Raw genomic sequence first — 57,671 nt, forward strand, 5'->3', positions numbered from 1 at the left:
TCATTGATTTTCTAGGTGCCCCGCTTACGTTTGTGGTAGGCGGTGTAGCGGTGTTTTTGAGCGGTATGCTCATGAACAAAAACACCAAAATAGTCACCGACAAGCCTAAGAAAACGGAGCTGGCCAAATCAGACTACACTTATGCCTTTGTGCTGGGTATGGCACTTGGCCTGGCTACTACCGTGATGTTTAACCTCTTTCCAGAGTGGTTTGCTGAGCAAAACTTTCGGTTGTTTGGCGTAGGTGGAGATGCCATCATTTCGATCATCCTGGCGGCAGTGGCCATACTCTCTTTGCCGATCAGTAAGTATGCGGAGAGCCGGTCGGTCTACCTGACCATCTTGCTAGCTATTGTAGCTACCGTTGCCATAGTTGCTGGTCTTTACTTTTCGAGCAGTGCTATTCTGACTACTTTACTATTGTTACTCTTTGCCACTAGCTATGCCTTGATGTCTGTGAGCTTTTTGCCCCTGGCACTCACTGTAGTGAAAGACAGCCACAAGGTGTTTGGAGTAGGTATTTTCTTTGCAGGCTTTGAGTTGCCAAACGGAATATTGGAAGCCTTTTTGGTAGCGCAGGGTAATTTCTAGTCGATTTTTGAGAAAACGAAAGTAACCATCTATCATTGCAGCTGTTACTACAAATAAACAGCAGCAATATATGATCAAGGCAAATAACCCCGAATTATCGTCTTGGATCGAAGTACCAGCAGGTTCTGATTTCCCAATCCAGAATCTGCCTTTTGGTATTTTCAAGACCAAATCCATTTCTCCTCGAGCAGCCACCGCAATAGGTGATTTTGTCGTGGACCTTCATTCCCTTCATGAGTATGGCTTTTTTGCCGGGATAGCTCTCCCAAAAGATGTGTTTGCGCATGCAACCCTCAACTACTTCATCAGCTTGGGTAAGGAAACTACTGGAGCGGTTCGTGAGCGACTTTCTGAGCTCCTTCAATCGGACAATGCTGAGCTGAGAGATCAGCCCGAGGCACGTGAAAAGGCCTTTTATCGTCAAGCTGAGGTGGAAATGCTTCTGCCTGTGAAAGTAGGCGATTATACGGATTTTTACTCTAGCGAACAGCATGCCTTTAATGTGGGAAGCATGTTTAGAGATCCTGACAATGCGCTGCTTCCCAACTGGAAGCACATTCCAGTAGGCTATCATGGGCGTGCGAGTAGTATCGTGGTGTCAGGTGTAGACATTCGCCGACCGAAAGGCCAGACCCTGGAGCCAGGTGCTGATGCGCCTACTTTTGGACCTACCAAAAGACTTGATTTTGAATTGGAAATGGCGTTTATAACCGGGAAGGCTACGCAGATGGGTGATTCCATTTCGGTGAATGAGGCTGAAGATTACATCTTTGGATTCAGTCTTTTTAACGACTGGTCGGCTCGTGATGTGCAAAAGTGGGAGTACGTGCCATTGGGGCCATTTCTGGCGAAAAATTTTGCTTCTTCAATTTCCCCATGGATCGTAACGCTCGATGCGCTGGATCCTTTCCGCGTGCCCGGTCCGAAGCAGGACCCGAAGGTGCTGCCGTATTTGGAGTACTCGGGAGACAAAAACTTTGACATCAACCTGGAAGTGCTGATACAGCCTGAAAACGCTGACGCCAAGCGCGTTTCATTGAGTAATTTCAAATACATGTACTGGAACATCGCCCAGCAGCTGGCACACCATACGGTAAACGGCTGCAACATCAATGTAGGCGACATGTATGCCAGTGGTACCATCAGCGGGCCTACACCAGATTCCTATGGCAGTATGCTAGAGCTGGCATGGAAAGGCACCAAGCCAGTGCCCATGCCCGACGGTACCGAGCGGAAGTTTATCCATGATGGAGATACAGTGATTATGAGAGGATTTGCAGAGAAAGATGGAGTACGGATAGGCTTCGGTGAAGTGAAAACGAAAGTTTTACCTGCTACTTAAAAAAATCCATGAAAAGTTTTTTACCCAAAGAGCTGCCCACCCCCCAGCTGCATCAATTGCTACTGGGTACAGTGGCACCACGTCCCATCGCTTTTGCCAGCACAGTGAGTAAGTCTGGTGAGGTGAACCTGAGTCCGTTTTCTTTTTTTAACGTATTCAGTGCACATCCGCCGATCATGATTTTTTCGCCGGCCAGGCGTGTACGTGACAATACTACCAAGCATACACTGGAAAATGTGCTGGAGGTACCCGAAGTGACGATCAATATCGTGAACTATGACATGGTGCAGCAGATGTCGCTAGCCAGCACAGAGTATGATCGTGGAGTAAACGAATTTGAAAAGGCGGGCTTTACGGCCCAAAAATCCGATCTGGTAACTCCCCCGTGGGTAGCCGAGGCCCCGGCAGCTTATGAGTGTAAAGTGATAGAGGTGAAGCCACTAGGCGAAGAAGGTGGTGCCGGAAACCTCGTGATCTGTGAAGTGCTTAAGCTCCATATTGCAGAGGAGGTTTTTACAGATAACAAAGTAGACCCGGCACAGCTAGATGCTGTAGCCCGCATGGGAGGGGACTGGTACTGCCGGGCACAGGGCGATGCACTGTTTGAAGTAGCCAAGCCACTGCGGACCAAGGGTATAGGCGTTGATCAGATACCTCCGAGCATTCGAAACAGTCGGGTGCTGACAGGAAATGACCTGGGTATGCTGGGCAATGTGGAGCAGCTGCCTACGGAAGAAGAAGTAGCTAATTTTGCTGCCGAGCCCGAAGTAAGTGCGATACTGGAATATGCCGACCATGAGCCCGATCGCATTCAAACGGAGCTACACAAACTAGCCTCCAATTACTTGAAGTACAATGATCCAATAGGTGCCTGGAAGGTGCTTTTGCAGGAATATTGAGGAAAAGGCCTGCGCAAACTGGGCAGGCCACTCACCGAATACCTCATAGTAGGTAGTGCATCTCTTCGAAAATTTGGAGAATTTTAAGGTATGCTATCGGCAGCCACAAGAAAAATGTTGCCTTTGGCAAAATCATAGGGGTAGGGAGTAGTTGTTCCTGATCGTTGTAAGAGTGGGACAACTATATTTACCGCTAAGTAGGCCTAACCAAATTGTGAGAATGAGAAAGTTGCTTTTAATGCTTGCGCTTGCGGCAGTGTCGTGGGAGGTGCAAGCACAGGATATCCGATTTACCCAGTTTTATCAGGCACCGATTTACCTCAATCCGGCCTTTACCGGCGCTACCGGAATGGCTCGCGTAGGTACCAACTACCGCAAGCAGGGTTCAGCCAATGAGTCTTCGTTTAAAACTCATTCGGCCTATGCAGATTACTATTTCAAAGACTTTTATGCCAGCGCAGGAGTGCTCCTTTTGTCAGATCAGGATGAGTTCAATGGCTTTTTTACGCGCACAGTCGCCTTGCCGATTAGCTATGACTTTTCGGTAACTAAAAATATAACTGTAAAGCCTGCGCTTCAAGGTTCGTTTTCTCAACAAGGGATAGATTTTAGCCACTTTCTCTTTTCTGATCAGATCGATAATGAAGGTAACGTCTCAGGTGGCAGCAATGAGCCCCTCGCGGTAAATGACCAAATCAGCTACTACGATGTGGCCTTTGGTGTGCTTACTTTCGGTAAGCAATGGTGGTTTGGCTATGGCATGCACAACCTGCTGCAAAACAACGTGTCGTTTGTAGAAGGAGGGGAGGCTACATTGCCAATACGCTACTCTGTACATGGCGGGTACACCATCAAGCTGGATAAAACCCGCAGAAAGTCAGCGCCAGTGAAAACCATGATGCCCACCTTTAGCTACATCTCACAGGGAGGTTTTTCACAATTGGATGCGGGAGTGATTTTTCAATTAGAACCGCTGATTTTTGGAGCGCTATACAGAGGTATTCCCAACCCTACTTATGATGGTGATTATTCAGCCATTTCGTGGGTGGTGGGAGTGAGCAAGTTTGATATTTCTGTAGGCTACAGCTATGACATGCCTCTGGATAATGCTACGCAGCCCGGGGGTATTCATGAGATTTCGCTCACCTTTTTGTTTGACCCCACAGACCCCAATGCTACGCCACGTTCGGCAAAACGTCTGAAATGTCCACTTCCCTACTAACCGAAAAGCTGTCCAAGATGAAGAAATTAATACCACTTCTTTTGATAATCCTGTCTTTTGGAGCTCATGCCCAAGACTGGAATTTTAGCCTTACTGTTACCAACGAAACGTGTTATGATGCAGGGGATGGCTCCATAGATATAACTATGTCTGGAAATATCAGCGGGTTCAATTTTACCTGGTCTGTAGCGGATTCCAGTGATTTAGCCACGCCAATAGCTACTGGATCGGTTGGCTCTTCCAGCCCTGATCTAAAGGAGTTTTTACCTGACGGAGGCTATGCCGTGACGATCACTAAAGATCTTAGCACCGAAGAGCGAACCAAAGGAGCAGTGGTGGGAGGCTCTACTACCGCACTGACGGTGACCAAAACGATTGTCCAGCAAAATATCTGTGCCGGGGATGCTTCCGGGGAAGTGCAAGCGTCTGCTAGTGGTGGCACACCACCTTATGAATATGGACTTGGCTTTGGTGCTGGTGCCGTGACACCAAACTATACGGGTGGTTTTACGGATAATGGTGGTTTGTTTGAAAACCTGGCTGCAGCTACTTATCGGGTGTTTGTTCGCGATGCATATGGGTGCGATGTAGGTAATACGGGCGGTGACTTTCAGATCACGCAGCCTAGTAGTATCCAGATACAGTACGATACCATCAACGCCAACTGTAATAACGAGGCGGGTCTCATAGAAATCACCTCTATAGCTGGTGGTACACCTTTCGATCCGGGGGCCGCAGGTCCGTTCAATTACACGGTGGAGTGGTTTGATGCAGACGGTACACAATTAACCGGTTTTGATAATGAAGCAGCACTGAATGGATTGGATTCGGGGGAGTACAGCGTGACGATTACCGATAAAAATGGCTGTACAGGGGTGCAGGAGTTTCAGATATTCAAAGGCTTTAACCTGGAAGTCAACAGCTTTACCAATATAAGCTGTACCAATGCAGAAGATGGAGAAATTCAGGTGCGCCTGGACACGGATTCTCAAGATGATGAGGCCCCATTTTCCTTGCGCATTTACGATGGAAACGACCAGGAAATCGTTCCTCAAAGAAAAACAGGAATTGAAGCTGGGAATACTAGTTTTTCAGGCTTAGGTCCTGATACCTATCGAATAGAAGCCGAAGGCAATACCGGATGTGTGCTAGAGGTCTCCCAGGAACTTACTGAGCCAAGTGCTCCCAAACTGGATAGTGCTACCATGTCACCAGTTATTTGTAGAACCGAGTCTACGGGCTCCATCACGTTTTATGCTTCTGGAGGCACAGGTAATTATCGCTATTCAGTAGATGGTGGGGCCAATTACTACACTTCACCTACTATATCTGGCATTACTGCTGGTACGTATGATCTCTGGATTCAGGATGATAACAATTGCCCTGTAGATGTGGCAGATATCACAGTGACTGAGCCACTGAAAGAATGGGGGCTGGTAGAAGTCAGTCAATCCGATATTACCTGCAATGGAGCGGGCAATGGGTCGTATACTTTCGAATTTGATACCTCCAAGGACACCGATCCCGTGGTGGAGGATGACAACATCGTATGGAAAGATCGTGATTCGGGTGAAGTGATTGCTACTGGTGTGTTTCAAAAAGATGACCTGGAAGAAGGTGCCTACCGGATAGAAGTCACGGCCAATTCAGGTTGCTATCGGGAATTGAACTTTGATATTTCAGAACCAGCAGCTTTGGAAATTCTTGGAGATGATCCGCAGTTTGAATGTCCGGCTTCCCTAAGCTCGGCGCCCACAGAAATCAATGTGAACGTTACTGGCGGAACTTCTCCCTATACCTTCGAATGGAAGAAAAATGGTGGCGCTCTTTCTGGGGAATCGGCCTCTAATACGGCAACTAGCTCCACTTTGAGCAACATCAGCGATGATCTTACTTATACGGTGATCGTGACCGATGGAAATGGGTGTGATACCACGCGCTCGTTCAATATCTCCATTCCTGCGGAAATCGAGATTACGCTGGAGTCGGCTATCACGGTGGCCTGTAAAGGAGAGCTTACGGGAGCTATCGATATGAGTGTCACCGGTGGTACGCCACTGAGTAGTGGAGCCTATAATTTTGACTGGTCCAAAGATGGCTCCAGCGGATACGCCTTCACTGAAGACCTTTCAGATCTGGGGCCAGGGGAGTATCAGCTGACTGTACGAGACCTCAATGACTGTGAGCAGGTAGCCGATACGGTGATAGAAATCACTGAGCCAGCGACTACCTATGAAATCACTGGCACGGTGACCAATGTGGTGTGTAATGGGGATGCCAATGGCAGCATAGACGTCACCATCGATCGGGATGCGGGAGATGCTCACCCCGATATCAAAAGCAACATTACCTGGACAAAAGACGGGGTAGCTTTCCCGGAAGGCAATGGTCGCAGGGACCTCACTGGATTGGCACCTGGTGAGTATGTGATCACTACCGAGGATGAGGTTTATGGATGTGTGAAAAGCAAGACGTTTACCGTGGTGGAGTTTTCAGAGTTGCTATTGGCTTCCAGTAGTACTCAAAATGAATGCTTCAATGATGCCAACGGAGAAATATCCATAGCACCATCAGGCGGCTACCTGGCAGGCGGCTCTTCCTATCAGGTGCGCTGGTACAAAAACAATGTGCTGGATGCCAGCAACAATGACGCCCTCACGTATAGCAGCCTTACTGACGGTACTTACCGGGTAGAAGTTACTGATGATATGGGTTGTGAAAAATCCGAAACCATTAAGCTACAGTCTCCTGATGAGTTGGTGGCGACTGCAAGTATTACCCATGTGGCATGTAAGGGAGAGAGCACAGGAGCACTAGATGTGACTATAACAGGTGGTGTTACACCTTATGAATTGGCCTGGACCAAAGATGGTGCTACGTTGGCTACAGTAGACGAAGACCTGAGTGACCTGGAAGCCGGTGCTTATGCACTCACCATTACGGATGCGAATGATTGCGTATCGGATACTTATACGTTTAATGTTACAGAGCCGTCCACCACCTATAGCATCAGTGCAGAAGTCACTCCGGTGATCTGCAATGGCGCCAATGATGGAGCTATAGACCTCACAGTTACACGAACCGGCTCGCCTCAACACCCCTTTCCAGACATTTTCTGGACCAAAGATGGTGTGGCTTTCGCCGAAAATGTAACCGATATCAATAATCTGGAGCCAGCCACCTATGCCGTAACTGTGGAAGACGAATATGGCTGTGTACGTACTGCCAGTTATGAGGTGGAAGAGTATCCAGAGCTGGATTTTAATGCCACTGTGGTGGAAAACGAATGCGATGGAGATGCTGCAGGTTCGATTACGCTGGACATCAACGGAGGGTATTTGGGCGGTAATGCCGGATATACCATTCGCTGGTACAAAGGAGGTACAGTGAATGGATTGCAAAACGATAAGACTTCATGGAAAAACCTGGAAGACGCCATCTACCGGGTGGTGATCGCTGACTCAGTGGGATGTAGCAGAGACACTACCATTACCCTTTCGGCTCCTGAGCCAATAGCCGCTACGGCCTCTGTGCAAGACATCAAATGCAAAGGAGAAGAAACCGGGTACATAGCTCTTGAGGTTTCGGGAGGTACAGCGCCCTATTCCATCCTGTGGAAGAAAAATAATGCACTAGGAGAAGATATCAGTACGGAAGACTCTATCTACAATCTCGCTCCTGGCGATTACTACGTGCAGATAGATGATGCTAATGACTGTGATGCTTTTACGGCGACTTATACCATTTCGGAGCCAGCCACTGTTTACCAGATTTCTTTAAACCCTACCGAAATTCAGTGTGTGGATGAAAGCAACGGAGCCTTGGAGCTATCGATCAGTGCTGATGGCGGGCACCCAGACGATTATACCGTGTCGTGGACGCGAAATGGGGTGGCGCTCTTTTCTGAGGCCAATGTGACAGTAGCTGCCGGATCTACTATTTCTGATCTGGACTCGGCAGTATATGAGGTGACCGTGCAGGATGCAAACGGCTGTGAGCGCACAGCCAGCTATACTATGGATGACCCGGATCAAATCTACTTCCGGCCTGAAATCACCCCCGTAACCTGCAATGGCTATAGCGATGGAGGGATCACCCTGGACCCTACTGGTGGCTATGGGAACTTTACTGTAAAGTGGGAGAGCCAAACCAGCGGCACCCTTGCCGACACAGATTTCGACCTGGCCAATATCCCAGGAGATAAATATACCGTAACACTCACAGACGAAAAGGGGTGCGCTATCGATACCATAATCTTTGTGGATGACCCGGCACCTATCGTCGTTAATGCTACCATTACGGATCCCAAGTGTACTGGTGGGGCGGATGGTGCCATCAGTATAGAAGTAAGCAATGGCACGCCTCCATATAGCTATCGCTGGTTGTTGGATGATCGGCTGATTAGTACGGAGCAAAATATTTCTGAGTTGGTCGCAGGTACCTACGAGCTGGAAGTGACTGATCAGCAGCTCTGTACTTTTACTGCCAACGACTATATAGTGAGCGATCCTCCATCAGATTTTAGCATCTCCGGAGTGATCGATAAAGTCACCTGTTTTGATGACCTGGACGGGGCTATAGATGTGACCATAGAAGTAACTGGTGCTGCAGCACTGGAGTATGACGTATACTGGGAAAAGGATGGTGAGCTGTTTTCGCAAAACAGTGAAGACCTGTCGGGCATAGGAGCTGGAAGTTATGAGCTATTTGTAGAAGATCAATACGGCTGTATCAAGTCAACAACCTTTGAGATTGAAAACCCATCAGCGCTGGCCCTGGAGTTTGCGATCGAAAATGTGCTCTGCTATGATGGTAATACCGGGAGCGTATCGGTACAGGTAAGTGGAGGATATGGAGATTATACGTACAGCTGGCAAAAAGATGGAGAAGCTTTTGAAAACACTTCTTCTTTTGCCAATAACCTGGAGGCGGCGTTTTACAAAGTGACCGTAGAGGACAAAGAAGGATGTACCATCAGTAGGACTGTGGAGGTCACTCAGCCAGATCCATTTGTGATTGCATTGACTTCACAAAACAACACGTGTGCCACGCCTTACGATGCGGAAATAGACGCTACCGTGAGTGGTGGGGTGCCACCCTACAAGCTTCAGTGGTTTAAGGATGGCCTGCCGTATAGTAAAGAAGAGGACCTGTCGGCTATTCCGGCGGGAGTCTATCAGCTGACAGCTACTGACTCCAATTTTTGCGAAACGGCCTCTGTAGAAGTGACCATAACCGCACCAGAGCCACTAGGTATATCGGTCATCAGTAAAGAAGATAACTTATGTCCAAATACCGAAAATGGCTCGCTTTCTGTGCAGGGTACGGGTGGTTCATTTCCATACACGTATTCCTTTGACAGTGCGGCGTTTAGTTCTGTCAACAACTATGTAAACCTGGCCGGTAGAGATTACCTGCTGGAAGTAAAAGACGATGTAGGCTGTACCTATGATACGCTGATACGTATGCGCAACCAGTATGAGTTGGAGGCAGAGTTTAGCATCAAAACGGAAGAGTTTGCGATTGATTTTCCAATAACACTGACGGATGAATCACTTGGCGAGGGGCTGGTGTCCTGGTTTTGGAATTTTGGAGATACCCGTGCCTCCGAAGAACAAAATACGGAAGTGATCTACGAAACTCCAGGTACGTATGCGGTGACGCTCACGGTGGAAAACGAAGTAGGCTGCACCATGTCTAAGACAGACACGCTGGAGATCATTCAAGGATACAATTTTGCGGTACCTACGGCATTCACTCCCAATGGGGATGGCCGCAACGAAAACTTCAGGCCTGGATTTAAAAACGTTACTTCTCTGGTGATGCGTGTGCAGAACCGAAATGGGCAGATCGTTTACAGCTCAGATAAGCTTTCTGCTTCATGGGATGGTACATTTAGTGGTAAAGACGTACCTCAGGGGTCTTACTATTATGAGATCACGTATACGGCCAAATCTGGCGTGACCCGTAAAGCTTCAGGGAAAATATTCTTGATGAGGTAAAAAAAATGGGCGTTATTAAAACGCCCATTTTTTATGAAAGTCTTCCATTTGCTCTTTAAACGTTTGCTTTTCGCCCAGCTCCATGTGTGCTGCCAGCTTTAGGTCTGTACTGGCTACAATGTTTCTCAGTTTGAGGTGCTGATTGATGAAGATAAATTCCAGCGTAGGGTTGATTTCCTTCATGACGTCCACAATATCCAGAACTGCCAGGTTGCGCTCTATCAGATTATAGGTGCCAGCAGGTACATCAGCAGTCAATAGTCTGTTGAAGACGTCAGAGATATAGTCTACATGTACAAACGCCCGCTTTTGTTTGCCGTCTCCATGGATGGTAATCATGTTGTTGAAGTTACTCTCAAAAACAAACTTGTTGATCACCGAATCAAACCGCATGCTTCGGCTAAATCCATAGATGTTTCCACTTCGAATGATGTGGGTTTTCATTTTGGATTGCAGACGAGCTACGTGTTCTTCGCCTCTTAGCTTGGAGATGGCGTAGAAGGTACGTGGGTTTGGTGCTACACTTTCGTCTAGTGGAGTAGTGGACGACCCATATACTCCTATGCTGCTGCAGTAGATGAAGTGCTGTACGTTGCTTTCTTCCACGGCATATACCAGTTCGGCTGTACCCCAGTGGTTGACCTGCTCAAAAAAGTGCGGGTCTGTGGTGGAGTAGGGGGTGGCTACTTTGGCAGCCAGGTGATAGACCACATCCACGTCTTCCAGCGCTTTGTTGAGTTTGCGTGAGTCCAGGAGCTCCCCTTGTATGAAGGTGATTTGCTCATGGTTGGCATATTTGTGTCCTGTAAAGAAGGCAAAATTGTCTCGGCTGAGGTTGTCATAAACCTTGATTTGGTTTACTTCAGGATTTTGCGATAGCTGCTTAATGAGTTCGGTGCCCAAATATCCGGCACCCCCAGTGATCAGTACATTCATGTTTTTATCGGGTTGGAGTTTTGCGAACAGCAGCCGCAAAACTAAAATGATCTAATGAATTAGGATGGGTTATGCTATTTCTTTACAAGATCAGTATGTAGGCCACATTCTACTTTGTTGAGGCCAAACCATCGTGCTTCGCGTTCCTGCATTTCAGGGTCCAGGCGTCTGGTACAGGGCTCACAGCCAATACTGAGGTAACCTTTAGCATCCAGGGGGTGGCGTGGCAGGTTGTGTTCGCGTATGTAAGCAAAGATTTTTTTCATGTTCCAGTCCAGCATCGGGTGAAACCGAATGGTGTTATGGGGAGCTTCCTGCTCCACGTCCATCGCGCGCCGCGTGGCACTTTGGTCACCACGTACACCATTGATCCAGACATCATAAGTCTTTAGTAGTTCGCCTGTAGGGGCAGTTTTGTTGATATAGCAGCAGTGGTCTGGGTCTGAGGTAAACAGGAGTCTGCCCGCATGGTCTTTCTGCATATAGCGAGGCATGGTAGATTTGGTTTCTACCACATTCAAACCGAATTCTTCAGCAATCCGATCTTTGAATGCTACCGTCTCAGGAAAGTGATAGCCGGTATTGAGAAAATATATAGGAATGGTGTTGTCTATCCGACTAAGGATGTGCAGCATCACCAGACTGTGCGTTTGGAAGGAGGAGGTAGAGAAAAGAGTCTTGCCTTCTGCCTTGTAGCTTTCAAGCTTTTGTTTGATTTCAGCTATTTCCATTGTTCGAATTTAGCACACAAAACAACAACAGGTCCGTTTAGATTCAAACATCTGCTTTTATTTTATGTGGTTTGAATAAAAAGGAAGCCCCGATCAATTTACGCGGCTCGTAAACTGTCGGGGCATGAGTCGAAGCGGTCTAGGGCTTCCTAAGCGGATTCTTCGCAACTAGCAGTTGATGTGAGAATCTGGTCTACTGATAATAAGGGGTAGGTTTTTCCATAGTATATAGTAACAAGAGAGGCTGCTAAGATGCGTAAGCCGTTTGGGATACTAAGTAACCCAGCCTTTGGAAAGAATCTTCCATCGACAGACCATTTCGAATGTTTAGCTTGAGAAAAGCGGTAAGCTCCTGCGCTTTGGTCAGTGGGATGTCCATTGCCGAAAGTATTTTGGCTGCTACGTCTTCTCTGCGCTGGGCCAATGCTCCGCTTACCATGAGTGAATCAATGAGATAGTGCGCCAGGGCAAAGCGCTCTTTGGTGTCCTCAGGAAGGCTTGTTCTGAGTTTTTCTATTTGGAAGGGGTCTGCCTGGCCAAAGGAAATATATGGCAGCTCTTCTTCAATTACACTGAGGTCTGTTTTGCTAAACAACCCCTCGTATTTCGCAATGCTAGCCATTTTATTGATGGTTTCTTTCTCCTTTCTGCCAGTGAAAATGTTCTTAATCCAGTTCATAGCTCGTCTATAATAAGTGTTGATTCGTCGACTAATATAGCTAATTCATGGAAGAATGCAATGAAATAATGCAAAAAAATAGATGAATATTACTATTCTACGATTTATTCGAATTTTTAGAGCCGTAGGGCCTGGCCTTACAGCCAGTCGTTGGTGAGTTTTGTGGCAGCTATGATTCCACTCAGTGTGGCCCCTGGGATCCCCTGTCCCGGGTAAGCAGTATCCCCGCAGTGATAGGCACGTTTGAGATCGAGTCGTGCCCCAACCATCTGCCAGGGCTTTATATGCTTGTACTGGGGATACCCACCCACAAAACCATGTGCTCGTCCGGTCCATTTGTGCCATGATCGGGGGCCACTGCTGTGCTGATAGACAATATTTTCAGGGCGAATGATATCTCGACGTGCCAGTTCGTTGAGTAGTTGTTGTTCCCATTCTTCTGTAGAGATGATGTTGTGTTTGGGGTTGGGGATGTGAGTACTGATGCTGGCCACAGAAGTGTCCGGATCGGGGCTGCGGGTAGTATCTTCGGGGTGGCTGAGACTAAGGAAAATACTAGAAGAACCTGCTCCAGACAGTGCGTTGGTGATGTGAATTTGATGGTGAAGGGATTCAAGTTGGTTGTGGGGTTTATAGGCTATGCCCATTTGGAAGGCACTATATAGTTGTTCGCTTTTCATGACCTTCGGTGCATAGCGGACTGGAAACTTACAGTGATCGAGCAGGTTGTTTAAGGGGATTCCCGAGACTAAATACTTTGAATGGTAGGTGGTGTTTTTGGTCGTTACCTGGTACTGGTCACCCAAATCCTCTATTTGAACAACTGGTTCGCGTAATTGAAGATTTCCACCCTGAGATGTTATGTATTCCACTAGAGGATTTACCAGGTTTCGCAGGCCACCATCTATGTAGTAGTTGCCATAATTGGTATAGCAAAGGGCTGCCGCTCCAAATAGCCAATTTACCTGTTCTGCAGTATTTTGAGCTGTAATCAACAGTTGCTGATCTATAAAAGCCCTGAAGTCAGGTGTGTTTAGATGGTGGCGTATGAGGACTTCTTCGGTGGTGGTCCATGCTGCAGGAATGTTGGCTACATCATTCAGTCGCATCTTTTTGAGCAGGCGGAGGTAATCTGTGGTTCGCTCCGGAGGGAAGTGAAGGTATCTGGTGCTGGCTTGCCATACAAACTTGCTCATGGTGTAGGCTTCTTGCCAAAACGCACTTGAATTCACCCCAAACTTCTGATCACATTCTGCTATCCACCTATCCAGGTCCTGAAAGCGACTGAGCGTTTGGCCATTGGTAAGGTGCACTTGCATAGGCAGGTCTAGCTTGCGTGAGGGCAATGCTATGCCTGTAGCATCTAGCAAATAGCGAAGTGGCATGTGATCATCCAGTCCTACTAGCGTGGTAGCTCCAGCTTCAAATGTGTAGCCCTTTCGGGGATAAGAGGTGGTACAGCCTCCTGGGATCCAGTTTTGCTCCAAAATCAATGGTTGGAGTCCTTTCAAAGCCAACATAGCCGCGGCTGTAAGAGAACCCATGCCACTCCCGATGACAATTACGTCGCACATATTTTGTGTAAATATTATTTGAAAAAGTTAAACAAAAATATTTTGCATTATGTTTGGCAGAAGAATTGTGATCTTTGTACCGTCATTGGTCCACCGAAAAATGGACAGAGAGGAACGAAAAAGTGAGAGTTCTGATTGAGAAAGAGAGGATCTTCACCGAGAATTAAGAATAGAAGAAAACAACATTGATGAAAGTAGCTGTATTCCGTAAGGAACATTTCAATGCTGCCCACCGTCTGTATAACCCTGACTGGAGTGAGGAGCAAAATGAGAAGGTGTTTGGGAAATGCAACAATCCGAATTGGCATGGACACAACTATGAGTTGGTAGTAAAGCTTGTGGGAGAGCCAGATCCTGATACCGGATATGTATATGATATGAAGAAGTTAAGTGATCTGATCAAAGAGCATGTCCTCAAAAAGTTCGATCACAAAAACCTGAACCTCGATACGGAAGAATTTAAATCTGTCAATCCAACCGCTGAGAACATTGCTGTGGTAATCTACAACACCCTCAGGGAGCATATTGATGATAATTTGGAAATGAAAGTGACGCTTTATGAAACAGAAAGAAACTTTGTTGAATACCCAGCATGAGTTAAATAATATGGAAGACGATTTTGCAGAGGATCATGTAGGTTCTTCAGACAGCACGCCATTACGGGCGGATGCGTTTGAGATGGATGACGAACTAAAAATGGAGTTGATTTCCAAGCACTTCAAGGAAATCATGCAGATACTGGGGCTGGATCTTACAGATGACAGTTTGCAAGGCACTCCGCACCGGGTGGCTAAGATGTATGTGCAGGAAGTTTTTAGCGGGCTCAATCCCGCCAACAAGCCAAAAGTCAGGCTGTTTGAAAATAAATACAAGTACGACCAGATGCTTGTAGAGAAAGACATTACGTTTTACTCCCATTGTGAGCATCATTTTGTACCAATTTACGGTAAAGCACATGTGGCGTACTTTAGCAGCGGTAAGGTTATTGGCTTGTCTAAGATCAACCGGGTAGTGCAGTACTACGCCAAGCGCCCTCAAGTACAAGAGCGTCTAACTATGCAGATAGCCAATGAACTCAAAGAGGTGCTTCAGACCGAAGATGTGGCTGTGGTGCTCGATGCAACACATATGTGTGTGTCTTCCAGAGGAGTCAATGATACCAATAGCATGACAGGTACTGCCTTTTTTGATGGGAAGTTTAAAGACCAGAGTGTGAAAACTGAGTTTTTGAACTACATCAACTCCAAGACGGACCTGTAGTGTAAGAGCAACATAACCCAAATCCCTAATGAACAAGCAAATAGCCATAGTAGGTGGCACCAGTGGAATTGGTGCATCTGTAGTGAAATTGCTCACAACTGAAAATTCTCTAATAAATATCTCCAGAAGCGAGGTAGAGGGCATTGCCAATATTCAGCTAGACGTAACGGAAGATTTTGAAGAGATTGCAGGGCTTCCAGATCAGCTAGATGGTCTGGTGTATTGTCCTGGTTCTATCAACCTAAAGCCCTTCCAAAGTCTGAAGCCCGCGGACTATCAGCGGGATTTCGATATCAACGTACTTGGGGCTGTAAAGACGATAAAGGCTAGCTTGAAAAGCCTGAAAAAGTCTAAGAATGCTAGTATCGTGCTCTTTAGCACAGTAGCTGTGAGCCAGGGAATGAGCTTTCATGCTTCGGTGGCTGCTGCCAAAGGAGCCATTGAAGGGTTGGTTCGGACGCTGGCTGCTGAGTTTGCAAAATCAGGTATTCGAGTAAATGCCTTAGCTCCTAGTCTAACTGACACTCCAATGGCAGCTACGCTATTAGCTTCAGAGGAAAAGCGCAAGGCATCTGATGAGCGCCATCCCCTGGGAAGGGTGGGTAAGCCTGAGGATCTGGCTCATGCAGTGAAGTACCTGCTCTCAGACGAATCTTCCTGGATGACCGGTCAGGTGATCCATCTGGATGGAGGCATGTCTGCCATACGTCCGCTTTAAAAAAACCAAAGTAAGTTAGAAACATCCCCTTTCCACAAAGGGATATGCATGGTGTAATACCTATTTAGATAACGAATGAGTCATCCACCAGAAGCCTTGATGATATTTAGGGAGGAACTCCGGAAAGCGAAGTTGGAACAGGAGCGTATCCGCAAGGAGTACGAGCAAAAGATAAGTGCCCTGACTGACGAACTGTCCTTGCTGAGGGAAAAACTGTCTTCTCAGGAGCAGATGATGAAAAGCGCTTTTGAGTATGCCGCCGATCTGGAAGAACGCATGAAAAACTTTCAAAACGAAATTGAAGATAACCATGAGCGCAATAAGTATGGATACCACTGACCACTCCACCGAGATTGCCCAGGCTCTCGAGGAAATGAAAAACCTCGGATTTCAACAAAGAATTGATGGCCGCTTTGCGGCAGTATTTACCACATCCGATGAGATCGCCTGTATCCTCAAGGAGTCTTATGTGCCGATCGATGAATTCAAAAAGGTCTTCGTACAGATGGTGGAGATTGCCAGAGGTGGAAGCTATCATAAATTCATCTTCGACAAGCGTGCATTGACCACCTTTCATCAGCCTACTATGGAATGGTATTTTTTACACTGGAAGCGAGAAATGCTTCAGCTGGGTGTAAGCAAGCACCGAAAGATTTTGCCAAACTTGCGGTGGTTTGAGCAGGCTGTGGCTATTGCAAGAAACCCACTACTTGAACAATTTTCCGCCGAAGAGCGGTCACAACTAGATATTAAATACTGTAATACGCTGGAGGAGGCCCATCAGAGCTAATGCATTTTTCAGACCAACAAATTTCAACTCTGGATAAGTCCTTTCGCCGAAATCTCATCAATTCGGTTACGGGGTTTAAAAGTGTGGCACTTATAGGGACCAAAAGCCAGGAGGGGACTACCAACGTGGCACCTTTTAGTCAGATTATTCATGTAGGGGCGGATCCGGCCATGATCGGGGTGTTGTTTAGACCGCATACCGTAAAGCGCCATACATTAGAAAATATTTTGACTACTAAAGTCTATACGATAAATCACATTACAGCTGAGTTTTTAGCTGAAGTACATCATACAGCTGCAAGGTGGCAACAGTCTGAGTTTGAAGCCTGCAAGCTTCAAGAAGAGTACCTGGAGGGTTTTGAAGCTCCATTCGTTCGTAACGCCAAAATCAAGATTGGATTATCACTGGTGGAGCGTCTGGATGTGCAGTCAAATGGTACACATCTGATTATTGGAGTCATCAAGCATTTGATTGCCCCTGAGGAAGTGGTGGGTAAGGATGGCTTTATCGATCTCGAAGCGGCAGGAACACTTACGTCCTCAGGGTTAGATAGCTATCATAAAACAAAAAGATTGGCAAGATTTACCTATGCTAAGCCAAATGTAAGCCTGAAAAAATTGCTTGAATAGTGCCTTTGAGTTAATAGTAGGTAGCTTTTTCTGGATTTATGAATAATGCAATTCTGATGGCTGAAAACCTCGCTCTGTTTCCATTTTTATAATTTATGGAGTCGGTTATCTTTGCACAGCTTTTTAAAAACCTATAATACTATGAGTTATTGGATATACGCGGTGCCAGTCCTGGCATTGGTAGGGATCATTGTGATGATCGTTAAGTCAAAATGGGTCAACAAACAGGATGCTGGCGATGAGAAAATGCAGTCGTTGGCAAACCATATCCGAGAGGGTGCCCTGGCTTTTTTAAGTGCCGAATACCGAGTGCTGGCCATTTTTGTGGTGCTAGCGGGTATTTTGCTCGGAGTGATTTCTACCCTGGTAGAGACTACCCACTGGTTTATTGTAGTTGCTTTCGTGATTGGAGCCATTTTTTCCGCTGTAGCGGGAAATATAGGCATGCGCATCGCTACTGCTGCCAATGTAAGAACCACACAAGCTGCACGTACTAGTTTACCGAATGCATTGAAGGTTTCTTTTACCGGAGGTACCGTAATGGGACTTGGAGTTGCCGGCCTGGCTGTTTTTGGATTGAGTATGTTGTTTATCCTGTTGTTTACCTGGTTTATGGGTGGCGAGTGGACCAACAACGGCGACATGACAATGGTACTGGAGGCACTGGCTGGGTTTTCACTTGGTGCCGAGTCTATTGCTCTCTTTGCGCGTGTAGGCGGAGGTATCTATACCAAAGCAGCTGATGTAGGAGCTGACCTTGTTGGAAAAGTAGAGGCTGGTATCCCTGAGGATGACCCTCGTAACCCGGCTACTATTGCTGATAATGTGGGTGACAATGTAGGCGACGTAGCTGGAATGGGCGCTGACCTGTTCGGTTCGTATGTAGCTACAGTACTGGCATCCATGGTGCTTGGAAACTACGTGATCCGCGACATGGGCGGTGCTATTACTGACAAGTTCAATGGCATTGGGCCAATTTTGTTGCCTTTGATTATTGCAGGTCTGGGAATCATCTTTTCGATCATCGGTACTTTCTTTATTTCTATTAAAGACAATGGAGCCAAAGAGGCACAGGTGCAAAGTGCACTCAATAAGGGAAACTGGAGTTCGATTATACTTACGGCCATAGCATCTTATTTTGTGATTGATCTCATGTTGCCTGCCAACATGCAAATGGACTTTTTTGGTCTTGGAATCATCGACATCCCGGCAATCAATGTCTTTTATGCTGTACTCATCGGCTTGTTTGTGGGTGGAGCTATTTCATATTTTACAGAATACTATACAGGTCTCGGTAAAAAACCTGTTTTGGATATCGTACAAAATTCATCCACTGGAGCAGCTACCAATATCATTGCTGGTTTGTCTACGGGTATGATTTCTACTTTTGCGCCAATCATTCTTTTCGCCGGTGCGATCTGGGGAGCGTATGAGTTTGCAGGATTTTACGGTGTAGGTATCGCTGCATCTGCCATGATGGCCACTACGGCTATGCAGTTGGCTATTGACGCATTTGGTCCTATCGCTGATAATGCTGGAGGAATTGCTGAAATGAGTGAGCTACCTGAGGAGGTGCGTGAGCGTACAGATATTTTGGATTCGGTAGGAAACACTACTGCTGCAGTAGGTAAGGGATTTGCGATTGCTTCTGCTGCACTTACAGCCCTGGCGCTTTTTGCAGCGTATGTTACGTTTACGGGTATTGATGGGATCAATATCTTCAAAGCCGACGTGCTAGCTGCCCTATTTATAGGTGGTATGGTGCCAGTGGTATTCTCAGCTTTGGCCATGCAGTCAGTTGGTAAAGCAGCCATGGAGATGGTAAAAGAAGTGCGTCGCCAGTTCAAAGAAATTCCGGGTATCATGGAAGGTACTGGCAAACCAGAGTATGGCAAGTGTGTGGATATTTCTACCAAAGCAGCTATTCGTGAGATGATGCTTCCTGGGGCCATTACAATTGTTGCTCCAATACTAATCGGATTCCTAATGGGACCGGAAGCACTAGGTTCCTATATGGCTGGTGTGGCTGTATCAGGTGTGCTTTGGGCTATATTCCAAAACAATGCCGGTGGTGCCTGGGACAATGCGAAAAAGTCCTTTGAGGCAGGCGTAATGATAGACGGTGAAATGACTTACAAAGGGTCAGAGGCACACAAAGCTGCCGTAACTGGTGATACAGTAGGCGATCCTTTCAAAGATACTTCAGGACCTTCTATGAATATCCTGATCAAACTTACTTGTTTAGTAGGGCTGGTTATAGCTCCAATATTAGGCGAAATCTACGGCGGAGTATCTCATAGCGCTGAGGTACAGACAGATGCTGTAGAAGAAGTTGTGGAGGATAGCAAAACAGAAAAAATAGAGCAAATTGTAGAGGTAGTGAAGTAAACCCTCTGCAAGAGCAGAAAAACACATAAAAAAGCCCATTCGTGCAAACGAATGGGCTTTTTGCGTTTTTGGAGTTTGTGTTTTCTGTAGACTTATTTGTGTTTTCCTTATAATGCTTATGGGTAATTAGTTAGCTTCATTTGGTTATGTTGAGCTTTATATAAAAGGGTGTAACACGCTGTAAAAAAGAGAGTTAAATAAATTTAGTATATTTGTGCTGGACAAATCATGAGAATTATGAAAACATCCAGCCGCCCATTGATTCCCTTTCTGCTAGTGATTGCTTTGTGGTGCCCACAAGGCCTGGATGCGAAAGGAGGAGTAGATGATACCTTTATGGAGCTTTCGCAGCGCCTGGAGGAAGCTATAGAGGTGCGTAACTTTCAAGAAGCAAGAAATGCAATAGAGCAGTTGCTGCCTTTGATGAAAGACGTGCTCAAGAGTGATAAAAAGACACTGGCTGAGCTCAAAAAATCCGATGACCCTGAGGCCAACCCTGAGGAGTTTGAGGAAGATATGAAGCGTAAGGCCGAGCTGTACAACTCTTTGAAAAAACTCGTAAATATTTCGCCTGCTGCTTTGAGGGTCAAAGCTGAACTCATCAAAAAAGAAGTGAAAGAATTTATAGAGCTATCCTGATTTTTTTGGTTACTGATTTGATAAATCTAGGCATCTCCAGTTTTGGGGGTGCCTTTTTTATTTAGGCTAAGTCTGTGTAATAGTTATTTGAAATAAACAGTGAGGCGGCTATACAAAGACCCGTAAATGAGCCAGTGAGGGCGAGTATCATGTGTAGAGTATGTGGTCAGCAGGGTGAAAACCGTTTCGTGGATTGCACCAGTTAGCAAGAAGTGTACTGGAAGAGAATAAGTCTGAGTAGGTGAAGGATATTCGCTTTTTTCATTCTAAATGTTCAATTTTGTCTCCCACCCAGAAACAGACAAGTTCAAGCAATCTTTTTAACTGCTTACTATTCAAAATGAACAATTTACCCCTATTGCCCCGTCTCCATTTGTTAATGGCACTGATACTGCTGGTTAGTCACGTTGAGGCCCAGCACGAAAAACTTCAAACAATCGACCGGGAAAACGGTGATTGGGCTTTGGGCCAGCCGTACGTTGTGCTCATTAGTATCGATGGTTTTCGGTATGATTATGCAGAAAAATTTGGAGCCAAAAACCTCTGTAAGCTCGCAAATGATGGAGTCACTGCGGAGAAAATGTACAGTGCTTTTCCGACCAAAACGTTCCCCAACCACTACACCATAGTCACGGGCATGTATCCTGCAAACCATGGGCTGGTAAGTAATGAGTTCTATAGTAGGTCTATGGATGCCTGGTACCGGATAAGAGACCGGTCGGCAGTACAAAATCCAGCATGGTATGGCGGAGTGCCACTATGGGTGTTGGCTGAGCAGCAGCAGATGCTGAGTGCAAGTTTCTTTTGGGTTGGGTCTGAAGCACCGATCGAAGGTATTAAGCCCACATATAATTATAGTTACGATGGTAGTATAAGCAATAAATATCGGTTTGATCAGGTTGTTGACTGGCTAGAGTTACCGGCTAGAAAGCGTCCTCATATGATATTGGCTTATTTTTCTCTAGTAGACGATGCGGGGCATCGCTATGGGCCAGATCACGAAAAGACGGGTGAGGCAGTGCTAGAGCTGGACAGTTTGATAGGCGACTTTATGAGAGCGTTGGAGGGACTTGAGCTGGATGTAAATGTAGTGGTAGTATCTGATCATGGGATGGCATCCATCAGCCGTGGAATAGTACTTCCAGAAGTAGTAGATCTTCAGGATTCCAGAGTGTCTTATAGTTTTCCTCCTATGATTTACCAGAAAGATCCCTCAAAAGTTGACGACATGTACGAGCGGCTATTGAAAGTGGAAAATCTACAGGTGTTTCGTAAAAACGCGTTACCAGATTACATGCGCTTTGAAAATGAAGATCGGGTGGGGGATCTCGTGCTGCTGACGAGCCCGCCTACAGTGATACTTAGCAAGCCGGGGCAGGTCTATGGAGGTACGCACGGGTTTGATCCATTCACAAGCCCGGAAATGGGGGCGTATTTCAGTGCTTTTGGTCCACAGGTAAAAAGAGCGGTGAAGGTCCCTGCCTTCGAAAATGTCCATGTCTATCCTTTCATTGCCCGTATGCTTGGTCTGGAGGTGTCTACATCTATTGATGGTAAGCCAGAGGTATTGGAGTTTCTCTTGAAATAATCTGGCATCTTTTTGGTAGTGTGTGAACAATGATCTGGTTAGATTATCTGCTCACGGTGCTTCATTTGGTGGTTATACTCTTTGTCTTGCTGGGGTGGATACATCCACGTACCAGATGCCTACATCGGGTGGTTTTACTGTTAGTACTTGTTTCCTGGTTGCTCATTGGCTTTATAAAAGGTCAGTTGGGGTATTGTTTACTTACAGATTGGCACTGGGATATTAAAAGGGCTTTAGGGGAGCGGCATTTACCATCTTCATTCATAGAGTACATAGTAGAGCATCTTACCGGTGTGGATTTTTCGAAAATGGTAGTAGATACAGCTACAGTAGCGGGGTTAGTGCTAGCATTGGTTATGACGGGAGTATTTTGGTGGAAAGGGGGCAGGCGTACCTAAAAATCTTTGTCACGAATGTGGTAGATGATCTTTACCTTTGCTAGACTAAGCGAAGTGGTAGTGATAAATGTATCCATCCACAAAATATTCCCGATCAATCGAAAAGATTGGATTTGATTCTCCGCTATTGATAACTTGAGAATGATCAACCTAAGCACATGAGAGAAAAGAAATATACAGTCCTCTACGTAGATGACGAACCAGCAAACCTGAGAAGTTTCAAGTCAGCATTTAGAAGATTATATAAAGTTCACATAGCTGATCACCCTCACAAAGGGATGGATATTGTAAAAGAAAACGATATCAATATTGTGGTTTCTGACCACCGAATGCCCGATCTCGTGGGTACCGATTTTTTACGAGAAGTGCATGAGTTTAACGACGACATCTGTCGGATCATTTTGAGTGGATTTGTGAAAAAGGAAGAGCTACAAGAGGCCAATGAGGAATTTGGTATTCATGCCTATATTTCCAAACCCTGGGATTTTGAGCACGTGCAGTCCATTTTCGAGCGACTGCTCAGCGGTGAAGGACAGCCGCAAAAAATGACCTACGATTGATTCAAACCTGAAATAGGTTTCTAACTCTGAGAAAATTAGATCCATTTTTTACCTCCAGGAGCGGAGGATGGGAGAGGTATGCCTGCTTGATTTAGCTTCTAAAAAAAAATAAAAATATTTTTTCTCCTGTTTTAAAGTTTGGCACGGTTATCGCTTAATTCAGGTCAAAGACGTAGTACTCTTTATCATACTTTTTAGTTAGGTTAGGTTGGTGATAGGCCCCCTCCGCGATGAGGGGGTCTTTCTTTTTATAGCCCTGTAGTTTTGCGGGTTTACACCTTTCCATATTTCCTTCAAATCGAGTATATTCAGGGTTACACTAACCCATTGACGTCTTATGAAAATCATCTTTGAATGGCTATTAAGCATATTAGCTGCTTTTTTGTTGCTTCAGACCTTGTTTTTTAAGTTTTCTGCCAGCGACGAAAGTGTGTACATTTTTACCCGAATAGGGTTAGAGCCATATGGTCGGATAGGCTCAGGAGTATTAGAGCTCATAGCTGGTGTAATGCTGCTCAGCAATAAATACCGGGTATACGGTGCGCTCCTCGGAATGCTGGTAATATCTGGAGCTTTATTTTTTCATTTAACTTCTCTGGGAATAGAGGTGCGTGGAGATGATGGCAGGCTCTTCTACTATGCGGTTACTGTTTTCATCTCATGTGCATTGCTCCTGTTCATACGTAAAAAAGAAATACCGCTGCTTGGAAGCAAGATTCAAAAATCATAAAAGCGTATTCCTGGTTACCTATAGATGAACGACAAACTGGCGCCGGCATATTACTGGTTTGCATCAAAAGGTTGGAGGCCGTTTCCATTTCAGGAACAGGCCTGGCGTGCGTATTTGGACGGTAAGAGTGGACTGCTCAATGCCCCAACAGGAAGCGGGAAGACCTATGCGCTGTGGATGCCTTGTTTGCTAGAGCATCTGGCATGCCACGATATTGCGGAAGTTACACCTGGTGTTCGGGTACTTTGGGTTACACCATTGCGGGCATTAGCCAAAGACATTCAGCGTGCCATGCAGGAAGTATGCGATGATCTGCAACTCCGATGGGCCGTAGGGTTGCGCACTGGCGATACTACTCCCTCGCAGCGACAGGCTCAAAAAAAGAAAGCTCCACAAGCGCTCGTGATCACACCTGAGAGTATTCATGTGCTCATGAGTCAGAGTGATTATCCAAACTATTTCAAAGACCTCAGCTGCGTGATAGTAGATGAGTGGCACGAACTATTGGGGACAAAACGTGGCGTAGCCACAGAGCTAGCCATCTCCCGGCTCAAAGCGCTTACCGATAATAGGCTGAAAGTATGGGGGATTTCTGCTACTATAGGAAATCTACCTCAGGCCAGGCGCGTGCTACTGGGTGAAGACCTTTACAAAAAAGGTATCACGCTACAGGCGCAAATAGATAAGCAAGTAGAAGTGACTTCTGTGTTGCCCGATGAAGTGGAGAAGTTTCCCTGGACGGGACATTTGGGTACAAGGCTACTGCCGAAGATTATGCCCATTATAGAGCAGAGCAAGACGACTTTGCTTTTCACCAATACACGCTCTCAAACGGAGCTGTGGTATCAGGCTATTCTCAAGTTTGCACCAGACCTTTCAGGTGTTATAGCCATGCATCACGGCTCCATGGATCATGACATTCGCGGGTGGGTAGAGGATGCTTTGCACGCTGGTAAGTTGAAATTGGTGGTGTGTACCTCTAGCTTAGATTTAGGCGTAGACTTTAGGCCAGTAGATACAGTCATTCAGGTGGGAGGACCCAAAGGTGTTGCTCGTTTTTTTCAACGCGCCGGAAGGAGTGGTCACCAGCCCGGATCAGTGAGTAAAATATACTTTGTACCGACACATAGCCTGGAACTGGTAGAGGGCGCAGCTTTGAGAGAAGCTATCGCAGAAGGGACTTTTGAGAGCCGAAAACCTTTAGAAAAGAGCCTCGATGTATTGGTACAGTACCTGGTGACACTGGCTGTCAGTGGGGGTTTTAAGCCTCTGAAAATACTGCAGGAAATCAAAAACACCTACTGCTACCGGCTACTTACGGCAGAAGAATGGCGCTGGTGCCTGGAGTTTATCACTACTGGAGGCAAATCACTTGGGCAGTATGATGAGTTTGCCAAAGTGTACAATGATGACGGGGTGTATAAAATCATCAACAAAAGGGCAGCTACCCGACATAAACTGTCCATAGGAACTATAGTTGGGGATCCGGCGCTCAGTGTGAAATACTTGTCAGGGGGACATATAGGTACCGTGGAAGAGAGCTTCATCTCTCGACTAAGCCCGGGGGATACTTTTTGGTTTGCAGGTAAAAACCTTGAGTTTGTACGTATAAAAGACCTGACCGTATTGGTGCGCAAATCCTCAAAGAAAAGTGGCCTGACACCACAGTGGGGAGGAGGCCGGCTACCACTTTCAAACATGCTTGCTGACAAAATTCGGGACAAACTGGATCGGGCGATCAAAGGGGACTACACGGATGTGGAGATGCAAACTATAAAACCCATTTTGGACTTGCAGCGTCAGTGGTCTATAGTGCCGCCTAAAGATCAGCTACTGATAGAGAAGACCAAAACACGCTATGGTTTTCATCTGTTTTTTTATTCGTTTGAGGGCATGTTTGTACATGAAGTACTTGGTGGAGTGGTAGCTCTTCGCATCAGCCGCATCCAGCCTATTTCATTTTCCATTTCCATGAATGATTATGGTTTTGAGCTCCTTTCTGATCAGGAAATCCCCATAGAGGAGGCTTTGGAATATGACCTGTTTACAGAAGACCAGCTCATGGCTGATATTCAGGAGTCTATCAATATGACTGAAATGGCCAAGCGAAAGTTCAGAGATGTAGCCACCATATCAGGACTTATTTTTCAGGGTTATCCGGGTAAGGGCATTCGCGCCAAACACTTGCAGGCCTCGTCAGGCATTTTGTATAAAGTATTTGAAGAGTATGATCAGGATAACCTGCTGCTACGTCAGTCTATGGAAGAAGTGCTCACTTTGCAGTTGGAGCATAGCCGATTGTTCGAAGCTGTCAGGAGGATCAACCAGCAAAAGATCGTATTGAAAGAAACTATAAAACCAACACCATTTGCTTTTCCTATTTTGGTGGATATGTTTAGGCGCCAAAACCTCACGTCTGAGCAGCTGGCAGACAGGATCCAGAAGATGCAAATGCAATTGGAAAAAGCAGCTGGAAATCAGTAAAGCATCTATTTTTGAATGTAAATGAATATCAACAAATGATGAAGACCCACTTGACACTAATTTTGCTACTCCTAGGTAGCGCACTTTCCGCTCAGACCATCACTGGAAAGTGGAAAACGATAGATGATGAAACAGGCAAGCCACGCTCTGTGGTGAAGATCGAAAAGCGGGGGGACAAGTACTTTGGTACCATCGAGAGGTTGTTTAGAGAGCCAGGAGAAGAGCAGGACCCAGTATGTGAAGTATGTCCGGGAAGTCGTAAAAACCAAAAGGTGATAGGTATGGAAATCATCACCGACATGGAGTATGATGCTGATGATGAGGAGTATACGGGAGGGGAGATACTAGACCCTGAGAGCGGCAACTTATATGACTGCAAACTATGGGTGGAAGATGGCAACCTGAAAGTGAGGGGCTATGTCATGTTTCTTTACCGTACTCAGACATGGCTACCGTATGAATAAACGCCTGGAGGTGACTGAAGGGAATGTGGAGTTGGAAGTATGTGGTGAAAACCTCATTTTGTCTCCTCAAAAGGCCGTATTCTGGAAGCAAAACCAATCGCTTTGGATTTCTGATCTCCATCTGGGAAAGGCCGGACACTTTCGCAAGCATGGCGTGCCTATACCCAGAGCTGTCCATCATGCAGATCTGACCCGGATTAGCCAGCTCATTCAGGAGTTTGCGCCGGCACGTATTCTGTTTATGGGTGACTTGTTCCACAGCGAGGGCAATGAGGAGTGGCAGGACTTTGTAGAATGGCGTCATACATATCCTTCATTAGAAATGCTCCTGATAGAGGGTAATCACGATATTTTGGAGCGGACTCACTACCAGCGAGCAGCGTTACAAGTGGCGGATGAGCTGGCCATAGGTCCTTTTGTGTTTACACACGAAAAGCAGTTTACGTCAGGATACAACATTTCCGGTCATGTACACCCCTGTGTACGGATGCAAGGACTAGCCCGGCAGGGAGTGCGGCTTCCTTGTTTCTATTTTTCGTCCGATCATGCATTACTACCTGCTTTTGGCGGATTTACGGGCACACATCCGGTGAAAACTCGCAAAAATGATCGGGTAATAGGCGTGTCAGATGGGTATTTGATTAGCTTAATGGCCTGAAAAAGATTAATTTACACATAAGATCAGCTGTTTTTTGGGAAATGAGGTTACTTTCTCCGGACTTGTGGTATTTAAAGGGGAGCGTACAGCTCCGGGTGTATGAAGGATAGAGAGATTCTGGATAGGATTGTCAAAGGAGACGAGCGTGCTTTGGACTATCTCTACAAGAAGTACTATCGGATGATGACCAACATCGTCTTGAAAAACAATGGTACCGAAGAAGAAGCTAAAGACGTATATCAGGAAGCTCTCTTGGCATTTTGGCAAAAGGCGGCCAGTGGTAAACTGGTGCTCACTTCCAAAATCAGTACGTTTTTGTATAGTATCTGCCTCAATCAGTGGCGAAAAGAACTGGACAGGAAGAGCAGGCTTAGTAGAGAAGAGGTAGAAAAAGAAGATTACCAGGGATACGATGAGAAAGAACGCTATAAAATAGTGATCGACTGCATCGGAGAGCTGGGAGATACCTGCAGGCGTATTTTGACCTATTACTATTTTGATGGGCTTAATATGTCAGACATAGCTGAGAAATTGAATTTTGCGAATACAGATACAGCAAAGACAAAAAAATATAAGTGTAAAAAGAAACTGGATAGTTTAATAAAGGAACGCTATAGTACAACCGACTTTTTTGATTAATGAACCCAATCTACCTAAATCAAATGGATGCTTACCTACGAGGAGAACTCTCCGATAAGGAGCATCAGCTTTTTGAAGCAGCCATGCAAGAAGACCCGATTTTCGCTGAAGAGGTACAGTTTCAGAAATCTGTGCAAGAAGGGATTTCTGCATACCGCAAAGCAGAACTGAAAGCACGTCTGGATGCCATAGAGGTAACGCCTACCTGGATTGGGGGTGGTCAGTTTGGAAGTGCTGTGGTCAAAACAGTTGCTGGAGTTGTCACTGCCTCATTAATCGGTGTGGCGGTTTATTACACCATAGACATTCCTGAGCAAGATATGATTCCTACAGCAAATCCAATTGTTATCAATTCACCTGCTGAGGATTACATACCCGCTATCTCGGTGCCTGAGGTAAGAAAGACAAGCGACTTACCGGTAGAGCCCGTCGCTATTGAAAGCCAGAGGGAATTCGCCGAAGAGGAGAAGGAAGTTGTTCCTGAAGTGAAGGAAGAGCTAGCAAAAGCACCAACTCAGAAAACCTACACACCTGTAGTAGAGGTTCCAGATCCGGGTATGCTCAATGATGTAGCGATATCCAGACCGGAAGTAGATATGCCAGCTGCTGCCACCAGTGATCAGGTGGTATCGGAGGAGCTGGTGACAGTAGATGTGAAAACGGTAAACAGGAGAAGCGAGATACTCAAGTATCGCTATCTGGATGGGAAGCTTTTCCTATATGGCGATTTTAAAAACAAGCCTTATGAGCTGCTGGAAATCAACAGCCCGGATGACCGCAAGCTGTATCTCTATCACGAAAGAGCGTTTTATGCAGTGAAGGTAACAGACAAAGTAAAAGAGCTGGAGAAAATCACCAATTCACAATTGATCGAAGAACTAAAGATTCTACGCAACAATAAACTTTAGTGGTAAGCGTATTTAGGCTACATTCGTTAGTTTTGAATCGAAATGGAGCAAAAAACGCGTAAAAAACGAAAGCTGGGGAGTTACCCCTTTGTAAGTGTCACGTTTAGTATCACGTTGGCTCTTTTTGTGATAGGTATTTTTGGGCTTTTGGCCCTTCATGCCAACAAACTCACCACCATTATTCAGGAGAACATTGAGTTGCAGGTTTTTCTCAAAAAACAGGTTTCTTCTGGAGAGATCAACCGCATCAATCGGACCATAGGTGCCAAGCCTTATGTACTACAGCGCGAAGGCAATCCGCTTGTAACGCTAGTGACCAGAGATGAAGCGGCTGAGCAGTTTATTAAAGACACAGGAGAAGATTTTAAAGAATTTTTAGGAGACAATCCGCTACGGGATGTACTGGTTGTGAATGTGAAGCCAGAATATCAATCTACAGATAGCCTGCAAGTCATACAGCAGGAAATAGAGCGTATGGGTGGAGTCTATGAGGTGAGCTACGTAAAATCACTGGTAGAAAGCATCAATAAAAACCTTACGAAGATAGGTGTAGTGCTCATCGGGTTTTTCTTAATCTTGTTGGTAGTAGTGGTTATTTTGATCAACAACACGATAAAATTAGCCCTGTTTTCTCAGCGATTTCTTATTCGCAGCATGCAGCTGGTAGGAGCCACTTCGGGGTTCATCCGAAAACCCTTTTTGATGCGTTCCGTTTGGTATGGATTGCTGGCAGGTGTATTTGCTTCCTTGTTGTTGGTGGGCGTGCTCTCTGTTGCCAATCGTAAAATAGAAGATTTACAACAACTGCAGGAAATAGAAAGTCTGGGGATATTATTTGTCGCCCTCATCCTGTTAGGTATTCTGGTAGGGTTTTTTAGTACCTACCGTGCCATCAAGAAATATTTAACCATGTCTTTGGACGAACTTTACTGAAAACTATGTCAGATCAAAGCAAATTTGCCTTCCAAAAGGTCAATTATATCATCATGCTCGCAGGCGTGCTTACGCTAATTGTTGGTTTTTTTATCATGGGATCCGATAGCGAACCTTATGGGTTTGGTTTTTTGGGACTCACGCTCGGGCCAATTGTCGTGATGTTGGGATTTCTTATCCAGTTTGTGGCCATATTATACAAGCCCAAAAAGTCTGATTCTACAGCAGATAGCGAATAATAGTTTATGACGTGGTTAGAAGCGCTGATCCTTGGCATCATTCAGGGACTCACCGAATTTTTACCAGTCAGTAGTAGCGGCCACTTGGAGATTGGCAGTGTACTGCTGGGGGTACAATCAGAAGATAATTTGTTGTTTGCGGTGGTCGTTCACGCCGCTACAGCACTGAGTACGATCGTTGTTTTTCGTAAGGATATAGGAGAGCTATTACAGGGGTTGCTGAGTTTTCAGTGGAATGAATCCTGGCAGTTTGCATTCAAAATTTTGATCTCAATGATTCCAGTAGGTATCATTGGTGTTTTTTTTGAAGATCAAATCACCAGCCTGTTCACCGGAAATCTGGTGTTGGTAGGAAGCATGCTTTTGATTACCTCCGCATTGTTATTTTTCACTTATTTCAAAAAGAGCAATGAAAAGCCAGTGGGCTGGTTTCATGCATTTATTATAGGACTGGCACAATCCATAGCGATATTGCCGGGTATTTCCCGCTCGGGAGCCACTATAGCCACTGCTTTGTTGCTAGGGGTGGAAAAAAACAAGGCTACGCGGTTTTCGTTTCTGATGGTGCTCGTTCCTATCTTGGGAGCCAGCGCTTTAAAACTCAAAGATTACCTGGAAGCACCTGAAGCTCACGCCGGTTTATCAGGAGTGGCAATCGTTATTGGATTTGTAGCCGCTTTTGCCGCTGGATATGCGGCTTGCAAATGGATGGTAGGTATCGTGCGGAAGGGGAAGTTAACTTATTTCGCTGTGTATTGTTTGATAGTAGGGTTGATTGCGATTTTAGGTCAGATATGGATGTAAACAAATATCAGGAAGGGCAACTATTACTCATTGATAAACCGCTCACCTGGACGTCATTCGACGTGGTGAAAAAATTACGATATACACTAAAAGTAAAGAAAATAGGTCATGCGGGGACATTGGATCCGCTGGCTACCGGCTTGCTATTAATTGGTACGGGCAAGTTTACCAAAAAGCTCAATGAGCTTCAGGGTATGGATAAGGTATATGACGGGGTAATTTCGATTGGAAAAACGACCCCTTCTTATGATCTGGAGACGGAGTTTGAAAATGAACAGGATGCGAGTCATATCACCGACAAACAGCTGCAAGCTGCAGCACAAAAGCTGACAGGCCCGTTAGCTCAGGTGCCTCCGGCACATTCTGCTGTAAAAGTAAACGGAGTGCGCGCGTACAAAAAGGCGCGAAAAAACCAGGATGTAAAGCTGGAGCCAAGAAATATTACCATTCATGAGTTTGAGATTCTCAAACGGGAAGGCAACGATGTGCATTTTCGGATAGGCTGTACCAAAGGTACCTACATTCGTAGTATGGCTAGAGATTTTGGGGAATTACTGGGGGTAGGTGCGCACCTAAGCAAACTCCGACGCACCAGTATAGGTCCTTATCAGCTGGAAGATGCACATAGTCTGGAAGACTTTATAGCAAAAGTACAGGCAGATGCAGCTGATTGACAACCTAGATACTTTTGAAGCCCCGGGATATGCAGTAGTGACCAGCGGTACGTTTGATGGCGTACACGTTGGCCATCAAAAAATCCTGCGAAAGATTGCTAAGACGGCCAGAGCCAAAGGAGGCAAAAGCATTGTACTCACTTTTTGGCCTCATCCGAGATTTGTCCTTCAAAAGGGAGAAGGGCTGAAGCTCATTACCACTTTTGAGGAGAAAGCAGCATTGATTGCGGGTAGTGGCATAGATTATCTGGTAAAGATTCCTTTTACTAAAGAGTTTTCCGAACTCACATCGGATGAATTTGTACGAAAGATTGTAGTCGGAAAGCTGAACACGAAAAAGCTGGTGATTGGATATGACCATCGCTTTGGAAAAAACCGTGAAGGAGGTTTTGAATACCTAAAAGCAAATGCTGGTGAGTATGGGTTCGAAGTAGAAGAAATCTCCCGGCAGGATATTGAAGATGTTGGAGTTAGTTCTACACGCATCCGGGAGGCGCTGGCTGCAGGCGCCATCCATGTAGCAAACGACTTTCTTGGCAGACCCTATGAACTCTCAGGGTTTGTGAAAGAGGGCGATCGAATTGGGCGCAGTATTGGTTTTCCCACAGCCAATATACAGGTGCCTGAAGCCTACAAACTTATTCCGGCAGATGGTGCATATGCCGTGCAGGTGCTATTAGACGGCCGCAAGTTTCAGGGCATGTTAAACATCGGTCAGCGACCCACAGTTTCTGGTGAGGAACGACGTATCGAAGTAAATATCTTCGATTTTGACGCTGATATTTATAACAAAAGACTCACTATACGATTTATCAAGTTGTTGAGAAAAGAACAAAAGTTTGCCAGTATCGATGAGCTAAAGCAACAGCTGAGCATTGATAAACGGCAGGCTTCGGACATTTTAAACAAACTGGTATGAAAAATTCGAAATCATTATATGCGGTGACATTGATAATGCTCACCCTTCTGGCTGGATGTACCAGTTCAGGAAAAGTCTCTTCATTATTGTTTTCTCCTTCGGATGATCGTGCTCTCGGAAAGCAAGTGAGCGAAGAAATCGCAGCCAATCCACAAGAATACCCCTTGCTGTCAGAGGCTCAGTATCCTGCAGCCTATCGCTACCTCAATGCCATGCGCGACCGAATTCTAGCTAGCAACGATGTAGACTACCTCAAAGAGTTTGCCTGGGAGCTGAAGATCATTCGTGATGACGATATGCTCAATGCTTTTGCCACGCCAGGAGGCTACATTTACGTATACACGGGACTGATCAAGTATTTAGACAATGCTGATGACCTGGCAGGGGTGATGGGACATGAGATCGCTCATGCAGACCGCAGGCACTCTATCAAGCAGCTCGAGAAACGCTACGGCATCAACCTGCTTCTTAGTATCGCGCTGGGGCAGGATCCGAGTCAGCTAGCACAAATAGCAGCTCAGTTGGCTGGTACAGGTGCTATCCTTAAGTTCAGTCGGGATGCAGAGGAGGAAGCAGACGAATACAGTGTAAAGTACCTGGCCGATACAGAGTATGCATGCAATGGAGCCGCTACATTTTTTGCCAAACTGCTCAATGAAGGCAAGGCAGGGGGCACGCCTGAGTTTTTGAGTACACACCCTAGTCCGAAGAGCCGCGTTTCGGATATTAATGAGCTGGCCAGTAAAATCAACTGCGAAACAGCACTAACCAACGAAACAGGCATGACATATGCGGATTTTATCGCAGCTTTGCCCTAACAAAAAATACAGATGCGAATGATCAATATATTGAAATCAGTAGCAGTGCTTTTTCTGTTGATAGGAATAAGCAGTTGTGATAAGAACAATGATCTGGTGCTCTTTGGCATCCAAAATGACATAGAACTTGGTGCTCAGGTAGATGCGCAGATAGAGTCTGATACCAGCTTTACCATACTGTCTCGCACAGCGTATCCAGAAGCTTATGCTTATCTGGAAGATATGAAGGAGTCAATCCTCAACAGCGGGGAAGTTAGTTATAAAGATGAGTTTGCCTGGGAGTTACATATCATACATGACGATGTGTTGAATGCTTTTGCCACGCCGGGAGGATACATTTATATCTATACCGGACTGATCAAGTATCTTGAAAACGCTGATGATTTGGCCGGAGTGTTGGGACATGAAATAGCGCATTCAGATCAGCGCCATAGCTCCAAGCAGCTACAGCGCCAGTATGGCATTCAGTTGCTGTTAAACATTGCGCTGGGCAAGGATGCATCTCAGCTGGCACAGGTAGCAGGGCAGATTGCGGGCCAGGGTGCTTTACTGAAGTTTGGGCGTGATGCCGAAACAGAGGCCGATGAGTTTTCGGTTCGATACCTGGCAAAAACAGACTATGCTTGCAACGGGGCAGCGTCGTTCTTTCAGAAACTGGAAGAACAGGGGCAGGGAAGTGATGGTCCGGCGTTTTTGAGTACACACCCACCATCAGATACCAGAGTAGAAGAAATCAATGCCAAAGCCGATGAGCTGGGCTGCAGTACCACAGCAGTTTCCGAAAGTGGATTTACATACGAGGATTTTAAAAATAGTTTACCCTGATGAAAAAATCAGAAATCAAGATTACGGTAGAACTGGACGAAGACAATATTCCAGAAAAGATCAGCTGGGATGCTGATGAAAAAGATCAGCCAGGACCCTCAGAAACCAAGTCCATTAGCTTGAGTCTTTGGGATCATAAGGTAAAAAACACGATGCGTATAGACCTGTGGTCTAAAGATATGCCTGTAGACGATATGAAGCGATTCTATATCGACTGCATCGGTGGTTTGGCTCAAAGTGTGCTGAACAGTACCGGCGATGAGTATATGTCCAAGGAACTCAACGATGTGTGCGAGCGTATGATCGAACATGTCAAAAAAGAAATGAGCTAACGAAAGTATAATAGTTCTGAAAAAGTAAAACCTGACGGATAAGACGTCAGGTTTTTTTGTGCTTAATTCGTTCAGTTTGCTCGAATACCGGTTGAAATAAAATGAAAGTCTTCTAAAAATTCTCTAATATTAGCATGCTAAAATACGAACCTCACATTAACCTTGAATTATATGATAACTAGTGCTACTAAAACTCAATTTTTAGCTTTTTTGCTGATGCTGATTGGCACGGTGGCCTGGGCACAGATGTCTGTATCTGGTACCGTAACTGATGTTGATTCGGGAGAACCTCTGATAGGTGTCAATATCCTGGTAAAGGGAACTGTCTTGGGAACCATTACTGATGTGGATGGTGGGTTTAATCTGGAGATCACATCAAACCCACCCGTCACCTTAGTGATTACGAGTGTGGGCTATGAGCGCCAGGAGATAGAAATCAGTCAGGCTTCCATTACGAGTTTGGATATTCAGATGCGAGAATCCTTTATGATTGGGCAGGAAGTAGTAGTCTCAGCATCCAGAGTAGAAGAAAATATCCTCCAGTCTCCGGTAAGTATTGAGAAGATGGATATTTTGGCTGTTCAAAGCACTTCCTCTGATAGTTATTACAAAGCTATTGCCAACTTAAAGGGCGTGGATGTAGCCTCTAGTAGTATCAATTTTCAAATCATCAATGCGCGTGGTTTTGGAAATACCGGTAACACACGTTTTGTGCAGCTTATTGATGGTATGGATACGCAGGCGCCAGCGCTTAATTTTCCAATTGGTAACCTGAACGGCCCATCTCAGCTAGATGTAGAAAGTGTGGAGTTAATTCCAGGAGCGTCTTCTGCGCTTTACGGGCCTAATGCATTTAATGGTATTCTATTAATCAATAGTAAAAATCCATTCGAATATCAGGGGCTAAGTGCCTTTGTCCAAACGGGAGTGAACCATGTAGGTAGTAATGCCGACCAGAGTGCATCACCTATGTATGAGGCATCTTTGAGATATGCCAAATCGTTCAATGATAAGTTCGCATTTAAGGTAAATGGAAGTTACAGTAGGGCGGATGATTGGCATGGGACGTCTTCTATGGATCGCAATGCTGCTTTCAATCCATTTGCCAGCTTAGGTGTGGAGAATCCTGGAGCAGATCGCTTGCATTTTATGGGAGATGAGGCGGCCCTCAATGTCAATATTTTAAGGTTTAGTAGAAACACCTCAAGTGATTTTGGCTGGGAGCAATTGGCTACTACAGGTATTGGTTTATTTTCCGGTAACGATGATATAGGTCAGACTAATGCGTGGACCTATGCTCAAAATGGTTTTTTGCCGAGTCATGTGGTTAGTGCCCCAGGATATGCAGAAAAGGATATTGTAGACTATGGAGCCGAAAACAAGAAAATCAATGTGGGATTATACTATCGATTGAACGATCAGCTGGAGTTAAGCTATTTGTTTAATGGTGGGTGGGGTACTTCTATTTACACTGGAGCTCAGAGGTATTCTCTTTCTGATTTTGGTATACAGCAGCACAGGCTTCAATTGCGCGGTGATAATTTCTATGTGCGCGCCTATACGACCAGAGAAAAATCAGGTGGAAGCTACATCGCAGAATTTTTGGCAAAAAGAATCAATGATGTTCGATATGGAGGAAGTGTGACCAATTACCTTACTGAATATCCTTTGTGGTTGTTGAGGTACTACTATAATAACAATATAGCTCCAGACTCAGACCCATCAGCAATTGGCTTGGAAACACAACTGGCAGCACATCAATTTGCACAGTCTCAAATGTCGAACAGGTACCCATTGACCGCAGGAGATAGTCAATTTGAAGATATCAAATCTGATGTATTGGAAGGGGTAGTACCTGTTGGTCCTCTATTCGATGATGTGTCCAATATGTATCAGGCAGAAGGCCAATACGATTTTAAGAATGAAATCGATTTTATGGAACTTCAGGCTGGGGCTAGTTTTAGAATGTTTGAATTGAATTCTAATGGTACCATTTTCGCTGATACGGCTGGTGCGATTACCATTAAAGAATTTGGAGCTTACGTACAGGCAGGTAAGCGCGTAAATGATAATTTGAAGTTTTCTGGTTCAGTGAGGTTTGATAAGAACGAGAATTTTGATGGACAGGTGAATCCAAGGATTTCTGCAGTGTATACCCTAAATAAGACTCACAATCTACGGGCGTCTTTTCAAACTGGGTTTAGAAATCCTACCACACAAGGGCAGTATATAGATTTGGATATTATTTCAGCACGATTGCTAGGAGGATTACCGGCATTTTATGAAGCATATCAATTGACCAAAACAAGTTCTACTGGGGTTCCTCTAGCTTTTACAGGGGGCTCTGTAAATGCGTTTAGGAATGATGTGTTTAGTGGGAAGCAGCCATTTGATCCTTCTTCAACTGAAATTCTGGAGCCTGTTACCTCCTATGAGTCAGTGAAGCCTGAAAGAGTAAAGTCCGTAGAGGTTGGTTACAAAAGTCTTATTCAGAACAAGTTGATGGTGGATGCAGTATTTTATTATAATACATATACTGACTTTATTACTCAGGTAAGAGTGGTGACATCTAATGAGTTGTCTGCGCAGGATGCTCAAGATATTAACGATGAGATAGGTGCTGATATTTATTCTGCTGGAGATCCTGCATACAATTCTATTTTGAATGGTACATCTGATAACACTTTCCAGATATACACTAATCTTGATGAAACGGTAAAGACTCAAGGTGCGGCTTTGGGGTTAACCTATAGCCTGGGTAAAGGATACACTGTAGGAGCCAATTACAATTGGAATAAATTCATTAGCGGTTATACCGAAAATACGTTAAACGATTTCAACACTCCAGAGCATAAGTTTAATGTGAAGTTCGGAAATAGAAAAGTTACTGATAATTTAGGATTCAATATCACCTACCGCTGGCAAGATGCGTTTAGGTGGGAGTCCTCGTTTGCAGTTGGGGAAGTGCCATCATATGCCACACTGGATGCTCAGGTGTCATACAAGCTTGATAACTTAAAGTCTATCCTGAAAATAGGCGGGTCAAATGTCATGGGTGATCATTACATTCAAAGTCTTGGTGGTCCGAATATTGGCTCTATTTACTATGTTTCTATCACCTTTGATGAGTTGATGAACTAACCATTTCAATAATCTATATTTTGAAGCCCGATCCCTATGGATTGGGCTTTTTAATTATATAAACCCATATTTATACCATGGAAGAACCGAGTTTTAAGCATTTCAATGGGGTGAGGAGCAAGCTTTACATCATTGTCTTCGGTACAGATACGCCGGCTGGAAAGCTTTTTGATGTTGTATTGCTAGTGGCTATTCTACTGAGTATCGTGGTAGTCATGCTGGAAAGCGTTAGTGCATTGCAGGCTCGTTTCGATCATGTATTTGACCTCTTGGAATGGACCTTTACCATTTTGTTTTCTATCGAGTATATCACTCGTATCTTCATTACCAGACGGCCTGAGAAGTATGTGTTTAGTTTTCTGGGTCTCATCGACCTAATAGCCTTACTGCCTACGTATATCGCCTTATTTGTGACAGGTGGGAGCTATTTGGTAGTTATTCGAGCCATTCGGTTGTTGCGAGTATTTCGAATCCTGAAACTGACTCGCTACCTGAGTGAGGCACAAATGCTGGGTTCCGCACTCAATAGTTCTAAGCGAAAGATACTAGTCTTTATGGGTGCTGTGTCTACGCTGGTGATGATTACCGGCACCCTGATGTACCTAATTGAAGGAGGGCAAAATGGATTTACCAGTATACCAAGAAGTATTTACTGGGCCGTGGTAACTGTTACCACAGTGGGGTATGGAGATATAGCCCCTCAGACGGTACTGGGACAGTCTTTTGCTACAGTATTGATGCTTATGGGATATGCGATCATAGCGGTGCCCACAGGTATCGTAAGTTCTGAAATGCGCAAAATGGATAAGCGGGCAGAAATTGAGGGTAGCAGGCCTTGTTCAAGGTGTAAGGAAATGAACCCTAAGGATGCTAATTACTGTATGAAATGCGGTAATCAATATTGAATGATGCTATATGTGAGGTAATAAAAAAAGACTGCCAATATTGGCAGTCTTTTTTTATGCTATTTATTGTGATTGTTATTCTACAATGCTACTCACATGCAATGAGCCGTTAATTGCAGCTCCCAATGCTGCAGATCCTTCTGGAGTATAAGAATATGCATCAAGTTGGAATAAAGCAGTCACTTTTGTTTGGTCCTGAGTATTAGCCAATACAAGTCCTAGTGGTGTTTGCTCAGACTTTTCTGTTTCGGCCACAGCCACAGTGGTACCGGTCATCATTGTGATAACTGTATTAGCAGTGAGATCTGCACCTTTCAGTTTGGCATCAGAACTAATATGGTTTAGCAGAAAAGCTCTTGCAGCAGCTGGAGTTCCACTAACTGAGGCGATCAATTCTGCCCTTGTTACAGATTTGGAATCAGCAATTGCATCCAATATTTGATCAGCAGGTAGGAAGCAGGTATAAGTTCCAGATTTGTCTGCAAGGATTGCTGAAATAGCCGTTTCACCAGAAGGTACGTCAGAATCTGCAGTTGCAACAATGCTGGCTACACCAGTAAAGCTAGACGAAAGTAGCACTGGCTGGGCAAGAGTACCCAGGTTTACACCGATTTTTGCCAATAGCGTATTAGGAATCAAAGCAGACTCCATTTTATGTACAACTCCGTTAGTAGCCTTGATGTCAGCCTCTTCAAATGCTGAACCATCAGCATCAAGACCCGCTTCGTCCACGTTTCCGTTTGCAAGAATTGTGATTTTTTCTCCTTGCTTGGTGGTTACTCCAGCACTCGTAAGGTCTGCTTGAAGATTAGTGCCTGCCACGAAGTGAAATCGTAGAACTTCAGCAATAAGTGAAGGTGCAATAGCCGAGAAGTCATCTACTTGTAAGTTAGCTTTCAGTTTGTCCATTGCTGTGTTGGTAGGTGCAAAAACGGTGTATTCCGCTGTACCTTCTAAATATGCCTTTAATTCTGCATCGGCTTTCATAAGTTCTGTAATTACACTCAACTCTGCATCCGCTTCCATGGTTGCTATCAAGTTTAAAGTTGGAGCAGGTTCGGCATCATCTCCATCATCACTACAGCCAGTAAATAGTCCTAGTCCAAGCACCATTGCAAAGAGGGCTAGTGCTTTCATTGGGTTAATCGAGTTTTTCTTCATCATCTTCAATGTATTAGTTATTAGTAGAATTGCTGTCCCACTGGTATGCCGGACAGCTCTTAAATTTAGATAATTATTATGCAAGCATACTATATTAAGGTTTCAAAAATTTTGAATTACGTGACTTTTTATTTCAACTCTTTCATTATCTATTCTGATTAGATTTCTTTTTTTGCCAGTTTTTCATGGATTTCACCCACTTTCATCAAGGCAGCACTACCATACCAGGGGCGTAGCTCCATCTTGAGTCTGCCCGCTTGAATGGCTGGGTCTGTGGCTGTTAGCGCTTCGGCTTCTTCTACTGTCTCCACTGCAAACACGTATATGCCGCGCACATCACCGCCATCCAGAAAAGGGCCGGCCAATACCAGCTTGCCTTCCTCTGCCATCCTTGTAATGTTGTCCAGGTGTGCTCGCTGTAGCCTTGCGGCCGTGGCAGAGTCCTGATCCCTGTTGGGGCCAGCCACCAGATTGGCCATGATGTATGAGCGCATGCCGTATGCATCCGCTCCGCACGCTGCTGCCAGCAGTGAGTCATATCCGGTAGACGCTCCTTTACCTAAAGACTCTTCTTTATCCTTTTTGGTTGGGTCCGGCGTGCTACATGCCCATAGACCTACGATCGTTAGTATCCAGATGTATTTCATAATGGTAAGGTATGTTGATGCTATTAGCTAATCTATCGAGTTGTTCAGTTGTTGAGAAATATTTTATTTATTTTTAGGGAATACCATTTTATCCATGAATAGTACAAACAGGGATTATTTGCCCGAAAATTACGAAGAAATAGTCGCTCGCTTTCGTAAGGTGATACCCCCAATACTGAAACCTGAGGACCTTTCAGGTAGGAAATCTTCCGCAGGCCATCGACAGTTAAACACCGGACTGGCGAAGTATCAGGGCGATTTTGGTAAGACTGAAAAGCTACACTTGCTGAGGCGATGCCTCTTTGGAGTGCGACAGGCAGATCTTCAAGCTTTGGACAACCTCAGTTTGACACAAGTCATGGACCTGCTGCTCACAGAAAGCTCAGAACCAGCACCTCCAGTGAACAATTACAGTGTGCTGGCCGAACAAGAAGACCCTGATGTGGCCTTTGGGGATACCTGGATACATGCTCCGCATGCTGGAGATCTGGAAGGTGGACGCATCGTGTCACTCAAAGGGTGGGTGATACGCAATATGCACCACCAGGCTACCCGCCTCGAAGAAAAGATGGTGTTGTTTTGGCACAACCTGCTGCCTGTCAAAATCTGGGATGTATTCTATGGCAAGTTGGGGTATCAGTATTATCAAATGCTGCGGCGCAATGCCTTTGGCAATTACCGTACTTTTATTCGAGACCTTACACTGGATCCTGCTATGCTCCTTTTCCTCAATGGTACTTATAATGAAAAGGAAGCCCCGGATGAAAATTACGGCAGGGAGCTACAAGAGCTTTTTTGCATTGGCAAAGGACCAGATGCACAATTTACCGAAGGTGATGTACAGGCTGCAGCTCGAGTGCTGACAGGATGGAAAATAAAGTGGCAGGATTTTGAGTCCAATGGACCTCTGGGGATTCGGTTTGCCGACTGGGCGCATGACACCTCTGATAAGGCGTTTTCCGCATTTTACGGTGGCAAGGTGATCAAAGGTCGCTCTGGTCAGGCAGGAGCACAAGAGCTTGATGAGCTACTCAATATGCTGTTTGATACCGAGGAATGTGCCAAATACATCTGTAGAAGGCTGTACCAGTTTTTTGTATATCCAGAAATCGATGAATCTGTGGAGGCTAACATCATTGTGCCATTGGCTCAGCAGTTTCGTGAAGGAAACTACGAAATAAAACCTGTAGTACGTACCCTCCTGGAAAGTGAGCATTTTTATGACCATGCCAACCGGGGAGCCATGATCAAAAGTCCGGCTGAGTATACCGTCGGGCTGTGGAGGACACTGGAGGTAGAGGGAGCCGATACGAGTGATTTGAGCCTGGACTACCAGCAATACGCCTCTATGCTATGGACCATGGGTAATCAGGGTATGGAAATGGGCGATCCTCCCAGCGTATCCGGATGGCCAGCCTACTATCAGGTGCCGTCTTATGACAAATACTGGATCACTACAGATACCATCACCAATCGTGCGCTGATCAGTGATAGTCTGGTGCACTGGGGGTTTTGGGTGGCCGAAGGCCATCAGTATCCGGCTGACCTCATTAAGTTTTTGCAACAGTTGGATCACCCGGAAGACCCCAATGCTATGCTTCGGGATAGTGGTGATTTATTGCTGGGAATTTCGCTCAGCGATGCTACGCTCGTACATTTAAAAACCATTTTACTCTCAGGCCAGCAAACAGACGACTATTGGACCACTGCCTGGTATGAGATGGTCGAAAACCCCGAGGACACAGCCTACCGGATGGTGGTAGAAAACCGGCTAAAGCCCACTTTCCAGCATTTGTTGCAATTAGGTGAAGCCCAATTAATGTAAGTATCATGAGAAGAAGATCATTTTTACGACATGTTACACACTCGCTAGCCGTACCAGGAGTGCTGGGTTCGATGGGCTTTCGGATGCCCGGCCCCAATTCGCTGCCTTCGCTGCTGCGCATGGCCGCAGATCAGGATCGTGTGCTGGTACTGGTTTTCCTCGAAGGAGGAAATGATGGGCTCAACACGGTAGTGCCACTGGATCAACTGTCCGTGCTCAACAAATTAAGACCGCATGTGATTTTGCCCGAGGAACGATTGCATAGACTTCCAGATGCGGATATCGGCTTGCATCCGGCCCTGGGAGGATTAAAGTCACTTTACAATGAAAACCGGCTTCAGGTCATCCAAAATGTAGGCTATCCCGCGCAAAACTATTCACACTTTCGCTCTACTGACATTTGGATGAGCGGCTCCGACTCGGATGAGCTGATCAACTCAGGATGGACTGGCAGGTACCTGGCTGATGAGTTTCCGGGCTATCCAGAGGCATTTCCTAACGATGATATGGCTGACCCGCTTTCCATCGAAATGGGTTATGGCAGTTCGTTACTTTTTCAAGGGCCACAGTCCACCATGAGTATGGTGATAGGAGATCCTAATTCGTTTTACGAACTGGTAGACAATGAAGAACCCGAAGTGCCCGATACACTGGCGGGTGATAAGCTGCGCTACATTCGGCTCATAGCCAAACAATCTCAGCAGTATGGTGAGGTGGTGACTGCCGCTGCACACAAGGTGAAAAAACAACAAGATTTCCCTCAAACCTATATTGGTCAGCAGCTACAGATCGTATCTCGACTAATAGCCGGAGGGCTCCGTACGCCGCTTTATTTGGTGCGCCTGGGAGGGTTTGATACACACGATGCTCAGGTAGAAGAAGGCGATCACACCACCGGAGAGCACAATGAGCTGCTCACCCAGCTAGATGAAGCAGTAATGGCTTTTATGAAAGACCTGGAGTATCAGGGTACGGATGATAAAGTGCTGGGGATGACGTTTTCAGAGTTTGGCAGGCGCATCGTTTCCAATGCCAGTCTGGGAACTGATCACGGGGCCGCGGCACCTATGTTTTTCTTCGGCAATGCCGTGAAAGGCGGGGTGGTTGGCAACAACCCACAGCTCTCGTCTTCAATGTCTTATGATGATAACCTGCCGTGGGAGTTTGATTTTCGGCAGCTATATGGATCCGTGATGGACCAGTGGCTCGGTGCTTCTAATGACCGCATCCAAAACGCACTATTTGACACCTATGACCCTGTGGAGATCATTGGCAACCGGGCCAGGCTACTAGCAGGCCAAAAACCTGAGACGCGAGGAATAATAGTGTATCCTAATCCACTGAATGGGCATGCCACTATACGAGTGAGTGCCACTCAGGAACCTGTGGCCATTCAGTTGATAGACTTGCAAGGCAGAAGGCTCGAAACGATGTATACGGGAGTAATAGCTGGCGAGCAGTCGTTCCAATGGGATACCCACCGATTGCCGAGAGGAAAATACTTTGTGACAGTTACCGGGCAAAATACGCGGCGGGTGTTTCCTGTGGTGAAGTAGAAGTTAGCGGTTTAAGGTTTAATAGGTATTTTAGAGGTAAAAGTGAATAACTACTTAAACCTATGAAATATCTTTTTTTATGGATAGCTCTCACGTTTTCCTTAGTGCTTCATGCACAGTTTACTGCCAAGTTAGATCTGGAAATAGCTGAACTAGCTGCTAAAAAGCAACTGGACGGGATAGCGAAAGATGACTATTTTACCACTCTGAAAGAACTGGCAAACCAGAATGTCGAGGCGGAGCTAAACAACTATTTACAAGGAGCCTGGTGGAGGTACTCGCATTCCGTTTACCCAGACCGGAAGGAGGTGCGTTTGAGTAATGCACGTGGAATCTTGAAGTTTTTAAACAGCGAGGATGCCTATTACATAAAAAGGAATGAAAAGGACACGGTCTGGTGCGATTGGAATTTTGACGAAGGTAGGCTACTGCTCAGCCGGTATGCTGATAAATCCAAAACCGACCAACCGATGGTAGAGCCGTTTGGGGTGCATTCCATTTCCGAGAAGCGCCTTGTGCTTTTAGCCTTAGCCAGAAGTAAAGCCTATCCTGGCAAGTACAGGTCCATCTTTCATGTATATTTTCGGAGGTAATCAGCCAGACCTTTATCGAACAAAAGCGCATTTTGTACGCTGATGGACAAGATAACATCTGCTCTTTTCCATCGTTCAAATTTTCATGAACAGGTTAAAAACATTCTTTTGGTTGTGCGCTGGAGCCAACCGAGAAATCCTCTCCAGGTGTCCTTCTGAGTCTAGTAAATATGTAGGTATAGGTGCTACGATCTTCTTTACAGGAGTTTTTGCGGCGCTGGCGGGTGGGTATGCCCTCTATACTGTATTTGATAGCTATCTGGCGGCAGCTTTTTTTGGATTGCTTTGGGGGCTGATGATTTTTAACCTGGATCGGTTTATTGTTTCGAGCATGCGCAAAAACGATGAGCCTCTACAGGAGTTTTATCAGGTGTTACCCCGATTGGTGCTGGCCCTGGTGATCTCCATTGTGATAGCCAAGCCTTTGGAACTAAAGGTATTTGAGAAAGAAGTGAATGCAGAAATCGCATTGATGGTACAGGAAGATCAGGCCCTCAGAGAGCTGGTAGTAAAGGATCGTTTTGTGGCCTCACGCAACCGCCTACAGGCGGACATAGCTCTGCTAAAAAGTGAGCTTACTGAAAAAGCTGACCGGAGAGATGAGCTTCGGCGCATTGCTCGTGAGGAAGCTGACGGTACAGGAGGTACGGGCCAGCGAAATGCCGGTCCTATTTACCGCATCAAAAAAGCGGATGCAGACAGGGCAGAGGAGGAGCTTAATGGCCTGGTAGCTGCAAATACACCGCTCATTCGAGAGAAAGAAGAGGCTTTGAAAGCTTTGAACCAACGCGAGCAGGCGGAACTGCAGTCATTAGAAGCTAATCAGCTTACCGGATTGGCCTCTCGCATAGAGGCGCTGGACAGACTGACTACCAAAAGTTCAGCAGTTCATTTAGCACATTGGTTTATCATGCTCTTGTTTTTGGTGGTAGAAACTGCCCCAATTTTTGTGAAACTTATAGCTCAAAGAGGACCTTACGATTATGTGCTAAAAACAGAGGAGTACGGTTTTGAAGCATTTCACCATGAAGACCTTGCTCAGATGGTTTCAGAAATTAAGAAGCGGACTACAAAACTGACAGAAGAAGAGGTGGAGTATCTGCATGCGCGCTTGCAGCTGGGCTTGAACAGGAGCTGAGTAAATAGTGGTGACACATGATTTGTGAAAGTTCGATAGGTGGAAAAATGGGAGCCCGAAAATGCTTGTTCAGGCCAATAGTTTGCGCAAAGGATTGCTTATGCAATACTCTGGGATAGTGATCACTTTAGTGTTAAACCAAAACACTAAAACTTATGATTACACTAACCAAAGCCTGGAGAATGTCCCGGGTTTATGTGATGGGCATGCTTTTTATCGGAGCGGCGACATCATGTGATGATAAAGAAGATGCGCTTCCCGAACTGAAGGCTGATTTTACAGCGAGTGTTTCACAGATCACTGCGGGTGATGAGGTGACATTTACGAGTAGCGTAGAGGGCGAAGGTGATGCTTACCTGTGGACATTTGAGGGGGGTACTCCTGCCTCATCTACAGAGGCTAATCCAAAAGTGACTTATGCTACAGCTGGCAAATTTGATGTAACACTGGAAGTAACTCGCACAGCTGATGAAGCGAGCGTAACGACGAAGAAAGAAGAGTTCATAACAGTAGATGAACCGCTCAGCGTAACGGCCGCTTTTACTGCTGACATGCAGGAAATAGAGCAAGGCCAATCGATCACGTTTACCAACACTACTACGAGCAATGGCTCAGGAGCCACTTTAGAATGGGTTTTTGAAGGGGGTACACCGGAGACATCTACAGATGCCGAAGTGACCGTAACCTATGCTGCGGCAGGTACCTACGACGTAATGCTCATCGCTTCAGAAGAAGACGTGGTGGATACCTTGAGTAAAACAGATTTTGTTACCGTTTCGGCACTGAATGCTTCGTTTGACATGTCCGCGGCTTCCGTTTTTAAAGGGGAGTCCGTCACCTTTACCAGCACCAGTACAGCAGGAGCTACGCTGAGCTGGGCTTTCGAAGGCGGTACGCCCGCTACCTCTACCGATAGTGAGGTGACCGTAGCATACGAAACAGTAGGCATCTACGATGTAACACTCGTGGTGACTAAAAACGGCATAGCCGTAACCGAAACGAAAGTAGATGCCATTGAAGTAAAAGAGCTGCAGGCTGCGGCTTTTGTGAGTGCTAAGCTGGCGACTGATGGAGCAAGTATTTCGCTCACTTATGACAAGGAACTCAACGATCCTTCGGGAGAGGTGGCAGCTTTTACCGTTAAAGTAAATGGCACAGCTTCACAGGTGTCTTCGGTTTCCTTGGCTGATGGTGATGCCAAAACACTAGTAGTTTCTCTGGCGACAGCTATAACTGCTGGTCAGACAATTTCTGTTTCCTATACTCCGGGAATCACGGCAAAGGATGGGGCAGCCGTATCAGCACTTACTGATCAGTCGGTAACTAACTCCCTCGGGGGTGGTGGTAGCACCGATGGCAACCTGGTTACCAATTTTGACCTGGACTTTGAGACTGTATCTGATATCAGTACTGTATTTACGGAGTTTGGAGGTGACAAGCCCACTGGTGCTACCAGAGCTGTAAGTGATGCACAAGCCTCTGTAGGCTCAAAAAGTGTTCATGTAATGGTGCCTGCTGACGGCAATGCCGTAATTACTACACTGACATCTAGTTCTGCTTTTACGCTGGACGCCAGCAAAACCTATACGTTTTCATTTGATGTTTATACGGTTTCCCAAGGTGCAGAATTTACCGTTAGAGTACAGCCACTGAGTGGTTGGGCGGAAAATAAAATCTGGACCGGTCCGGCAGCCATGAAAATTGAAGAATGGAATAAACGTGAATGGGATGTAAGCGGCGCAGATATTGCTGAAGGTAAATTCCATATCCAGTTTATATCTAAGGTAGATGCAGCCTGTGAATACTATTTGGATAATTTTATAATTAAAGAAAAATAGCAGATAAAGGTAAGCATTTTTTAAAGGCTGTCTCGAAGCGCCCTGTGTTTGAGGTGTTTGGTGGCAGCCTTTTTTTGAAGTAGAGATTCTACCTACTCAGAATTTTTACAATTCTACTGTTGATGATTTCGGAGAGGTTCCAGTAGTATAGCCTGGAGTCTGTAGTGCTGTAAAACACCACTACCACGGCATCCAGGTCTTGGTGATAAGCTGCAAAACTCTGGTAGCCGGGTACCCAGCCTCCGTGTTCGTATTCGTAAATGGAAGCATAGATGGCTTGTTCGCCGGCATCAAACACCGAGCCCTCGTTTAAGGCTCTGAGAAAGATACCCACATCCTCTGCCGTGGCATGCATGCCATGGTCGTTTCCTTTCAGGTCTTCAGGGTACCCTACGTGGTAGCCACTCATCACATCGTCTGCATTCACTGCTTGCAAGGAGCTATAGGTATTTTTTAGCTGTAGACGGTCGAGGATTTCTTTTTGAATAAACTGATAGTTGTCATAGCCAAGCGCATCATCCATGATCTTGTTTAGCAGCAAGTAGTTGGTGTTGCAGTAGGCGTAATCTTCACCGGGCTCGAATTGGGCGGGCATGTTAGCGATCAGGGCCAGACTTTCTTCATAAGTGCCAGTGGGTGCAGCCCAAAAGCCGGGGGCATCCGTGAAATTGGGGATGCCACTTCGGTGCTGGACCATGTGTCTCAACGTGATGCGGTCAGCATATTCGATTTTTCCGTCAAGGTCGGGTAAGTAGTCTGCGAGGGTTTTTTCTAAAGATAGTTGGCCGCTATGGACGAGCTTGGTGACGGCTACTACATCGTAGAGTTTACTGATGCTCGCAATCTTAAATAGCGCATCTGGTCTGGCCGGAGTTTTTGCCTCCCGATCATGCCAGCCTGATGCAAGGTATTGCGGAGGATTTCCACCCTGGTGTACATAGGCAATCACACCTTCAAACCCATGCTGCACGGCTTCATCTAGCTGCTCCTGCACGGTGTCTGGCAGCGGTAGGATCCACGCCTTTACCAGGAGCCAGGGCACAAAAAACAAAGAAATCACTGTGCCAACAAGCAGTGCGATGCGGATGAGGAGCGTGGTTTGTTTTTTGGTCATGTTTCAGTAGAGGCAAAAGCCTGTCGTTTCAAGGGGCTGTGTTCCATCAAAGCTAGTTTTATTTTTGGTTATAGGCGGTGGTAGTGGTTATTACGGTCTAACCGTGCCGGTGATTTCGGCGATATGGTGCCACTCTGAAAGGTTAATGTCGTAAAGGAATTACATAAGCTCGCCTTTCATAATAAGACACAGCGAGGGATACAGGATTTGGCTACCTTGCTCAATCCCAAAATCCGGGACTGGGTTCATTATTATGGAGCGATAAGTCGGAAAAGTCTAGGTCCAGTATTCTACTACCTACACCATCGCATGATCCGGTGGATATTGAACAAATACAAGCGATTTAAAGGTAGCAAGTTGAAAGCTGTAGCTTGGTTGAGGCGTGTTGTACATTCATATCCCAACCTGTTTTACCATTGGTCATTGGGTTACAAATTAGTATGACCCTGTAAAGGATTTTGGGAGATTATCACGACTATGCGTCCCAGTACGGTTCTGTGAGAGGTTAGGGGTGAAATTCTCCTAATCAACTTGACTATGGAGCTTTTAGTAGTTCGAGGATATCGTCAGTTTCTGAGTTCAGGTAGTGTTGTATCGTTAGGAGGTTATTCAGAATTAATTCTGATACACTTTGAGTTGTCAGGTTTCCTGTGTTTAGGTAAATGATCTTCGGAGGTGATCCACGAAGAGCGTTTAGGTCTACAAAATCAGAGTCAAAAGTTACGACAGCAAAACTGTTAAGCCTAGCGTACTCAAAAATTTCAAAATCTGATGCATCTTCAAGTCCAACGAATCTGACTTGTTCGCATTCAGTAAAATCGTCAGGCAGTTTCTTGAGGATTTTTGGAGAGATATTTTGATCGAAAAGAAGCTTCACTGAACTGAGATCAGTCGTCGTTCCTTGTCTGCAGCATAAGCAAGACAAGCATCAATCATTTTATCAGTTACCTCTTCAAAATCAGATTTGATATCCTCTCTGCTCATACCGTTCGAGAGCCAGTTAAGCACATCATAGACTGAAATCCGGGTCCCCTTAATTGTTGGTTTGCCAAATCTCTTGTCAGCTCTGATTTCTAAAACTTCTTGATAGTTCATATAGTAAAGATACGAAAACCTGATATGATGAGTTAAGTGCTGGTGTAAACAAAAAAGGATGCGTATCTAGCATGACCGGGGCGCGTAGCCTGGAAGAAACCCGAACGCAAGCGAAAGAACCTAATCCGGCTAGGGATGGACAGAGACAGAGCGTATGCTTATAGCAGAACCAGAATAGGCGGATGGCTAGGCGCCCCCGGCTAGGCGCCCCCGGGCTGTAGCTCAAAGCCCCATACTGAGGACGACTATTACATTGTCCAGACTCAGAAGGCGAGGGTACGAATCGATGCTTTCCTATTACAGTAATACGATTCCTGAGATTCAATGAACCGCCGTATACGCGACCCGTACGTACGGTGGTGTGAGAGGCGCACCCCATCAGTTATGACTGGTGGGGCCGTCTACTCGATTATATGCTATTTTTTTTGAAATTTAACGAGTAGAAAGTTAGTTCCGATATCAATGAACAAGGCTAATCCAATACTCATCCAAAAACCTATATCAGATGGATTAAAACTTCCGTATGGCATAAGAGCCATAAATATTGGTATTGATATTATTAACCCAATGATTGATACCCACTTATGCTTCTCGTTTAAGAAAATACGCATTATTAGCAACATTTTATATTTCCAAAAATTACAGAGTAGCAACTTGAGGGGATGCTATTAATCCATCCATTTCTATAATAGTCATATTGTTGTCGACAACTCGTCTCATGACGTCCTGCCATTTCGGGTCTGAAGCAACTTGTAATGAGATTTGCTGCGACAGATGTTGTTGCCCCTCCTATAAAACCTAGAGCACCTCCGAAAACAGCACCTCCAACTGCTCCTGTTGCCGTTCCTAGGCCAGGGAAAACAACTGTTCCGCCTGTTGCACCTGTAATACCTCCTTTAACTGCCCCTACAGTAAATCCAACCACAGCACCGGCCCATACGCTTCTCCATCCAACATCACATCCCATCACTCTCCCATTTTGAGCTGAAGTAGAATCATTAAATTCAGGGGCCATTTGCGCGTACATCGCCTGAATACCATCACTACTCATAAAATCCAATAATGCTCGTGTAGAGGAGGTAAATTCTATTAATTGGATTCTTTCTTCTTCTGTAAGATCATTTGAGTTGTTGAGTTCTTGCTCAAAAGAATCTACAATGTCATAACCTTCATCAAGGTACTCTAATTCGAAGATTTGATCAGTTAGATGTTTCATAATGATTTTTTGATTCTCACCAAACATTGAAACCGTATCTATTAAATCTCCAATCGATTCACTAACTCTTGCATTTTCTATAGTTCCTTGTAGAACACTAGGAGATACCGGAAAAAGACGTATTTCGGAAAGACTAGAGCCTTCAAATTGGTGTTGCAACAGCCTTTTTTCCATTCGCACTGATACATTTTCAACTTTAAGTGTTAGTTGAGATTCTTCTTCAGATATTTCTTCTACATCCACAAAATCTAAAGTAGTAGCGAAATTTAGAGATTCTAGCGTCACCTCCTTAAAATTACTCTTAAGCAACTCTATGTCAGTCGTCTCTAGAGGTTCAACATTAGATGTGTTACACGCCACAAGTATTGTGACAAGTGATAGAATAGTGAGTTTTTTCATTCTTAGGCGTTTTATAAAATTGAACATAAATAATTGATTGTTCAAATATAGCAAGAATTTTTAATTGCATATAACGACCAGCTATCGGGCGTATGTCCGCAGCTAGTGATTAGCACTAAAGTAGTGAAATCTGCCGAAGCTCACAACGGTTCCAAACGGCACTGCGTTCAGAAAGTCTAAAAATCCTGCGAGCTAAAAATGGCAGAAAGCACTGCCGATTCCCAGCGGCAGATATCACGGTCGTGTTGCACTGAAACCAGCCAGAAACCACTAAGACATATGCCCGATCAGCATATGTGTGTGCCCAGCATGGGCATCTGGTATCGAAGGTACCAAATTATTCCAGAGGGTGAAAGCCGCCGTGGCCCGGTCCCTTACAGGCAAGTTGGTTAAGCCTGTTAGCAAGCCGCAAGGGTGGTATGGGTGACCATACATCTGAAGGAAGCGGGACTGCAAATTCCGGTACTGACGCATAGGAACGTCATACAGAGGCCAAATGAGGTGGATAAGTGAGCACATCTTCACAACGTCCCTGACCAACAAACCTCATAGGGTAGATGACGCAGGAATCGGAAGAAGCCTACGCGGCGCGGGAATATGTCCTTACCTGGGGAGATCTCGGACTTCACGTGATGGAGGTCGAGAAGTCAGCAGAAGCTATAGTAGCTACTGGTAATGAGCCGGTTCAATTAGCCGGAGGTCTCACAAGGTAGTGAAGGGCTGAACATTGAATTGTGTCCGGATTCGAATAGGAATGCATCTCAAGATGGATAGCCTACTCTCTTAGACGGACAGGGAAAGTAAGTTTTATGATAGTAGAAGTATTACAGCGTAAGAATCTTTATAAGGCAAGCCAACAGGTAGTCCGAAATAAAGGAAAGGCGGGAATAGATGGTATGACAGTCAGGCAACTCCCAGAGCACCTGGAAGAGAACCGGGACAAGATCATCACATCAGTCCTGAACCATACGTATATACCTGATGCTATTCTTGCGGTAGAGATACCCAAGGGGAAAGGGAAAACCCGATTGTTAGGTATTCCCACGGTAACAGATCGATGGTTACAACAAGCAGTTAGTCAAGTACTAATGACTAAGTTTGAACTAAACTTCGAAAGTCACAGCTATGGCTTTCGCCCAGAAAAGAACACCCAAAAAGCAGTAAGCCAAGCCCTGAAATACATCAATGATGGCTATCGCATCGGCGAACCGCAGGACATAGTGGATATTGACGGGGTCGCCTAGACCTAAAAGGGTTCTTTGATGAGCGGTCCGCCGTTGCGGTTGATCATTCGATACTGCTACAACTAATCTACAACAAGGTGAAATGTCCAACGACCCTGCGACTCATCCGCAAGTGGCTGAGAGCACCGATCCAGATAGAGGGAAGGTTGCACAAACGTCGCAAGGGGATGCCACAGGGCTCCCCAATCAGCCCCCTACTGTCCAACATCCTACTGGATGAACTGGACAAAGAGCTGGTCAGGAGAGGTATTCGCTATGTTCGATACGCAGATGACTTTAGCATTTATGTTAAGTCGAAAGCAGAAGCTCGTGAGATAGGAAATGCCATTTACGAGTTCCTTCGCGACAAATTAAGGCTGCCTATCAATCGAGACAAGTCGGGCATTCGTAGGCCGGTAAACTTCGAGTTACTGGGGTATGGATTTGCCTCAGAGTACAAGAAGGATGTTAAGGGACAATACCAGTTGGTAGTATCAAAGAAAGCGTGGGGGAACCTAAAGCGTAAACTGAAGGATATTTCCAGAAAGACCAGACCGATGAGTATCACAGACCGATTCCAGAAGTTGTCAGCTGTATGGAAGGGCTGGGTGAATAACTTTCGTTTAGCGAATATTAGCACCAAGCTCAAAGCACTTGACGAGTGGTTAAGGAACCGACTGAGGTATTGCATCTGGCATGACCGGGGCGCGTAGCCTGGAAGAAACCAGAACGTAAGCGAAAGAACCTGGTCCGGCTAGGGATGGACAGAGACAGAGCGTATGCTTATAGCAGAACTAGGATGGGAGGCTGGCTAGGCGCCCCCGGGCGGTAGCCCAAAGCCCCATACTGAGGACGACTATTACATTGTCCAGACTCAGAAGGCGAGGGTACGAATCGATGCTTTCCTATTACCGTAAAACGATTCCTGAGATTCAATGAACGGGGACGCCCAGTCCGCCGTATACGTGATCGTTCCACGCCGGCCGTACGTACGGTGGTGTGACTGGGTTGGCACACCAAAGGCGCACCCTATCAGTTACGACTGGTGGGGCCGTCTACTCGATTAGGCACTTTAATCCAATCTATATGGTATTGGTGAAAAATTATTGTAATCACTCCAGTTCGTGACTGCATTCAATATTTGTATGCGACAGTGCCTCCTTAAGAGATTCTACGTCATGAACTGCGTAACGATTTCCACTAATTATCAGCGTTTTAAGTTTTTGTAGCTTTTCAAGTTTATTCAGTTCTTGCGATATTTGGAGCTTATTAATAGAAATGTCTAGTACCTCCAAATTTTTAAGGTTGGTTATCGAATTGGGTAATTCACTTATGTCTAAATTTCCTAAAATCAAAATTTCCAAGTTTCTAAGGTTTCCGATTTTTTCAGGCATACTCCAAAACGGAGGTTCAAGTTCTCTATTCTCAAGCCACGACAGAGGAGGATGAGATGTCCATATTTTGCTTGGCCGCGTTTTTTGAATTTTGAGTTCAATAATTTGCTTAGATGTCCATAAACTGTCAGGTATTTTACCAGACTCCAATTCATCAAGCGTAATTATTACTGATTTATCATTAGCGAATCTTACCCCTTCTTTCATTATTCCCTTCGGATTAAACATTAATAAGAAAATTGAAATTAAAATCTTCTGCATTTTAAATATTGTTTTTATAGCATACTAACATCCGTAATCAGCTACATTTTTAGCTACATTTCCTTGGCACTCTCCCAACCCAAATGTTGCTCCAGAATACTTTGATTGTAATCCTGAAGTAATAATTGCAATTAATCTGTTTCTCATAGCAGTCACGTTCGGGGCAAGCAAACCAGATTCAAGTTCTTGTTCAACCTTTGTTCTAGCGCTATTGAAGATATTGGCAAAACCAGTTGCTGCCTGATGAGATGTGCCTATGTAATACTCAGGAATGTCAACACAGTTTACCCCAAGTTCTATATTCAAAATTTTATTGGTCACATAATTATGATATGTGCCACCCAACCCAGAAATCTCTGCTTTGAAAGAATTAGCTGAATACTTAAAGATAATGTTGTCACAGAGCTTTCCAAATGTTTGAGCAAGCCTCCAACTATTAGAAGCAGTTGAAGGAGCAGTTCCCATAGGTTCACTGTCATCAAACTCGAAAACAACATATTCAGGACGTGGTTCGGTATAGGAGTCTCCCAAAGTTGGCGAACCGCTTGATCCTCCACCACCACTGCTTGTTGTAAAATAACAGGTAGTAACTGTTTCATATTTTGGAGAACAATAACCTCCCACACATATCTGTCCTATCTGCACGATTCGAGAGGAGCAGGTCATCCCGGAAGTTCTTCCACTAGTCGATTCTTTGGCTTCACTTGTACCATTAACCATTTTATTTTTAGCAATAACATTTCCTTCTAAATCGAGAATTCGAAAATACCCAGTGTATTTATCCATCCCCGGAAAGGAGTCATATTCAGCATACCACTCAGCATCCATTTCGTATTCAAAAACGCTTCCTACTACTTCATTTACTTGATTTTCAGTTAAAATAAATTTTCTTAAGATAAACCCATTATCATCAGTCATAGAGAAACTATAGTGGGTATTTCCTGTTTCAGGGTTTATGCTTTTTACCGCCCGGTCAAAGTCCACTGCATCTAGTAAAGAGCTAGAATATCGTGCATGGGGAGGAGAGCTTAATTCTAATTCATGTACTAACCCCTGTAAATGTTTGCTTTCCGTAAGCAGGACAACTTCCACCAAACCTTTCTGATTTTCAGGGTTAGGAGGTTCAGATTGTTCACATGTTGATAGTAAAAAAGTTGCTAATAAGGCTGTGAGTAAGGTTCTTAGTGATTTCATATGTTTCGTTAAGCTAAATGCTATTTGCAAATATGGCAATTGTGCCTAACGACCAGCTATCGGGCGTATGTCCGCAGCTAGTGAATAGCACTAAAGTAGTGAAATCTGCCGAAGCTCACAACGGTTCCAAATGGCACTGCGTTCAGAAAGTCAAAATCTCCTGCGAGAAAAAGTATGCAGAAAGCACTGCCATTTCTCAGCGGCAGGTACTGTAATAAAAATCAAGTCAGACGATATAATTTTTTATAGATTTATGCTACCGAAAAGAGGGCTTTGGTGATTGATTACACGGAAGTCCATCTAGTGCAGCCTCAACATTAATTGAGGCTGTTGCTTTTCTGGTTCCGGTGGAACCAACCGAAAAGAGGGGCATTAATTCTTGATTGCCGGATGATCCATATTTAGGGTCAAATTTCTCTCCTTTCACCCAGAGGGTATACATCATTACCAATAGCTTTCTTTGAACTGAAACATACCCTTTCATCTTCATTTTAGTTCGCTCATATACTCGGTTAAATAAAGAGTGAAAAGGCTCTATTTTATATCTAACCACAGCCCAGGATGACATATTTAGGATCCTGCGAATATGGGCGTTCCCTTTTTTTGATATCTTAGTTTTACCTACCCGTCTACCTGATTGATTTTCAACAACATCATACCCTGCATAGCACACTAATTGCCTATGGTTTTTGAACAATAAAAAGCCATTGGTCTCAGCAACAACTACAGCAAAACTCATAAGTCCAACTCCTTTGATGGAAGTGAGCTGGTCATATTTTTGTTTTAAAACCGGATCATTGAATATGAGCTTCTCCACTTGTTTTTCAAGTTTATCTATTTGCGTTTGCACTTCAGTAATCATCTTTTCAAGACTCTTTAATACAGAGCGGTGTAAAACCTTGGTGTGCTTTGCTCCCTCTCGTTGGTTCTTAAAGGCAGTGCCATGTGCTTGAAGAGTTTCTATTTGACGTGTAAGCGAGCGGAGTTCTAGTAGATGTTTACTTGCTGGGATCCATTGCTCCAGGTCTTGCTCCAAACCCATCATGGATAACCCCTTAGCGTCTATGGGATCTGTTTTACTTCGTATACCCAAACTCTGCATGTAGCGCTTCGACCTTAAAGGGAGGACTACATGTGTGACCTGATTTTTATCATGTAAAAAATACGCCAGATATTCATGGTATACTCCGGTAGCTTCCATTACAAAATTCACTTGATGGTCCTTACACCACTTTTCAACCCATAAGAGTAGTCCGGTGAAGCCTGAAAATACATTTTTAAATGATCGACTAGACAGCACCTTTTTTCGGTCTGATTGAACCATCAAACAAGCCTTAAATGTGTGTTTGTCAACATCGATCCCAACGCAATACTTTTCCATTTTAATCGGTTTGAAGTGTAAATAATTGACACTATTCTTGCTTCGATTTTTCTCATCAGGAATGCTTGATCAAGCACACAAGCTTGTCATTAGGTACTGTCCTATCTCTTCAAGAAATACAAGCAGAAGGTAGTCCTGCCGCACTGGATCATCTAGTGATGTCCTTAGATTCGCGCAATCTCTTCTGCTTGAGGTGTCCGCACAAAATTGTACTTTTTAAATAGACTGTAATTATATGAGATATCACGGTCGAGTTGCACAGAAACCAGCCAGAAAGCACTAAGACATATGCCCGATCAGCATCTGTTATGTGTCTCTTAATTTCGGCTTGATTCGTTCGAAAATTCGACTGAAGATGTAGGCAGCAAGTCCCAGGATAAAGCCAGCGATTCCTCCAGTTATGAATGAGAAGTTCCGGCCAACATCGTTGATCAGTTGAGACATTGCTTCATCCTGTTCAGTTGTTAGTTCGTCACCAGAGAAGACGCCATCTTGGTTCAAGTCAAATTGGTTCAAATGCCACTGACTGTAGATGTCATCATAAACAGCCGTTCCGACAATAAAGGCATAAAAAGCAAGGAATGTTAGAGTTCCGATAAACAGACTCTTGTTGATTCTTCGTTTAAAGATTAGAAGTAGAATGATTCCAATTATTGCTATTGCAGTTGGAGCTACTAAGTGGTTCGGGATAGTTATCGGGTTCATTCTGAACTTCTGTTGCAATCATGCAGTGACACATAACGCCCAACTATCGGTTTGTGTGCCCACAGTTGGCAAGTACAGCTAAAATAGTGGAAGTGCACCACAAGCACAACGGTTTCCACGAAGCACTGCGTTCCGCAAGTCAAAAGCCAGAACCACAGGTCTCTCCAAAAGCGATGAAGTTTCAGAAGGTGCACTTCTGCGGAAAAGTCACACTGAATCTGGCAAACAGGCAATTTGGCACATAACCGATAGTGTCTGTTGGTGGCCGTTTAATTTCCCCCAAATTTCTCCAAGTTTAGATTGAGGACGTTCCCGTTCGCCAAAGTTAGATATCCACCGAAAACGAAAATTTCGGGTTGGTCTGTTCGAAATCCATCAAACAGAATCAAGAATTCAAAAGCAGTTTCGTTTGTCATCCAATATTTAAGTAGACCTTGAACGTTTGTTCTGCGGTACTTGTAATAAGTAAGCTGTCTGCTGAGTTCATCATGATATTTGAATGAAGAGTGTTCA

At 45.1% G+C, this 57,671-nt stretch carries 56 protein-coding genes and 1 pseudogene (2 of these 57 only partly in view); 42 read left to right on the forward strand and 15 right to left on the reverse strand.

The features are described from left to right. From C7460_RS06745 to C7460_RS06765, 5 genes are all read left to right on the forward strand, one after another. Positions 1-590, forward strand: partial view of an MFS transporter gene (locus C7460_RS06745; RefSeq protein WP_115867323.1) — the 3' portion only. It extends 538 nt beyond the left edge of the window; 590 of the gene's 1,128 nt are visible here — the last part of the coding sequence; the start codon falls outside the window, past its left edge; the stop codon is at positions 588-590. 70 nt (positions 591-660) lie between these two features. Beyond that, the gene (fahA, locus tag C7460_RS06750) at positions 661-1,932 is read left to right on the forward strand and encodes a fumarylacetoacetase (RefSeq protein WP_115867324.1); all 1,272 of its coding nucleotides are present in this window, start codon (positions 661-663) and stop codon (positions 1,930-1,932) included. Positions 1,933-1,940: 8 nt separating this feature from the next. Further along, complete coding sequence (locus C7460_RS06755; protein WP_115867325.1) at positions 1,941-2,831, forward strand: flavin reductase family protein; 891 nt, start codon at positions 1,941-1,943, stop codon at positions 2,829-2,831. A 220-nt stretch (positions 2,832-3,051) separates the two neighbouring features. Beyond that, positions 3,052-4,053 carry a PorP/SprF family type IX secretion system membrane protein gene (locus C7460_RS06760; RefSeq protein WP_115867326.1) on the forward strand — a complete coding sequence of 334 codons (1,002 nt, stop codon included), beginning with the start codon at positions 3,052-3,054 and terminating at the stop codon, positions 4,051-4,053. A gap of 17 nt (positions 4,054-4,070) precedes the next feature. Continuing rightward, on the forward strand, positions 4,071-10,055 hold the full coding sequence (locus C7460_RS06765) for a T9SS type B sorting domain-containing protein (protein ID WP_170147915.1): 5,985 nt from the start codon (positions 4,071-4,073) through the stop codon (positions 10,053-10,055). Between the two features lie 15 nt (positions 10,056-10,070). On the opposite strand, the gene C7460_RS06770 is transcribed toward C7460_RS06765, so the two are convergent. From C7460_RS06770 to C7460_RS06785, 4 genes are all read right to left on the reverse strand, one after another. Continuing rightward, positions 10,071-10,991 carry an NAD-dependent epimerase/dehydratase family protein gene (locus C7460_RS06770; protein WP_115867390.1) on the reverse strand — a complete coding sequence of 307 codons (921 nt, stop codon included), beginning with the start codon at positions 10,989-10,991 and terminating at the stop codon, positions 10,071-10,073. A gap of 74 nt (positions 10,992-11,065) precedes the next feature. Continuing rightward, the gene (locus C7460_RS06775) at positions 11,066-11,722 is read right to left on the reverse strand and encodes a phosphoadenylyl-sulfate reductase (protein WP_115867328.1); all 657 of its coding nucleotides are present in this window, start codon (positions 11,720-11,722) and stop codon (positions 11,066-11,068) included. A gap of 247 nt (positions 11,723-11,969) precedes the next feature. Continuing rightward, on the reverse strand, positions 11,970-12,401 hold the full coding sequence (locus C7460_RS06780; RefSeq protein ID WP_115867329.1) for a hypothetical protein: 432 nt from the start codon (positions 12,399-12,401) through the stop codon (positions 11,970-11,972). A 137-nt stretch (positions 12,402-12,538) separates the two neighbouring features. After that, on the reverse strand, positions 12,539-13,975 hold the full coding sequence (locus C7460_RS06785) for a phytoene desaturase family protein (protein WP_115867330.1): 1,437 nt from the start codon (positions 13,973-13,975) through the stop codon (positions 12,539-12,541). 188 nt (positions 13,976-14,163) lie between these two features. Here C7460_RS06785 and C7460_RS06790 point away from each other — a divergent pair, with 188 nt between their 5' ends. From C7460_RS06790 to C7460_RS06920, 27 genes are all read left to right on the forward strand, one after another. Beyond that, entirely contained in the window at positions 14,164-14,571 is a 408-nt protein-coding gene (locus C7460_RS06790; RefSeq protein ID WP_115867331.1) for a 6-pyruvoyl trahydropterin synthase family protein, read from the forward strand. After that, on the forward strand, positions 14,534-15,235 hold the full coding sequence (gene folE / locus C7460_RS06795) for a GTP cyclohydrolase I FolE (RefSeq protein ID WP_115867332.1): 702 nt from the start codon (positions 14,534-14,536) through the stop codon (positions 15,233-15,235). The genes C7460_RS06790 and folE overlap by 38 nt, the downstream gene beginning before the upstream one ends. A 28-nt stretch (positions 15,236-15,263) precedes the next feature. Continuing rightward, positions 15,264-15,953: an SDR family NAD(P)-dependent oxidoreductase gene (locus tag C7460_RS06800; protein WP_115867333.1), complete on the forward strand. Its 690-nt coding sequence runs from the start codon at positions 15,264-15,266 to the stop codon at positions 15,951-15,953. Between the two features lie 75 nt (positions 15,954-16,028). Next, positions 16,029-16,292 carry a hypothetical protein gene (locus C7460_RS06805; RefSeq protein WP_115867334.1) on the forward strand — a complete coding sequence of 88 codons (264 nt, stop codon included), beginning with the start codon at positions 16,029-16,031 and terminating at the stop codon, positions 16,290-16,292. Then, complete coding sequence (locus tag C7460_RS06810; protein ID WP_245986213.1) at positions 16,264-16,743, forward strand: hypothetical protein; 480 nt, start codon at positions 16,264-16,266, stop codon at positions 16,741-16,743. The genes C7460_RS06805 and C7460_RS06810 overlap by 29 nt, the downstream gene beginning before the upstream one ends. Then, positions 16,743-17,372 carry a flavin reductase family protein gene (locus tag C7460_RS06815; protein ID WP_115867335.1) on the forward strand — a complete coding sequence of 210 codons (630 nt, stop codon included), beginning with the start codon at positions 16,743-16,745 and terminating at the stop codon, positions 17,370-17,372. The genes C7460_RS06810 and C7460_RS06815 overlap by 1 nt, the downstream gene beginning before the upstream one ends. Positions 17,373-17,513: 141 nt before the next feature. Next, positions 17,514-19,760 (forward strand): sodium-translocating pyrophosphatase, encoded by a 2,247-nt coding sequence (locus tag C7460_RS06820; protein WP_115867336.1) that lies wholly within the window; start codon positions 17,514-17,516, stop codon positions 19,758-19,760. A gap of 237 nt (positions 19,761-19,997) precedes the next feature. Then, the gene (locus C7460_RS06825) at positions 19,998-20,399 is read left to right on the forward strand and encodes a hypothetical protein (protein WP_115867337.1); all 402 of its coding nucleotides are present in this window, start codon (positions 19,998-20,000) and stop codon (positions 20,397-20,399) included. Between the two features lie 340 nt (positions 20,400-20,739). Further along, positions 20,740-21,987 (forward strand): alkaline phosphatase family protein, encoded by a 1,248-nt coding sequence (locus C7460_RS06830; protein WP_115867338.1) that lies wholly within the window; start codon positions 20,740-20,742, stop codon positions 21,985-21,987. Positions 21,988-22,016: 29 nt separating this feature from the next. Next, on the forward strand, positions 22,017-22,385 hold the full coding sequence (locus tag C7460_RS06835) for a DUF2784 family protein (protein ID WP_115867339.1): 369 nt from the start codon (positions 22,017-22,019) through the stop codon (positions 22,383-22,385). A 158-nt stretch (positions 22,386-22,543) separates the two neighbouring features. Then, positions 22,544-22,945 (forward strand): response regulator, encoded by a 402-nt coding sequence (locus C7460_RS06840; protein WP_115867340.1) that lies wholly within the window; start codon positions 22,544-22,546, stop codon positions 22,943-22,945. A 337-nt stretch (positions 22,946-23,282) separates the two neighbouring features. Further along, complete coding sequence (locus C7460_RS06845; RefSeq protein ID WP_115867341.1) at positions 23,283-23,675, forward strand: DoxX family protein; 393 nt, start codon at positions 23,283-23,285, stop codon at positions 23,673-23,675. A 24-nt stretch (positions 23,676-23,699) separates the two neighbouring features. Then, entirely contained in the window at positions 23,700-26,159 is a 2,460-nt protein-coding gene (locus C7460_RS06850) for a ligase-associated DNA damage response DEXH box helicase (protein WP_115867342.1), read from the forward strand. A gap of 35 nt (positions 26,160-26,194) precedes the next feature. After that, the gene (locus C7460_RS06855) at positions 26,195-26,623 is read left to right on the forward strand and encodes a DUF2147 domain-containing protein (RefSeq protein WP_245986215.1); all 429 of its coding nucleotides are present in this window, start codon (positions 26,195-26,197) and stop codon (positions 26,621-26,623) included. Then, positions 26,616-27,281: a ligase-associated DNA damage response endonuclease PdeM gene (gene pdeM, locus C7460_RS06860; protein WP_170147917.1), complete on the forward strand. Its 666-nt coding sequence runs from the start codon at positions 26,616-26,618 to the stop codon at positions 27,279-27,281. Before C7460_RS06855 ends, pdeM begins: the two co-directional genes overlap by 8 nt. A 99-nt stretch (positions 27,282-27,380) precedes the next feature. Next, positions 27,381-27,920 (forward strand): RNA polymerase sigma factor, encoded by a 540-nt coding sequence (locus C7460_RS06865; RefSeq protein ID WP_115867345.1) that lies wholly within the window; start codon positions 27,381-27,383, stop codon positions 27,918-27,920. Next, complete coding sequence (locus C7460_RS06870; protein WP_115867346.1) at positions 27,920-28,828, forward strand: anti-sigma factor; 909 nt, start codon at positions 27,920-27,922, stop codon at positions 28,826-28,828. Before C7460_RS06865 ends, C7460_RS06870 begins: the two co-directional genes overlap by 1 nt. A 42-nt stretch (positions 28,829-28,870) precedes the next feature. After that, on the forward strand, positions 28,871-29,761 hold the full coding sequence (locus tag C7460_RS06875; protein WP_115867347.1) for a cell division protein FtsX: 891 nt from the start codon (positions 28,871-28,873) through the stop codon (positions 29,759-29,761). 5 nt (positions 29,762-29,766) lie between these two features. Then, a complete protein-coding gene (locus tag C7460_RS06880; protein WP_115867348.1) occupies positions 29,767-30,000 on the forward strand; it encodes a DUF3098 domain-containing protein in 234 nt (77 codons plus the stop codon). A 6-nt stretch (positions 30,001-30,006) separates the two neighbouring features. Then, complete coding sequence (locus C7460_RS06885; RefSeq protein WP_115867349.1) at positions 30,007-30,804, forward strand: undecaprenyl-diphosphate phosphatase; 798 nt, start codon at positions 30,007-30,009, stop codon at positions 30,802-30,804. Continuing rightward, entirely contained in the window at positions 30,795-31,478 is a 684-nt protein-coding gene (truB, locus tag C7460_RS06890) for a tRNA pseudouridine(55) synthase TruB (protein WP_115867350.1), read from the forward strand. Before C7460_RS06885 ends, truB begins: the two co-directional genes overlap by 10 nt. After that, positions 31,465-32,397, forward strand: a complete 933-nt coding sequence (locus C7460_RS06895; RefSeq protein WP_115867351.1) for a bifunctional riboflavin kinase/FAD synthetase — start codon at positions 31,465-31,467, stop codon at positions 32,395-32,397. Before truB ends, C7460_RS06895 begins: the two co-directional genes overlap by 14 nt. Further along, entirely contained in the window at positions 32,394-33,215 is an 822-nt protein-coding gene (locus C7460_RS06900; protein ID WP_115867352.1) for a M48 family metallopeptidase, read from the forward strand. The genes C7460_RS06895 and C7460_RS06900 overlap by 4 nt, the downstream gene beginning before the upstream one ends. Before the next feature lie 18 nt (positions 33,216-33,233). Further along, a complete protein-coding gene (locus C7460_RS06905) occupies positions 33,234-34,040 on the forward strand; it encodes a M48 family metalloprotease (protein ID WP_115867353.1) in 807 nt (268 codons plus the stop codon). Next, positions 34,040-34,372 (forward strand): gliding motility protein GldC, encoded by a 333-nt coding sequence (gene gldC, locus C7460_RS06910; RefSeq protein ID WP_115867354.1) that lies wholly within the window; start codon positions 34,040-34,042, stop codon positions 34,370-34,372. The genes C7460_RS06905 and gldC overlap by 1 nt, the downstream gene beginning before the upstream one ends. A 171-nt stretch (positions 34,373-34,543) precedes the next feature. After that, on the forward strand, positions 34,544-37,513 hold the full coding sequence (locus tag C7460_RS06915; protein WP_115867355.1) for a TonB-dependent receptor: 2,970 nt from the start codon (positions 34,544-34,546) through the stop codon (positions 37,511-37,513). 77 nt (positions 37,514-37,590) lie between these two features. Further along, positions 37,591-38,418, forward strand: a complete 828-nt coding sequence (locus C7460_RS06920) for an ion transporter (RefSeq protein WP_115867356.1) — start codon at positions 37,591-37,593, stop codon at positions 38,416-38,418. A 75-nt stretch (positions 38,419-38,493) separates the two neighbouring features. Here C7460_RS06920 and C7460_RS06925 read toward each other — a convergent pair whose 3' ends face one another. Together C7460_RS06925 and C7460_RS06930 are read right to left on the reverse strand one after the other, a co-directional pair. Further along, positions 38,494-39,582, reverse strand: coding sequence for a fasciclin domain-containing protein (locus C7460_RS06925; protein WP_115867357.1), 1,089 nt, complete (start codon positions 39,580-39,582; stop codon positions 38,494-38,496). 155 nt (positions 39,583-39,737) lie between these two features. Next, complete coding sequence (locus C7460_RS06930; protein WP_115867358.1) at positions 39,738-40,226, reverse strand: YciI family protein; 489 nt, start codon at positions 40,224-40,226, stop codon at positions 39,738-39,740. A gap of 94 nt (positions 40,227-40,320) precedes the next feature. On the opposite strand from C7460_RS06930, the gene C7460_RS06935 reads away from it, so the two are divergent. From C7460_RS06935 to C7460_RS06955, 5 genes are all read left to right on the forward strand, one after another. Then, entirely contained in the window at positions 40,321-42,051 is a 1,731-nt protein-coding gene (locus tag C7460_RS06935) for a DUF1800 domain-containing protein (RefSeq protein WP_115867359.1), read from the forward strand. A 5-nt stretch (positions 42,052-42,056) separates the two neighbouring features. After that, positions 42,057-43,607, forward strand: a complete 1,551-nt coding sequence (locus tag C7460_RS06940; RefSeq protein WP_115867360.1) for a DUF1501 domain-containing protein — start codon at positions 42,057-42,059, stop codon at positions 43,605-43,607. Between the two features lie 62 nt (positions 43,608-43,669). Further along, positions 43,670-44,200 carry a hypothetical protein gene (locus C7460_RS06945; protein ID WP_115867361.1) on the forward strand — a complete coding sequence of 177 codons (531 nt, stop codon included), beginning with the start codon at positions 43,670-43,672 and terminating at the stop codon, positions 44,198-44,200. A gap of 85 nt (positions 44,201-44,285) precedes the next feature. After that, the gene (locus C7460_RS06950) at positions 44,286-45,338 is read left to right on the forward strand and encodes a DUF4407 domain-containing protein (protein ID WP_115867362.1); all 1,053 of its coding nucleotides are present in this window, start codon (positions 44,286-44,288) and stop codon (positions 45,336-45,338) included. Positions 45,339-45,493: 155 nt separating this feature from the next. Beyond that, positions 45,494-47,176 (forward strand): PKD domain-containing protein, encoded by a 1,683-nt coding sequence (locus tag C7460_RS06955; RefSeq protein WP_115867363.1) that lies wholly within the window; start codon positions 45,494-45,496, stop codon positions 47,174-47,176. Positions 47,177-47,264: 88 nt separating this feature from the next. Here C7460_RS06955 and C7460_RS06960 read toward each other — a convergent pair whose 3' ends face one another. Beyond that, complete coding sequence (locus tag C7460_RS06960; RefSeq protein WP_115867364.1) at positions 47,265-48,290, reverse strand: serine hydrolase domain-containing protein; 1,026 nt, start codon at positions 48,288-48,290, stop codon at positions 47,265-47,267. A gap of 165 nt (positions 48,291-48,455) precedes the next feature. Between C7460_RS06960 and C7460_RS06965 the strand changes: the two are divergent. Then, positions 48,456-48,734 (forward strand): annotated as a pseudogene (locus C7460_RS06965) (group II intron maturase-specific domain-containing protein); the annotation flags it as partial. 91 nt (positions 48,735-48,825) lie between these two features. On the opposite strand, the gene C7460_RS06970 reads toward C7460_RS06965, so the two are convergent. The 3 genes from C7460_RS06970 to C7460_RS06990 all read right to left on the reverse strand — a co-directional run bounded on the left by C7460_RS06970 (position 48,826) and on the right by C7460_RS06990 (position 51,000). Beyond that, positions 48,826-49,167, reverse strand: coding sequence for a DUF5615 family PIN-like protein (locus C7460_RS06970; protein ID WP_115867365.1), 342 nt, complete (start codon positions 49,165-49,167; stop codon positions 48,826-48,828). Beyond that, positions 49,164-49,385: a DUF433 domain-containing protein gene (locus C7460_RS06975; protein ID WP_115867366.1), complete on the reverse strand. Its 222-nt coding sequence runs from the start codon at positions 49,383-49,385 to the stop codon at positions 49,164-49,166. Before C7460_RS06975 ends, C7460_RS06970 begins: the two co-directional genes overlap by 4 nt. A gap of 613 nt (positions 49,386-49,998) precedes the next feature. Next, complete coding sequence (locus tag C7460_RS06990) at positions 49,999-51,000, reverse strand: hypothetical protein (RefSeq protein ID WP_115867368.1); 1,002 nt, start codon at positions 50,998-51,000, stop codon at positions 49,999-50,001. Between the two features lie 557 nt (positions 51,001-51,557). On the opposite strand from C7460_RS06990, the gene C7460_RS23660 reads away from it, so the two are divergent. The 3 genes from C7460_RS23660 (at position 51,558) to C7460_RS24360 (ending at position 52,936) form a co-directional block, all read left to right on the forward strand. Continuing rightward, complete coding sequence (locus tag C7460_RS23660; RefSeq protein ID WP_170147918.1) at positions 51,558-51,713, forward strand: hypothetical protein; 156 nt, start codon at positions 51,558-51,560, stop codon at positions 51,711-51,713. A gap of 96 nt (positions 51,714-51,809) precedes the next feature. Continuing rightward, complete coding sequence (locus tag C7460_RS24355; RefSeq protein ID WP_262511841.1) at positions 51,810-52,244, forward strand: reverse transcriptase family protein; 435 nt, start codon at positions 51,810-51,812, stop codon at positions 52,242-52,244. A 53-nt stretch (positions 52,245-52,297) separates the two neighbouring features. Next, complete coding sequence (locus C7460_RS24360) at positions 52,298-52,936, forward strand: reverse transcriptase domain-containing protein (protein ID WP_262511843.1); 639 nt, start codon at positions 52,298-52,300, stop codon at positions 52,934-52,936. Between the two features lie 399 nt (positions 52,937-53,335). Here the strand turns inward: C7460_RS24360 and C7460_RS07000 are convergent, their stop codons facing one another. Together C7460_RS07000 and C7460_RS07005 are read right to left on the reverse strand one after the other, a co-directional pair. After that, a complete protein-coding gene (locus C7460_RS07000) occupies positions 53,336-53,878 on the reverse strand; it encodes a leucine-rich repeat domain-containing protein (protein WP_147302874.1) in 543 nt (180 codons plus the stop codon). Between the two features lie 24 nt (positions 53,879-53,902). After that, complete coding sequence (locus C7460_RS07005; RefSeq protein ID WP_115867370.1) at positions 53,903-55,072, reverse strand: hypothetical protein; 1,170 nt, start codon at positions 55,070-55,072, stop codon at positions 53,903-53,905. A gap of 32 nt (positions 55,073-55,104) precedes the next feature. On the opposite strand from C7460_RS07005, the gene C7460_RS24025 reads away from it, so the two are divergent. Continuing rightward, a complete protein-coding gene (locus C7460_RS24025) occupies positions 55,105-55,287 on the forward strand; it encodes a hypothetical protein (RefSeq protein ID WP_147302875.1) in 183 nt (60 codons plus the stop codon). Positions 55,288-55,328: 41 nt separating this feature from the next. On the opposite strand, the gene C7460_RS07015 is transcribed toward C7460_RS24025, so the two are convergent. From C7460_RS07015 to C7460_RS07025, 3 genes are all read right to left on the reverse strand, one after another. Further along, positions 55,329-56,453 (reverse strand): IS110 family RNA-guided transposase, encoded by a 1,125-nt coding sequence (locus C7460_RS07015; protein WP_245986219.1) that lies wholly within the window; start codon positions 56,451-56,453, stop codon positions 55,329-55,331. 306 nt (positions 56,454-56,759) lie between these two features. Then, positions 56,760-57,158 carry a hypothetical protein gene (locus tag C7460_RS07020; protein WP_115867372.1) on the reverse strand — a complete coding sequence of 133 codons (399 nt, stop codon included), beginning with the start codon at positions 57,156-57,158 and terminating at the stop codon, positions 56,760-56,762. A 269-nt stretch (positions 57,159-57,427) separates the two neighbouring features. Beyond that, positions 57,428-57,671, reverse strand: partial view of a hypothetical protein gene (locus C7460_RS07025; protein ID WP_115867373.1) — the 3' end only. It continues 1,004 nt past the right edge of the window; only the last 244 of its 1,248 coding nucleotides appear in the window; its start codon lies beyond the right edge, outside the window; it ends in the stop codon at positions 57,428-57,430.

This window comes from Marinoscillum furvescens DSM 4134, assembly GCF_003386095.1.
Classification (GTDB): domain Bacteria; phylum Bacteroidota; class Bacteroidia; order Cytophagales; family Cyclobacteriaceae; genus Marinoscillum; species Marinoscillum furvescens.

Excerpts from the sequence above, each read along its gene's own strand:
- C7460_RS06925 (WP_115867357.1), bottom strand. The coding sequence starts at position 39,582 with ATGATGAAGAAAAACTCGATTAACCCAATGAAAGCACTAGCCCTCTTT.
- C7460_RS06865 (WP_115867345.1), top strand. The coding sequence starts at position 27,381 with ATGAAGGATAGAGAGATTCTGGATAGGATTGTCAAAGGAGACGAGCGT.
- C7460_RS06880 (WP_115867348.1), top strand. The coding sequence starts at position 29,767 with ATGTCAGATCAAAGCAAATTTGCCTTCCAAAAGGTCAATTATATCATC.
- C7460_RS07020 (WP_115867372.1), bottom strand. The coding sequence starts at position 57,158 with ATGAACCCGATAACTATCCCGAACCACTTAGTAGCTCCAACTGCAATA.
- C7460_RS06775 (WP_115867328.1), bottom strand. The coding sequence starts at position 11,722 with ATGGAAATAGCTGAAATCAAACAAAAGCTTGAAAGCTACAAGGCAGAA.
- C7460_RS06930 (WP_115867358.1), bottom strand. The coding sequence starts at position 40,226 with ATGAAATACATCTGGATACTAACGATCGTAGGTCTATGGGCATGTAGC.
- C7460_RS24025 (WP_147302875.1), top strand. The coding sequence starts at position 55,105 with ATGGCAATTGTGCCTAACGACCAGCTATCGGGCGTATGTCCGCAGCTA.
- C7460_RS06975 (WP_115867366.1), bottom strand. The coding sequence starts at position 49,385 with ATGAACTATCAAGAAGTTTTAGAAATCAGAGCTGACAAGAGATTTGGC.
- C7460_RS06820 (WP_115867336.1), top strand. The coding sequence starts at position 17,514 with ATGAGTTATTGGATATACGCGGTGCCAGTCCTGGCATTGGTAGGGATC.
- C7460_RS06850 (WP_115867342.1), top strand. The coding sequence starts at position 23,700 with ATGAACGACAAACTGGCGCCGGCATATTACTGGTTTGCATCAAAAGGT.
- C7460_RS06955 (WP_115867363.1), top strand. The coding sequence starts at position 45,494 with ATGATTACACTAACCAAAGCCTGGAGAATGTCCCGGGTTTATGTGATG.
- C7460_RS06960 (WP_115867364.1), bottom strand. The coding sequence starts at position 48,290 with ATGACCAAAAAACAAACCACGCTCCTCATCCGCATCGCACTGCTTGTT.
- C7460_RS06805 (WP_115867334.1), top strand. The coding sequence starts at position 16,029 with ATGAGTCATCCACCAGAAGCCTTGATGATATTTAGGGAGGAACTCCGG.
- truB (WP_115867350.1), top strand. The coding sequence starts at position 30,795 with ATGGATGTAAACAAATATCAGGAAGGGCAACTATTACTCATTGATAAA.
- C7460_RS06800 (WP_115867333.1), top strand. The coding sequence starts at position 15,264 with ATGAACAAGCAAATAGCCATAGTAGGTGGCACCAGTGGAATTGGTGCA.
- C7460_RS06830 (WP_115867338.1), top strand. The coding sequence starts at position 20,740 with ATGAACAATTTACCCCTATTGCCCCGTCTCCATTTGTTAATGGCACTG.
- C7460_RS06895 (WP_115867351.1), top strand. The coding sequence starts at position 31,465 with ATGCAGCTGATTGACAACCTAGATACTTTTGAAGCCCCGGGATATGCA.
- C7460_RS24355 (WP_262511841.1), top strand. The coding sequence starts at position 51,810 with ATGATAGTAGAAGTATTACAGCGTAAGAATCTTTATAAGGCAAGCCAA.
- C7460_RS06900 (WP_115867352.1), top strand. The coding sequence starts at position 32,394 with ATGAAAAATTCGAAATCATTATATGCGGTGACATTGATAATGCTCACC.
- C7460_RS06785 (WP_115867330.1), bottom strand. The coding sequence starts at position 13,975 with ATGTGCGACGTAATTGTCATCGGGAGTGGCATGGGTTCTCTTACAGCC.
- C7460_RS06765 (WP_170147915.1), top strand. The coding sequence starts at position 4,071 with ATGAAGAAATTAATACCACTTCTTTTGATAATCCTGTCTTTTGGAGCT.
- C7460_RS06810 (WP_245986213.1), top strand. The coding sequence starts at position 16,264 with ATGAGCGCAATAAGTATGGATACCACTGACCACTCCACCGAGATTGCC.
- C7460_RS06870 (WP_115867346.1), top strand. The coding sequence starts at position 27,920 with ATGAACCCAATCTACCTAAATCAAATGGATGCTTACCTACGAGGAGAA.
- C7460_RS07015 (WP_245986219.1), bottom strand. The coding sequence starts at position 56,453 with ATGGAAAAGTATTGCGTTGGGATCGATGTTGACAAACACACATTTAAG.
- C7460_RS06760 (WP_115867326.1), top strand. The coding sequence starts at position 3,052 with ATGAGAAAGTTGCTTTTAATGCTTGCGCTTGCGGCAGTGTCGTGGGAG.
- C7460_RS06755 (WP_115867325.1), top strand. The coding sequence starts at position 1,941 with ATGAAAAGTTTTTTACCCAAAGAGCTGCCCACCCCCCAGCTGCATCAA.
- C7460_RS06780 (WP_115867329.1), bottom strand. The coding sequence starts at position 12,401 with ATGAACTGGATTAAGAACATTTTCACTGGCAGAAAGGAGAAAGAAACC.
- C7460_RS06875 (WP_115867347.1), top strand. The coding sequence starts at position 28,871 with ATGGAGCAAAAAACGCGTAAAAAACGAAAGCTGGGGAGTTACCCCTTT.
- pdeM (WP_170147917.1), top strand. The coding sequence starts at position 26,616 with ATGAATAAACGCCTGGAGGTGACTGAAGGGAATGTGGAGTTGGAAGTA.
- C7460_RS07000 (WP_147302874.1), bottom strand. The coding sequence starts at position 53,878 with ATGCAGAAGATTTTAATTTCAATTTTCTTATTAATGTTTAATCCGAAG.
- C7460_RS06790 (WP_115867331.1), top strand. The coding sequence starts at position 14,164 with ATGAAAGTAGCTGTATTCCGTAAGGAACATTTCAATGCTGCCCACCGT.
- C7460_RS06940 (WP_115867360.1), top strand. The coding sequence starts at position 42,057 with ATGAGAAGAAGATCATTTTTACGACATGTTACACACTCGCTAGCCGTA.
- C7460_RS06905 (WP_115867353.1), top strand. The coding sequence starts at position 33,234 with ATGATCAATATATTGAAATCAGTAGCAGTGCTTTTTCTGTTGATAGGA.
- C7460_RS06920 (WP_115867356.1), top strand. The coding sequence starts at position 37,591 with ATGGAAGAACCGAGTTTTAAGCATTTCAATGGGGTGAGGAGCAAGCTT.
- C7460_RS06815 (WP_115867335.1), top strand. The coding sequence starts at position 16,743 with ATGCATTTTTCAGACCAACAAATTTCAACTCTGGATAAGTCCTTTCGC.
- C7460_RS06990 (WP_115867368.1), bottom strand. The coding sequence starts at position 51,000 with ATGAAAAAACTCACTATTCTATCACTTGTCACAATACTTGTGGCGTGT.
- fahA (WP_115867324.1), top strand. The coding sequence starts at position 661 with ATGATCAAGGCAAATAACCCCGAATTATCGTCTTGGATCGAAGTACCA.
- C7460_RS07005 (WP_115867370.1), bottom strand. The coding sequence starts at position 55,072 with ATGAAATCACTAAGAACCTTACTCACAGCCTTATTAGCAACTTTTTTA.
- C7460_RS06945 (WP_115867361.1), top strand. The coding sequence starts at position 43,670 with ATGAAATATCTTTTTTTATGGATAGCTCTCACGTTTTCCTTAGTGCTT.
- C7460_RS23660 (WP_170147918.1), top strand. The coding sequence starts at position 51,558 with ATGACGCAGGAATCGGAAGAAGCCTACGCGGCGCGGGAATATGTCCTT.
- C7460_RS06855 (WP_245986215.1), top strand. The coding sequence starts at position 26,195 with ATGATGAAGACCCACTTGACACTAATTTTGCTACTCCTAGGTAGCGCA.
- C7460_RS06825 (WP_115867337.1), top strand. The coding sequence starts at position 19,998 with ATGAAAACATCCAGCCGCCCATTGATTCCCTTTCTGCTAGTGATTGCT.
- C7460_RS06845 (WP_115867341.1), top strand. The coding sequence starts at position 23,283 with ATGAAAATCATCTTTGAATGGCTATTAAGCATATTAGCTGCTTTTTTG.
- C7460_RS06770 (WP_115867390.1), bottom strand. The coding sequence starts at position 10,991 with ATGAATGTACTGATCACTGGGGGTGCCGGATATTTGGGCACCGAACTC.
- C7460_RS06950 (WP_115867362.1), top strand. The coding sequence starts at position 44,286 with ATGAACAGGTTAAAAACATTCTTTTGGTTGTGCGCTGGAGCCAACCGA.
- C7460_RS06840 (WP_115867340.1), top strand. The coding sequence starts at position 22,544 with ATGAGAGAAAAGAAATATACAGTCCTCTACGTAGATGACGAACCAGCA.
- gldC (WP_115867354.1), top strand. The coding sequence starts at position 34,040 with ATGAAAAAATCAGAAATCAAGATTACGGTAGAACTGGACGAAGACAAT.
- C7460_RS06885 (WP_115867349.1), top strand. The coding sequence starts at position 30,007 with ATGACGTGGTTAGAAGCGCTGATCCTTGGCATCATTCAGGGACTCACC.
- C7460_RS06835 (WP_115867339.1), top strand. The coding sequence starts at position 22,017 with ATGATCTGGTTAGATTATCTGCTCACGGTGCTTCATTTGGTGGTTATA.
- C7460_RS06915 (WP_115867355.1), top strand. The coding sequence starts at position 34,544 with ATGATAACTAGTGCTACTAAAACTCAATTTTTAGCTTTTTTGCTGATG.
- C7460_RS06935 (WP_115867359.1), top strand. The coding sequence starts at position 40,321 with ATGAATAGTACAAACAGGGATTATTTGCCCGAAAATTACGAAGAAATA.
- folE (WP_115867332.1), top strand. The coding sequence starts at position 14,534 with ATGAAACAGAAAGAAACTTTGTTGAATACCCAGCATGAGTTAAATAAT.